Below are 55666 nucleotides of genomic sequence, written 5' to 3'. Positions count from 1 at the left end.
CCGCGTGGGGATCCGCCATGCCATCGAACTGCCTTGGCGCTGGCATGTCCCGGGGCACGGACACGTGTCGCGGACCCGCGCCGGCGTGCCGCCTCCACGCAAGTCGGGGAGAGCATGACGTGCCTGGGACCCTTGAATCGAATCTGCGCTGGCGGACATCAGGGCACGGCGCTCGCCTACGACGCCACGCCGGCCAGCGTTGCCCTTCCCCGGTCAGCCGATATCCTGCCCCCCAGGGTGCAGGCCAGCCATTGCCGGTGCCACCCACGGAAGGAGTCATGAATGCATCTTGGTGACCCCACCGCTCCGATCCCCGAATCGGCGATGAGGATCCTCCGGCCCATCGGCCTGGCGATCGCCGCGCTTTTCATTGGCGTCAATGCCGCGTGGCTCCTGCTGATCCCGGTGGAAATGTTGGGTGGGCCGCCCGCCCGCGCGTGGGCGCAACCCGCGATGTACGGCCTGAGTGCCATCACCTTCGTGCTGCTGCTCCGCCGCAGCCGGCGCAAGCGCATGCAGGTGGCGCAACGGGTGGCCGAGGGCGTCGCGCCGCCGTCGCGAACCGGAAGCATCATGGTGGCAGGCGTGCTGGCCCTGATCTTCGGTGGTGCCGCGCTATGGATCGCGCTCGCCTCCGATGCAAAGGACCCGCGCGACGTCGAGGTGGGTCTTTTCATGCTCCTGGCGGGCGTCACCACGATCGCCGCCGTCGTGCGGCGCAGGCGCCAGCGCCGGGGTGCAGGCTGAGGTCGGTCCGGAAAACGAAAACCCCTGACAGGGCCAGGGGTTCCACGGTCACCTTCGGTGCGCCAGTGCTGGCGCAGGGTCCACGCCAATTGGCGTGGTGGGCGGTACAGGGTTCGAACCTGTGACCCCTACCATGTCAAGGTAGTGCTCTACCGCTGAGCTAACCGCCCCGAAGGGACGCGAATTCTAGCCGGTGGTTCGCCGGGCGGCAAGCCTAGCGGACCGCCAGCATCGCCTCCTTCAGCGTCTGGATGCGGTCGCGCACCGCCGCGGCCTCCTCGAACTCGAGATCCCGGGCGTGCTGGTACATCTGCTGCTCCAGCTCGCGGAGCGTGGCCGCGGCCCGGGCGGGGTCCATGCGCGCGTAGTCCTCGCCGCGCTCGGCCACCTTCCGCGCGCCCTTCCCGCGGCCGGCCTTGGCTTCCGCGGCGTCGCTGCGGGCGCCCTCCATGATGTCCATGATCGGCCGCGCCACCGAGCGCGGGGTGATGCCGTGCTCGAGGTTGTACTCGACCTGCTTGGCGCGGCGCCGGTCGGTCTCCTCGATGGCGCGCTTCATCGAATCGGTCATGCGGTCGGCGTAGAGGATCGCCTTGCCACGCAGGTTGCGCGCGGCGCGGCCGATGGTCTGGATCAGCGAGCCGCTCGAGCGCAGGAAGCCCTCCTTGTCGGCGTCGAGGATCGCGACCAGCGAGACCTCGGGCATGTCCAGGCCCTCGCGCAGCAGGTTGATGCCCACCAGCACGTCGAACTTGCCCAGGCGCAGGTCGCGGATGATCTCCACCCGCTCCACGGTGTCGATGTCGGAGTGCAGGTAGCGCACGCGCACGTCGTGCTCGCCGAGGTATTCGGTGAGGTTCTCGGCCATGCGCTTGGTGAGGGTGGTGATCAGCACACGGTCGCCCATGGCGACGCGCAGGTTGATCTCGCCCAGCACGTCGTCGACCTGGGTCGCCACCGGACGGATCTCCACCTCCGGATCGATCAGGCCGGTCGGTCGCACCACCAGTTCGACCACCTCGTCGCCGGAATGCTCCAGCTCGTACTTGCTGGGCGTGGCCGAGACGAAGATCTTGCGCGGCGCGCGCTCCTCCCATTCCTCGAAGCGCAGCGGCCGGTTGTCGAGCGCCGAGGGCAGGCGGAAGCCGAACTCGACCAGCGTCTCCTTGCGCGCGCGGTCGCCGCGGTACATGCCGCCGATCTGCGGCACGGTCACGTGCGATTCGTCCACCACCAGCAGCGCATCGGGTGGCAGGTAGTCGAACAGCGTCGGCGGCGGCGCATCGGGGGGGCGGCGCGTCATGTGCCGGGAATAGTTCTCGATGCCGTTGCAGAAGCCGACCTCGGCCATCATCTCGATGTCGAACTGGGTGCGCTGCTGCAGCCGCTGCGCCTCCACCAGCTTGTTGTTGGCGTAGAGGAACTCGAGCCGGTCCTTCAGCTCGACCTTGATGGTCTCGATGGCGTTGAGCACGCTTTCCCGCGTGCTGGCGTAGTGCGTCTTGGGATAGACGGTGAAACGCGGGACCTTGCGCTGCACCTCGCCGGTCAGCGGGTCGAACAGCGCCAAATTCTCGACCTCGCCGTCGAACAGCTCGATGCGCAGCGCCTCGGCCTCCGACTCCGCCGGGTGCACGTCGATGACCTCGCCGCGCACGCGGTAGGTGCCGCGGCGCAGCTCGGTGTCGTTGCGCGTGTACTGCAGCTCGGTGAGGTGGCGGATCAGCTGCCGCTGCTCGATCGGCTCGCCACGGGCGAGGATCAGGCGCAGCTTGAGGTAGTCCTCGGGATCGCCCAGGCCGTAGATCGCCGACACCGTCGCCACGATCAGCGCATCGGGCCGCGACAGCAGCGCCTTGGTCGCCGACAGCCGCATCTGCTCGATGTGCTCGTTCATCGAACTGTCCTTCTCGATGAAGGTGTCCGACGAGGGCACGTAGGCCTCGGGCTGGTAGTAGTCGTAGTAGCTGACGAAGTACTCGACCGCGTTGTGCGGGAAGAAGGACTTGAACTCGCCGTACAGCTGCGCCGCGAGGGTCTTGTTCGGCGCCATGACAATGGTCGGCTTCTGCACCGCCTGCACCACGTTGGCGATGGTGTAGGTCTTGCCCGAACCGGTGACGCCGAGCAGGGTCTGGTGCGCCAGCCCGGCCTCGAAGCCATCGACCAGGCGCGCGATGGCCTGCGGCTGGTCGCCGGCGGGCTGGTAGGGGGAGACGAGCTGGAAGCGCGAGTGGCCCGGAGTGTTCATCGGGGCATTGTAGGCAGGCCGATGACAACGTCCGGCGAATGCGGACCGGCCCGCGCGGACATCCCGGTGGCGCGCCGGGGTCGAAATCCCACCGCCGCATGCCGACTGTGCCGATGGCGTGGCCTGCAGCGCCTGCGCACCATCGACTCCCCGCAACCCGCGAAAGAGGCTGGCATGGAAGCCGCCGTTACCCGCGCGCCGCACCGCGGCTTCACACTGATCGAGGCCATGGTCGTCGTGGCGGTCATGGCCATCGGACTGGGGCTCGGGGTCCCCGCCCTGGCGGCGGTGGTCGAACACCAGCGCCTGGCCACCAGCCTGCACCTGGTCTCGGCGGACATGGCGATGGCCCGGAGCAGCGCGATCATGCGCCGCGAAGCCGTCGTGGTCTGCCCGGGGCGGCCGGACACCGGCTGCAGCGGCGACCGCGACTGGAGCCGCGGCTGGCTGGTTTTCAGCGACGCCGACGGCAACCGCCAGCCGGACGCCGCCGCCGACCTGCTCCGCGCCAGCGACGCGCCCGCTGCCGGCAGCGGGACGCTCCGTCTCAGCGGGACCCGATCGCTGCTTCGCTACCAGCCGAGCGGATTGGCGGCTCACAGCAACCTGACGGTGAACGCCTGCATCGGCGACCAGCTGCGCGGAAAGGTGGTGGTGAACCGCCTGGGGCGGGTGCGCACCGAACGGCCCGGGCGCGGCACGCCCTGCCCCTGACGCCCGGGACGCACATCCGTCTTGACCCCAGCGGCGCAGGCACTAGAATGTGCGTCCCCGCCCGAATAGCTCAGCCGGTTAGAGCACTTGACTGTTAATCAGGGGGTCGTTGGTTCGAGTCCAACTTCGGGCGCCAAAGAATTCAAGGGCTTGCGGAGCGATCCGCAGGCCCTTTTTCTTGGCCGGATCCGCCCGCGCCCAGCCGCCCGGCGCAGCAGCCAGGCAGCCGGGGCCCATCACGCGGCCTAACCGGCACGGCGCTAGCGTCCATGGTCCCACCGTTCCAGGGACCCACGGATGTCGCGCCTGGTCATCGTTTCCAACCGCGTTGCCATCCCCCAGCAGGCGCGCTCGGGGGGCCTGGTGGTTGCCCTGGACGCGGCGCTGCGGGAGCCCGGCGGCGTCTGGTTCGGATGGAGCGGCAAGGCGACCCGCGACGGCACGCGCGAACTGCATCGCACCCAGGCCGGGAACGTCGAATACGTCACGACCGACCTCACCGAGGCCGACATCGCCGGGTATTACGACGGCTTCTCCAACCGGACGCTCTGGCCGGCACTGCATTACCGCCTCGACCTGGTCGAATACAGCCGCGAGACGCACGTCGCCTATCGCCAGGTCAACGCGCGCTTCGCCGAGCAACTCGCCACGCTGCTGAAGCCCGGCGACCGTGTCTGGATCCAGGACTACCACCTGCTGCCGTTGGCCAGCGAGCTGCGCGCGCGCGGCGTCGACAATCCGCTGGCGCTGTTCCTGCACGTGCCCTTCCCGCCGCCCGACCTCGCGCGCGCCCTGCCCCACCACGCCAGCGTGTTCGGGGCGATGTCGGCCTACGACCTGGTCGGCTTCCAGACCAACCGCGACCGCGAGAATTTCGACGCCTACCTGCGCGACGCGTCCGAGAAGGGCGAACTGTCGCTGGGCGGCCACCGCCCACCGCCGCTGACCCGGGCCTTCCCAATCAGCATCGACGCCGGCGAGTTCGCCGACGCGGCGCGCAAGGCACGAAACTCGGCCACGGTGCGCGGGCTGCGTGAAAGCCTGGGCCAGGGTGCTTTGGCCATCGGCGTCGACCGGCTCGACTACTCCAAGGGACTGGTGGAAAAGTTCAACGCCTTCGGCGAATTCCTGCGCCGGCACCCGGACAAGGCGCGACAGCTGACCCTGCTGCAGGTGGCGCCGGTCTCCCGTGGCGGCGTGCGCAGCTACCGCGAGCTGCGCCACGAGCTTGAACGCATTTCCGGCCACCTCAATGGCCAGTACTCCGACCCGCAATGGATGCCGATCCGCTATGTGAACCGGAATCTCGGTCGGCAGACCCTCGCCGGCTTCCACGCGGCTGCCCGCATGGCCCTGGTGACCCCGCTGCGCGACGGGATGAACCTGGTGGCGAAGGAATTCGTCGCGGCGCAGGACCCGGATGATCCGGGCGTGCTGCTGCTGTCGCGGTTTGCCGGGGCCGCCGAACAGCTGTCCGGCGCGGTGCTGGTCAACCCCTATGACATCGGCGGCGTGGCCGACTCCATCGGCATGGCCATGCGGATGGAGTCGGGCGAGCGTCGGGAGCGCCACTCACAGTCCCTGCGATCGCTGCAGGAGCAGGATGTGCACTGGTGGACCTCCAGCTTCCTGCAGGCGCTGGATGATCGCGTCGCCGCGCAGGAGGCCGAGGCGATCGCGGACGATGCAACCGATACCCGTGGGCAGGCCTCGGCCTGAGCACGCTTCGACACTTCGAATCAGGAGAACGACATGAACCAGGGCGGCAAGCACAGCGGCGACGACGCCCCTGCAGGCGGCGTGGAGCGCGACAAGGTCGACGGTGCGAAGCGCCTGGAGTCCGATGCAGCTGCCGGCGCAAAGGACGCGGCCGATCGCGCGGGTGGCGTGCGTCGGCAGGACGGTCCGGAGCCCTACGACGATGTCGAGCCTTCGGCCGGCAGACGCGATCCCGTCGACGACACGCCAGGCGTGCCGGGACAAAGCGGTTACGAGGAAAACGGGCCGGGTCGTGGCGATTACCCGGGGCGCGGTCGCGGCGAGAGCACGCAGCCGCGGCGCGTCGAGGACGGGGAGCTGGATGCGCGAAGCCGGTGGCGCGATGCCGACCGCGACGAGCGCAGCGATCGCTGGAAGGACGATCCTGACCAAGGGGGCGACGCTTCGCCTTGAGGGCACACGGCGCTAGCACCGAGCTCATGCTGGCCGCCACCCAAGCCAGGCCGCCGCCGTTGGAGTCGTCACGACGCACTGGAACCGACCACCTGCCACGGAGTGGCGGCACCGGGCTCGCCCATCTCCCCCTGTAGGAGCGGCTACAGCCGCGATCACCTTCTTGCCGCAGCAGACACCCACTTCACGCCCTCAAGCGGCCCGTCCGCGCATGCTTGCACTCCTCATCCGGAGCGCTGTCCGTGCAAACCAGGGAGCTGATGAATCGCCTGCACGAGCTGGACGCGGCACTCGCGTCCTGCCAGCGCCGCGCGATCGACGTGGGTGAGCTCCGGCAGGTGTGGGAGCAGCATTGCGCGGGGTTCCAGGACCTCGCGCCGACCGAGCACGAGTGGGTGGACGTGCTGTTGCAGAAGGTTGCAACGCGGCACGGGATCGCCGGCCTGGTCGACCAGACTCAGTCGGATGCTGGGCGCTGAAGATCAGCGTCCGCACCCGGATCGCTCTGAGCGACTCCTCCCGCCCTCAGTGCCATTGAGGCCCAAGACCTCTGCCGCGACGGCGATCGTCACGGCTACTCGTTCTGGATCGTGGTAGCTGAATTTGCGTCGCGACCGCATATATCGCTCGAGCCCACACGAGCCTCTGTTCTCGCATGCCCGTTGCGACCGGGGAAAGCTAGTCGCCCGGCGCCGCCGGGTCCGCGAGCGGCTGCCCGTCGAGACCGACCAGGGACCACTTGCCCCACTGGTCCTGTACCCCGGCGCCAGCGGTGCGCCCGGCGCCCGCATCCGCGGCATACCGATAGAGCGGCTGGCCGCCGTAGGTGACATGCGTCCGTCCGTTGCGTTCCAGCGTGCCGATCCTGCTTGCTTCAACGCCTGTTCCCGCCCCGGCCTGGGCCTCATGGGCCAGCACCGGCGGCCAGGCTTCCTGGCAGGCTGCGTCGCACTTGCTGCCGTCGGAGTTGCCCGCCAGTACGTACACCGCGCTTCCTGCACCATCCACCAGGTGGGACGCCGGCGTGCCCGACATCGCGAGCGTGGTCTGTCCGCCATCGCGTGGCTCAACGCGCGAACCCACCGTCATGCCGGACGGGTCGGATGGCTGCCGCGAAGTCCCTGTCTGTTCCGCTCCGCCCGGGGACTGCGCAGCAGCCTGCCCCGCCTCGGCCTGGTCGCGCGCCTCGCCGGCATCGGTGCGTCTGTCGCTGTGATCGCAGCCCGCCAGCATGGTCGCGATGCCACAGCCAAGCGCCAGCAGGGTCATGGAGAGCTTCATGGCCGTCGTCCCGTGCGGAGAATGTCCGACCCTAAGGCCGACCCGGTGGGAGATGCGTGACGGACTCGAACCGGCAAGGTCCTGGCCCTCAGCCCGCCTTGACACCCGCAGGGCTACCTTGCGCTGAACAGGAGGGCCCATGGCCGGAAACAGCAGCATGGCGCGCAGCGCCCAGATCCTGCGGTTCGTACTCAAGCACCGCGCATCAGGGGTATTCGCCGACCCCGGCAGCGACACCGTCGTGGTCGCAGAGGTCGTGGAATCCCCACAGGAGGCCGACGATCTCGGACCCGTGGCTTTCGTCCGCGACCTGGAGGCCCTGGGGCCTACCTTCATCAAGCTCGGCCAGTCACTGTCCACGCGGACCGACATGGTTCCCCCCGCCTATCTGGCAGCCCTCGAGCGGATGCAGGACGACGTGCTGCCCGTCCCCGCCGCCGAGATCCGCGAGATCGTCGAAGCCGAACTCGGCGTGCGGCTCGGCAAGCTGTTCAAGGAGTTCGAAGACGTCCCGCTGGGTTCGGCCTCCCTGGCCCAGGTGCATCGCGCCGTGCTGAACGACGGGCGCGAGGTCGCGGTCAAGGTCCAGCGTCCGGGCGTCGACAACGAAGCGATGATCGACCTCGACACCCTTGCCGGCCTGGCGCGCCGCGCGGACAGCGCCACCGGCATCGGGCGCCGCGTGCGGTTCTCGGAATGGGTGCAGGAGTTCCGGAAGTCGCTGATGGCGGAACTCGACTATCGCCTGGAGGCCGACAACCTCGAACGATTCGGCGAGCGCCTGGCGGACTACCCCGAACTCCAGGTCCCCGCGCCGCTGCGCGACCTGTGCGCCCGGCGCGTGCTCACCATGGAGCTCGTGCGTGGGACCAAGGTCACGTCGCTCGGCGGCCTGCGGCGTACCGAGAACGACTACGAGCTGCTGGCCTCGGCGCTGATGCGCGGCTATCTCGACCAGGTCTTCGTCCACGGCGAAATCCACGCCGATCCCCACCCGGGCAACATGCTGGTGACCGAAGAAGGGCGCCTGGCGATCTTCGACCTGGGCATGGTCGCGCATGTCCCGCCGCGCCAACGCGAGCACCTGCTCAAGCTCCTCCTGGCCTCAGTCGACGGGCGCGGCGAAGAAGTGGCCGGCGAGACCATCGCCATGTCCATCCAGCTCGAGGACTTCGACGAGGTCCGCTACGTGCGCGAGGTCAGCCACCTCGTGGCGCGTTACGCCGCGCATGCCGGCTCGCAGGCCCTGTCCGAAGGCCGCCTGATGCTGGAACTCGCCCGCCTCGGGCTGACCTGCGGACTGCGCTCGCCGCCCGAGATGCAGATGCTCGGCAAGACCCTGCTGAACCTCGAGGGCGTCAGCCGCGCGCTGGAGCCCGGGCTCGACGTCAAGCGCGTGGTCGACGGGCACCTGCAGTCGCTGATGCGCCAGCGGATGCGCCAGGCCTTTTCGCCCAGCCGCCTGGCCGGCGACGCCATGGAGCTGCAGGCCCTGCTGCAGGAGGCGCCGCGGAAACTCTCGACGATCCTGTCCCTCGTGTCGGAGAACAAGCTGCGGGTCAACATCGGCGGCCTGCAGGAATCGCGACTGACCGAGAACCTGCAGAAGATCGCCAATCGGGTCGCCGCCGGCGTCATCGTCGCCGCCCTGATCATGGCCAGCGCGATGCTGATGCGCGGCGATGTCGTGGGGCCGAAGCTGTTCGGCTATCCCGCGGTGGCGATGGTCATGTTCCTGCTGGCCTCGGCGCTGGGGTTCGGGATCGTGCTGAGCGTGCTGGTCAGTGATCGGCGGCCGAAGGTGCGGGAGGAGAGGAGTCCGAGGGCGTGAACCAGGCCGCCCCGTACACCCCGGGGCGGCCATGGGGACTTTTAGAGGACTACCAGCATCTCTCCACTGGCTTGGTTCCCGTCACTCCACGTACACCCTGCGCATTGAGGGTCAGTGTCCGGCAGCCCACGTCCTTTGCGGCCTGGATACCCTGTGGCACCGCCTGCAGGATGTAGGTCTTCGCCCCCAGCGAACCGGCCCGCATGCCCACCTGGTAGAACGGCGTGATCTCGGCGCCACACTGGGCGATGACAGGCGGGGTCGCAACCCGGTTGTAAGTGAGATAGGTCGAGTAGTAGCGCTCCATGAACTGCGCGCGCTCCTGCAAGCACGTCGCGGCGGCGGCCCGCCTGCTGTTGACCATGAAGGAGTCATAGCTGGCGTAGGCAATCGAACTGAGGATCGCAACGATGGCGACCGTGATCATCACCTCCAACAGCGTGAAGCCGAGCTCTGACGACCGGGAATACCTCTGATCCATGTCTTATCTCCCCAGGACTTCGCGCCAGGAAACGCGGCCCGTATTCCGAAGGTCGTCGATGTCGATGCAGCCAGCTTCGCCGGTAGAACCTGATGCGCAGGCCTCACCATTTCCACCTCCACCGCCCCCACCGCCACCACCAAAGAGTGTGGGCTGCGTCACCATGCCGAGTCCGGGGTCGACGGAGCCAATGGGAACCAGGATCGTATTACCGTCCTCATCAACCGCCTCCACCATCTCGTCGGTGAAATCGCCGTCGCCATCGGTATCGAAAAATGGCGAACTCGTGCTTGTCCCAGTGAACGCATCCAAGGCATTGATATACCCGCGCCCGTCCGACTCGCACGCGTCGGATAGCGGAATGATGCTGCTGACCACCAGCGCACTGCCGCTCATCTGGGGTGCCGTCACGATCCGCTCCCCGATGGGTGTCCCGGGTGCCGGGGGTTCCAGCAAGTCGACGTACCAGCCCCGTGAACCGGGCGGGAGGGCGTCATTGGCCTGGAAGCCGCGGATGCGCCTCCCATCCGCCGTCGTTGCCACGATGACACGGCGACGCGTGAGTTGGCTGGCCTTGTTTGTAATCGGTGTACCAAAGTCTGCAATTCCGTACAGCCCCTGCACATCCTGGTTGGAGGGATCGCTGACTGTCATGAATCGGCCAGTGCCGAAAAACACCCATGGACGATAACTGGTGGGATGGATGCCAACCGCAACACCTCCCATGATCGGCTGTCGCTCCCCGCTCGGGCCGCGCGCCGTGAACAGCGGGTCGCCCGAGAATGCCACGCCCCACCCGGCGGGCAGGCTTGCCGACAGATCGAACTTCCATACGTTGCCCAACATGTCACCGGCATAAACCACGTCAAGCGTCCCGTTCGCGTCTTGGTCGAGACCGACCGGCGCCATGAGGCCGTTCGAATCAGGATTGTTCGCAGCGGGAGAGCCGACCAGGGTATCGATCTCGCGCAACAACACCCCCGTCCGCAGGTTGTAGACAAGGAGAACTGCGCGTCCCGTCGTGCTGTTGATGCCGTTAGGCACGATCAAGCCCGTCTCGCCGTTGTTCAACCGCCCGATGATCGGCTTCCCCAGCACCAGACCCATGTTGTTGCCTGGTGTCTCGTACTTTTCCCACTTGAAGCTCGACGCGTTGAAACTTGCCGGAGTGGTTACGTCGAGCGCGAATATCCCCTTTCCGCCCCTGCCAAGGCTACCCACGAGAATATTCTCGCCAGGAGTCTGTGTGCGACTTGAGACCACCACTGGGCCATCGACGAAGTAACGGTGGCCGTAATCCGGCCTGCTCAGGCTGCCGAAATTACCCCAGTGGATTCCATCAGGAATGAACGCGAACGCTTCCTTGCCGTCTTCAGAATCTATGGCATGCAGCATGCCGTCATTCGCGCCGACATACAGCGTCTTGGTATCCGCGACATATGCCGGCGACGAGTTCACAATGTCACCCAGAAGATGATTCCGGTTCCTGAGATTACCGCCGTTGCGGAGTTCGAGTTCGCGCGCACCAGTCAGGTACGCCGCGTTGTTCTCTCCAGTAACAGGATAGTCTCCTGCAGCGGTCCTCCTCAATGCGCTCAACTGTCCTGCGGTGGCGCTCGCCGGGAACGCTCCCGCCTTCGTGAACACGCGACGATTTACAGTCGGAATCTGCTCGGACGCCTTCCATTCGGGCGTCGTTTCAAATGCCGTCCCTGCAGCGTTGCGAGCGAAGGACAGAATGTCGCCCGTCCACACGCCGGATACATAGTTGGCCTGGAAGAGCTGGGTCTCGGCATTCAGCGTGGAAGAGTTCGCTGCGACATTGGAGAAAGAGCCGGTGCGTTCCACAATGGCGGCCAGCGCTCCCTTCAGACCTTCCTGGAACTCCTCCGGGTTGGAAGCAGACAGGAACGTACCTCGTGAATTGACAGCAGCATGCAGAAGATCGTCAATGCGGTCGGCGTCCTCGCCGTCCGTAGGATCAGGCCACGACGCATAGTTGCTAGGAACATCACCTACGCTTCGCATGCCAGTGCTTCCCTGCAGGCCGATCGAGATGCCGAAGGTAACCATGTGTTGCCAGAACGCGGGATTGGCAGCCGTTGTCGGTACGATGTTCCGGAGATCCGAGCGCAGATCGCGGTTCCAGTAACGCATCGCGACGTCCGCGAGGGTTCCACTAGCTCCGCCATGGCCATCCTTGTAGGGCGCGGACGGGGAATACTGGTAGCTCTGGCCGGATGGAGACGTGATCTGGGAACCAGCGGTGTTGTCGACGTTGCCGACGTTGCTGTAATTGCTGTAATCGTTCCAGTAGCCGTCTGTGGTCAGAATCGCAAAATTCTGTCGGCAGGAAAGTTGTTCCTCAGTAGATTCGGGCCCGTACGCGCCGCTCGCGCTATCGCCGCTGAAATAGTCGCCGGCTGCTTGGAGGGCCCCGTGCAGCGGCGTACCGTTGTATCCGATCGAGCTCTGCAGCCTGCTGTACCACCTCGACCTGTTGTTGTACAGGACACCACCAATGGTCACGTCTGAAAAGAGTCCATTGTTGTAATTCACCGGTATCGGGTTGCTTTGCGTAGGCCAGTTGCCATTCGTCTGGCTACCGTTGCGCCTCCAGATCGTGCGAAAGCCGACGCGGACGTCGTCACTGAGATCACTGAACGCTTCACTCGCACCCGCCTTTGCAGCTTTCATCCGGGTGCGATGATACGAAAACCAGATCGCGTAGTTGTTTCGCTCGGCCTCCTCGCTACGACCGGTAACCCCCGGAGCAGCGGTCGCGAAAGTACAGTTGCGCCAGGCATTGCCAGTGCCACTACCACTGCTGCAATCGCGATTGTCGAGACCCCTGTTGAAGTCGGGGGCGCTGCCTGTTCGTGGACCATACTCGCTGCGAACGACCCTCCCGTCGGTATGGATCTGGTATCGCCAGTAGTTCCTCCCGTCAGACAGGTAGGCTTGTGACGTCATTGCCGGGTTTTTAGGCACGTAGTAGGTCTGGGTGCCACCACATACCTGCGTGCCGCCCGACATCTCGCCGGAGGTGGCGTTGTCGTTCTGGTTGAATGACCGGCAGCTGGAAGAACTGGAGAGATTGATCGTATTTCCGCCGGCATTGTTGAAGTCCCCGTAGACCCCATCGTAGCCAGTGCCGCCGGTCATGAGGGCACCGCCGGCGGTGACCCAGGGCCGATACGTCACAGCGGGGTTGTAATAAATGGTGTTGGTCGCGTACGAGCGCGCTCGGATTCCGGAGACAGACGACACCGAACTCACGACAGGGTTGTACATTTCTGTGAACGACATCGACCCTGAATCGTCGAGAATGAAAAGAACATTGGGCGCGACGCGCGCGCCCGTCGTCAACGGCTCATTGGGCATGGAGATGCTTGCAGCTCCGGGGGCTGAAAGCATAGTCGCGAGGAAACCGACGGCCATCGCCAGCGAACGTGACTGGCGCGCGTCTGCAGACTTCCTGTTAAAACGAATATCCATGGTGCTGCTCCGCTATACGCAGTTACTGGGCAATGAAATTCGACTGGAGGATGACCGAGGCGCGGTCCGCTGCCTGGCTGCGCGCCGTGATGCGATAACGCGGCCGCATGCAGAGCGGTGACATGTTCGCTTCGTCGACAAGGTCGCATCCGGGCCATGTCGGCGCATCCCCCATGTACTCCACGAAGAATTGCGGGGTCGCGGCCAAGGCGCTCACGTCAGTGCCCGCGCTGACCCAGCCAGCAAATGCGCTGTCCAGCCAGCGATCCGGCTGGCTGGCATCGGGTGTGGGACACAGCCCCCCTACGCAGGGCTCGCCCGGATCGGGGACGTTCGCGCGGGTCGCTGGCAGCGCGGCCAGCGCCTCGCCTTCGCGCAGGGCGGTCTCGGCCGCCTGGAAGGCCAGGCTCCGGTCGAACATGTTCGCGCTCATCCGCTCCTCGAGCATGGTGCTGCGCAGAATGGTCAGCCCCAGCACGGTCATGACCAGGAGGAGGATCAGCACCACGAGCAACGATGCGCCGCGGCTGTAGCGGGACGGGGAGGCAAGGTTCTTGGACATTTCAGGAGTTCCGATTGCGGAGCGTCGTGACCTGGACCAGTTGACGGTCAAGCCGACCTCCATCCACGCCCACGTTCTCGGGACTTTCCAACGTCAACTCCACACGGGTCGCGATCACGTCGCCCCAGGCGCCGGCTACGGTGGCGGCGTCCACGTACACGGTGCCACCACGCAGCAGATAGGTGATCTCCATGTCGGCCACGCCCTCGACGACTTCCTCGTTGGCAATTGCGCCTCCCGTCGTTCTCGACTGGTAGAGCGATCGTCTCCCGCGCGCGTTATTGGCGATGTACCACCTCGTGGCATGCATGCGCACCAGCACGGAGTTCGGAGCTGCATACGTGAAGACCGGGCGGCCCGAGCACGCGGCACCTTCGGCGACGAGACCGAGGTTGCCCGAGCAATTGCCAGGCGATCCTCCCGCCGCATGCATGACCTGGGTTCCGCCCGCGCTGCTGGCCTGGAACAGCGACGCCTGTCGGGAATTGCAGGCAAGCATGAGGTCGCCCGCGCTGAAGCCCAGGCTGCCCACGTCAGTGTTGAGGGTGAACTGGGTGGCACCGGGGTTGTGGGCGCTGATGGTCACCACCTGGTCTTCTCCCGAAAGCAGCTGGATGGCATCGGTACCGGCAAGGCGCTGCGCCGTGGCAGTCCCGAATCCAGCGTCCGGAAAGGCCTCCGCGTTCCCATAGCCCCGGACGGCCGTTCCCCACTGCTGAAGGTCGGTCCACCAGCGATCCGCCGGCGAGTTGATGACGTTGGCAATCGGAAGGTTGTTCACGCAGGGATTTCCACCGGCTTCGCGGATGTCCCTGGCCATCAGCTCGAACGCGGTACGCGCGCTCTCTTGCACTTGGCTGATGTTCTCGGTCGCTCGAAAGGCCTGCCGGTTTGAAAGGAAGATTCCGATCGCGGCACCCATCACAAGCAGACCAATGAGCAGGGAGACCATCAGCTCGATCAGGCTGAAGCCACGCATTCTGCGGAGAGGCGTGTTCGGATTCATAGCAATGCCATCGTGGTGATGCTGCGGTTTCCCGCGGCCTGTCCGGTGATGCCGCCGTCGGTGGCGCGGATGTCATTCCAGCGAACCGTGACCTGGCAAGGGCTGTTCGCGGGACATGTCACCTGTCCGCAGGCGTCGGTGCCGAGGGTGTCGTGGATCGACTGCATCCACGCATTCACGTCGTTCTGGGCCAACGTGCCGACCGCGGCAGGAACCGCGCAAGTCAAGGCGCCCATGTTGTACGCGCCTGCCAGTGCCTGGTCCCGGTTGGCACGCATTGCGTCCAGGATGGCGTAGGTCTGGATGACCGCCTGGCTGCGTTCCAGGGCACTCTGGTTGTTGCGAAGCGCCGCGGTCTGCATGGCGGCGATGCCCAGGAGGCCTATGGCCATGATGAGTACTGCCACGAGCACTTCGATCAGGCTGGCCCCGCGTTCAACCCTCGCGGTCGAGACAGTGCGCCGCCGATGCCGACTGATGTTCCGGATCATGGACATGCCCCCGCTCCGCTGCGGCTTTCAGTGGAAATGCGGCTGCCGCTGCGGATGCTGACAACACGCTGGTTGTCAACGGGCTTCTCCGTGGGCAGGCAGGCGACGGCATCGGCCGTGAGAAGGCCGCCGGCGGCAGCGCGCGCCAGGCCATCGCCGCGAAACGTCACCGCATCGAAATCGGAGGTCATCTGCACCGGCCCGTCCAGCACCCTGCTTCTCAGCACCTCGCCAGTCGCGTCGACGACCGTGATCCATCCCCCCCACGTTCCTGCAGCCGTCGAGCACGTCGCACCGTCGGTGGACTTGCAGACGCTCACGGGCGCATTGAATTTCACGGCTTCGCTCCGCGCATGCTGCAGTGCGGCTACGAGTTCATTGGACTGTGCGGTCAACCTGTTGTTGTTGACCACTACCGTCATGCTGGGTATTGCGATGGCCATGATCACGGCCAGGACGGCCACAGTGACCATGACCTCGGTCAGGGTGAAGCCCCCCTCGGCGCAAACCGGCCTCCCCGTAAGAGCTTTCCCCATCGGTACGTCCCCATCTAACCCGACGGAAGGCTATTACAGGGAGGTGGTCGCGCGCCATCCAGCCCCGACAGGCGTACCGAAGGGGAGCTTGAACGGCTTAGAATCGGCATTGGCCCGCCTCCTGCCGGACGTCTGCTGATGCGCTTGGCAATCCATTCCCCACTGGAGACGCTGGCCCAGCCCCGGACGGTGGTGGCCACCCTCATTGCGGGCGAGGGCCTCGCGTTGGTTCTCGCCCTCGCCTCCAATGCCGGGGAGGACCGGTGGCTTTACTTCGGACTTGCCTCGTTACTGATCCAATGGGTCGCCCTCCTGACTCTGGCGCTGATGTACGCCCTGAGGAGCGCCCTGGGACGGCTGCACGCTGTCTACCTCGCCTGGACCGCGCTGGGACTTCTGGTTGCAAACGCATGGCTTGTCGGCACGCTCACCTGGGTGACGCTCAGGGATGCATGGCCGATGGAGGAAACCTGGGCGGGCTTCTTTGTGCGGTTGACGGGAATCGCGCTGATCCTGGGCCTGATGGCGCTTGCGACATTCCGGATCACGTGGAGTTCGCGGCAACTTGCGCTGCGGACCAAGCAGGCAGAGCTCGAATCCCTGCAGGCGCGCACTCATCCGCATTTCCTTTTCAACACACTCAACACCGCTGCTGCGCTGGTCCACGCGCGCCCGGATGCCGCGGAAACGTTGCTGCTGGATCTCAGCGACCTGTTCCGGGCAGCACTCACGGGTCCAAGCTATATACCGCTCGAGCAAGAGGTGGACCTCACCAAGCGCTACTTGTCGATCGAACACCTGCGCCTCGGAAAGCGGCTTGACGTCCGGTGGGAACTCCCGGTTCCGCTGCCCGCCGTGAGCCTCCCCTCGTTATCACTCCAGCCGCTGGTTGAGAACGCCGTACGACACGGCATAGAACGCAGGGAAGGTGGCGGCAGCATCGACATCCTCGTGACTTCGGATGCACAACACCTGATCCTATCGGTGCGCAACGATCTTCCAGCCGGGGTGACACCGGACGACGGAAGGGGGCACGGCGTAGGACTGGCGTCCGTCAGCCAGCGAATCGACGACATGACGGGCGGCGAAGGCGGGGTAGACACGCATACCTCTGCCGGCCGACACGTCGCCACGATTCGTATCCCCTGGGCTTCCGCCTTACGACGTGCCCTTTGATCAGGTCACCACCTCATAACAAGGCCGATACTCCCCCGAGATCTTCATCCGCCTCTGCTCCACGAACGCCCGCAACAGCGCATCCAGCGACTCCATCATGTCCTGGTCGCCGTGGATCTGGAACGGACCGAATGCCTCGATCCTCCGCATCCCGTCCTCCTTCACGTTGCCGGCCACGATCCCCGAGAACGCCCTGCGCAGGTCCGCCGCGAGCTCATGCGGCTTGCGCCCGTGGTGCAGGTCCAGCCCCGCCATCGCCTCGTGCGTCGGCACGAACGGCTGCTGGAACGGCAGCGGGATGTCCAGGCCCCAGTTGAAGTAGAACGAGTCCTTGTTGTGGATCCGCGCCTCGCGCACGCGCTTGACGCCCGCGGCCATGGCGCGGGCGACCGCCTGCGGGTCGCCCACGATGATCTGGTAGCGCGCGGCGGCGGCGTCGCCCAGGGTCAGGCGGATGAAGCGGTCGATCTGCTCGAAGTACGGCGCCGAGGACACCGGTCCGGTCAGGATCAGCGGGAACGGCAGCGCGGCGTTCTCTTCTCGCAGCAGCAGGCCCAGCAGGTAGAGGATCTCCTCGGCGGTGCCGACGCCGCCGGGGAACACGATGATGCCGTGGCCCACGCGGACGAAGGCTTCGAGGCGCTTCTCGATGTCCGGCATGATCACCAGCTGGTTGACGATCGGGTTCGGGCTTTCGGCCGCGATGATCCCCGGCTCGGTGATGCCGATGTAGCGCGGACGGCGCTGGCGCTGCTTGGCGTGCGCGATGTTGGCGCCCTTCATCGGGCCCTTCATGGCGCCCGGGCCGCAGCCGGTGCAGATGTCCAGGCCGCGCAGGCCCAGCTCATAGCCGACCAGCTTGGTGTACTCGTACTCGACGCGGCTGATGGAATGGCCGCCCCAGCAGACGACCAGGTTCGGTTCGCTCGGCTGCAGCAGGCGGGCGTTGCGCAGCTGGCCGAACACGGCATTGGTGATGCCGGCCGACGACTCCAGGTCGCTCGCGTGCTCGGGCCCGAGCTCGATCGCCATGTACGCCAGGTCGCGCACGGTGGCGAACAGCAGCTCGGCGACGCCCCGGATGATCTCGCCGTCGACGAAGGCCATCGCCGGCGCGGCCTTGAGCTCGATCCGCAGGCCGCGGTCCTGCTGCAGGACCTGGATGTCGAAGTCGGGATACATCTCCTGGGCGGCGCGCGGGTCGTCGTTGGCGCTGCCGCTGGTCAGCACCGCGAGCGCGCAGCGCCGCAGCAGGTCATGCAGGCCACCGGAGGATGCGTCCTTGAGGCGCGCCACTTCCTCGCGCGAGAGGATGTCCAGGCCGCCGCGCGGGTAGATGCGGGCGTCGACGGTTGGAAGGGTGGCCTCGGGCCGTGAGGAAAGGGTCATCTGCGCTCTCTTCTTCTTGTTTCATGTCGTGTTTTCGGCCAGCGACTCTAGCGCAACGGGCCCCGGAAACGGAAACGGCCGGGGCAAGCCCCGGCCGTTCCGATCACACCTGTCTGCTACCGGTCAGAACTTGTACTTCAGGCTCAGCATGACCGACCAGCGCGACACGGCGGTGTTGATGCCATCGCCATTCGTCTCCTGGATGCCCGAGTTGTCGGTCGAACCGGAGAAGTTGTAGACGTACTTGCCGGTCGCCGGATCGATACCCGCGTAGTTGGCCACGCGGCGGGTGGCGAAGAAGCCGTAGTCGTCGATCAGGCCCCAGTCCTTATTGATCAGGTTGCCGACGTTCATGATGTCCAGGGCGATCTCCGCCTTGTGACCTTCGAAGAACATCGGGATTTCCTGACTCACTCGGACGTCGAAGCTGTTGGTCCAGCCCGCGCGGAAGGCGTTGGCCGGGGCCACCTGGCCGCGGTAGGCCTGCAGCTCGGGAGCTTCGGCGGCCATCCAGTCGAAGAACGCCTGCTCCATCGCGGCGCCACCCACCCACTGGACGTCACCGGGGCCGGCAGGCACGTAGAACAGGTCGTTCGTGCCGGCGCTGTCGCCGTTGAAGTCGTTGTAGTAGATGTAGCTGAACGGACGGCCGGAGCGGCCTTCGTAGAACAGGCCAGCGGTGGTCATGTTGTCGCCGAAGAACGCCTTCTGCCAGGTCAGGGCCGCGGTGAAGCGGTCCTTGATGGCGTAACGCGAGTTGTAGCCGACCGGATCGTTGGCGTTGAGCACCAGCGTGTTGTTCCAGTTCGACGAGTTCTGCGAGCTCGTCGCCGGGCTGAACTCCGTGGCGTCGGTGTAGGTGTAGCCCAGGGTCCAGGCCCACTGGTCGACCATCGGCTTGGACAGCGCCAGGGTGAGCTGGCGGGCCGAACCCTTGTCGGTGTTGCGGATCACGATGGCCTGGTCGACCTGCGGGTTGCGGTTGGCGCGGTTGGACGCGCCGCGGCGGCCGTTGGTGATGCCGTTGCCGTCGCGGTTGGCCGGGTTGTAGCCGGCGGCGTTCCAGAACATCTCGCGGCCGTCCTGGCCGTAGCGGGTCGGGTTGCCGATGTCGATGCGGTCAAACCAGAGCGCGTTCTTGTTCTTGGTCACCAGCAGCTCGGCCGACGCGACCAGGCCGTACCACGGCAGCTCATGGTCGAACGCCAGGTTGGCCTTCCAGATCGACGGCAGGGCCAGGCCCGGCTCCATGATGTCGGCGGTGATGCGCGGCGCGGTGGCGGCGCCACCGGTCGGCACGTCCGGCGGCACGCTGGGGTCGAACGCCGGGACGTTGCCGCCGGTCAGCGCGTAGGTGTCGAAGTTCAGGCCGGTGTTCTGGAACGGGCCGGCCAGCCACACGTTCGGGTTGCCGCCCTGGAACAGGCCGACGCCGCCGCGCAGCTGGGTCGGGCGCTCGCTGTCGAAGGTGTAGTTGAAGCCGAAGCGCGGCTGCCACAGCTTCTTGTCGACGGTGACCGTGTTGTCGAGGCCGTAGATCTCCTCGATGCGCGGGTTGTAGATCGGCGAGTCACCGAAGTCCGGGATGTCGACGCGCACCCCGAACATCAGGCTCAGGTTGTAGTTGACCGCCCAGGTGTCCTGCACGAACAGGCCGAGGTTCTCGAAGGTGTAGGCCGCCGGGATGTCCGAACGGCTGCCGCCGGCACGCGGCGCGCGCAGGTCGTAGCGCAGCACGCGCCCCGCCTCGTAGTCCTCGAGGCTGTTGAAGGTCCAGACGCCGTTGAGGTCGCGACCGTAGAAGTTGACGATGTCGTTGTCTTCGTAGTCAAAGCCGAACTTCAGCGTGTGGTCGCCCACGTACCAGGTGCCCGCGCCGAAGAACGTGGTCTGCTTGGTGTCGACGACGTTGACGTGGCGGTTGCGCTCGGTGCCGAGGTTGATGGTGTCCTGGCCGGTGCCGACGTTGTTGATGATGATGGTCGGCAGGTCGGCATAGGTCGAAGCCACCGACGCGTAGTCGCGCTGCGAGACCTTGAACTCGGTCGAGAAGTTGTCGCTCCAGTCGCTGAACAGCTCGGCGACGGTGCTCTCGAAGGTCTTGTTCTGGTCATACCAGTAGCTCGACAGCGAGACGCTGCTGCCGCCGAAGCCGACCAGCTTGGGCACCACTTCCTCGGTCTTGCTGTAGCGCAGGGCCGCACGGTGGTTGTCGTTGATGTTCCAGTCGAGCTTGACCGCGTATTCCTCGATGTCGGTCTCGGAGATGCTCGGCGGGTTGAAGCTGCCCGGGTCGAAGCCGAAGGCGTTCGACGCGGCGATCACGCGCTGGATGTCGCCGTCGGTGATGTCGCCGTCGCCGTACGGGGTGCCCGAGAGGCTGGTGCCCGGGCGCTCGCGCTTGAACTGCTCGTAGTTCGCGAAGAAGAACAGGCGATCCTTGATGATCGGGCCACCGAAGGTGAAGCCGTAGGTCTCTTCCTTGTCGAAGCCGTTGAAGTCGATGCCGCGCAGCTCGTCACGCACCCAGTCGCCGTCGCGGACGGTGTAGTAGGCGCTGCCGTGGAACTCGTTGGTGCCCGACTTGGTCACGGCGTTGATCACCGCGCCGGTGCCACCGGAGATGGTGGTGTCGTAGTTGGCCAGGTCGATCTGGATTTCCTCGATCGCGTCCATGGAGACCGGCTGGCGCTCGGTCGGCATGTTGTTGGCTTCGAGGCCGAACGGGTCGGAGTTGCTGACGCCGTCGATGCGGATCACGTTGTAGCGCGAGTTCTGGCCACCGGCCGAGATCGAGCCATCGGCCTTGCTGACCTGCGAGATGCGCGGGTCGAGGCGGATGTAGTCCTGGATGTTGCGCGACGCGGAGGGCAGCGCCTCGATGGCATCGTTGTTGAGGCTGGTGCCGGTGCCCATCTTCGTGGCGCTGAAGATCTCGGAGCCGCCGGCCACGCCGACCGCGGTCACGGTGGCCAGGGTCGTCACGTCGCCGGTGAGCTGGGCGTTGACGGTGTTGGCCGCGTTGAGGCCGAGGAACACGTTGTCCTCGGTCTTGGTGCCGGCGCCGGCCTTGGTGATGGTGATCTCGTACGGGCCACCCACGCGCAGGCCGCGGGCGCTGTAGCGGCCGCTGGCATCGGTGGTGACGCGGCTGGTGGTGCCCGACTCGACGTGGACGATGGTGACTTCGGCATTGGTCACCGGCTGCCCGTCGTTTCCGATGACGACGCCGCCCACGCCTGCGGACGTGGCGCTCTGGGCGAAGACGGGTGCGGCGGCAAGCGCGGCGATCAGGCCGAGCGAAAGTTTCGACACACGGAAGGCGTTGCGACGGGTCATGGCTGGACTCTTGGCAAGGAAACGGGCCGCGCGGACAGGCGCGGAGGGACGAGATCTTCGGGTTGGGTTCCCACTCACGCCGCGACCGCCTGGCGGCAGCGGTTAACAACAGATTAACACGGTAGCCGGCCCGTATGACAGCCGGATGACGGTTTCACGCGGCGGGCAGGGACCCCAGGTAGCCGGCCAGGCCGTCGAGCAGCATCTGGACCGAGATGGCGACCAGCAGCATGCCCATGAGGCGCTCGACGGCGGTCAGCGCGCGGGCGCCCAGGAGGCGATAGAGGTAGGGCGCACAGAACAGGATGGCCGCCGTCGCGCCCCACGCGACCCCGAGGGCAAGGCTCCATTCCCAGAGCCGGTCCGGCTCGCGGGTGCCCATCAGCATGACCGCGGCCATGCCCGAGGGGCCGGCCACCAGGGGCACGGCCAGCGGCACGATGAAAGGTTCCCCGCCCGGCAGCTCGCCCATCAGCCCCTCCGGCGGCGGGAAGATCATCCGGATTCCGATCAGGAACAGGACGATGCCGCCGGCGATCGACACCGACTCCTGGCGCAGGTGCATGACCTCGAGCGCGTACTTGCCCACCCACAGGAACAGCATCAGCACGCCGAGCGCGATCAGCAGTTCGCGCGCCAGCACGATCCGCTGCCGCTTCGGCGGCAGGTGGCGGAGGATGCTGAGGAACACCGGGATGTTCCCCAGCGGATCCAGGATCAGGAACAGCAGCAGGGCCGCGGATGCGATGGTCACGGCGCGGGATCCAGGACCAGGCCGCGGTGCGCGGCGCCGGCCGACGAGAGCAGCACGACGCAGGCGTCAGCGGCCACGGCCGGGTCGCGGGCGCGACGGTCGTCGTCGGAGACGTGCGCCCGCGCCCGCAGCGGCGTGCGCATCGGCCCCGGGCGGAGGCCGTGGAAGCGCACGGTCCCCGATGCGTGTTCCGCATGCAGGGTGTCCAGCAGCGCGCGCTGGCCGTGCTGTGCGATCCCGTAGGCCCCGCGGTACGCGGCCGGGACGTCGTCGTCGAGCACGAACACCACCGCCGCGTCAGGCGAGCCGCGCAGCAGCGGCAGGCAGGCCTGGGTCAACCACCAGCGGGCGGTCAGGTCGACGTGCAGCGCGCGCGCGAAGTGGCCGGGGTCGGTGTGCTCCAGGGGAGTCAGCCCGGGGAACTCCGCCGCGCAGTGCAGGATGCCGTCCAGGCGGCCCAGCTGTGCGCCGATGCGTCCGGCCAGCTCCATGTAATCGCCGTATTCCGCGCCCGACAGGTCGAACGGATAGTTGACCGGCTCCGGCAGCCCGGACGGGTCGCGCACGATCGCGTCGTAGACGCGGTTGAGCTTGGGGATCTTGCGGCCGAGCAGCATGACCGTCGCGCCTGCGCGTGCGCAGGCGTGGGCAGCCGCCGCGCCAAGGCCGCCGTGGGCACCGGTGACCATGACCACGCGTCCGTCCAGCGCCGGCTCCGGCGCTGCAGCTGCCGCCGACCCGTTCACGCCTGCTGCGTCTCCGCGATCATGCGCGCGAGCTCACCGGATTCGAACAGCTCCATGGTGATGTCGCAGCCGCCGATCAGCTCGCCGTTGATGAAGAGCTGCGGGAAGGTCGGCCAGTTGGACACGCGCGGCAGGTTCGCGCGGACCTCGGGATCCTCGAGCACGTTGACGCTGTGCAGCGTGGCCATCTCCGCGCCGGCCTCGCGCAGCGCGCCGACCGTCCGGCTGGAAAAGCCGCACATGGGGAACTGGGGCGTGCCCTTCATGAAGAGGACGATGGGATGGCCGGAGATCTCGGCCTGGATGCGATCGATGATGGGCATGCTGGCTCCAGCGTGGCGGGCCGCGCGACCAGGGCGCGCGGCGTGTGATGGTGATCGCGCTATTGTAGCGTCCATGCCCATCGAACTCGCCGCCCTGCCCTGGGATCGCACCGCCCTCGAACCGCATCTTTCGGGCGACACGCTCGACCTGCAGCACGGCCGCCATCAGCGCGCCCACGTCGACGCGGTCAACGCGCTGGCGCCGGCAGCCGGCCTGGGTGAGACGGCCCTCGAGGACCTCGTGCGCACCGCGCAGGGCACCCTCCAGGCCCACGCGGCGCAGGCCTGGAACCTGGCGTTCCAGTGGCGCTGCCTGAAGCCCGCAGCCGCGGGCGGCGGTGGTGAACCGCAAGGTGCGCTGGCGGACGCCATCGTGCGCCGCTTCGGGGACGCCACGCGGTTTCGCCAGCGTTTCGCGACGGTCGCCCTCGCCCTGCAGGGATCCGGCTGGGCATGGTTGCTGCAGCGCCCCGACGGGACGGTCAGCGTCGCCGTCACCTGCAATACCGCGTCGCCGATCACCGGCGACGACCGGCCACTGTTCGGCCTGAACCTGTGGGAGCACGCCTACGTGCTGGATTATCGCGAGGCGCGCGGCCGGTACGTGGAGGCGGTCTGGAACGTGGTGGATTGGGCGGCAGTGGCTTCGCACATGCGTTGACGCCGGGAATGCGGCGACACGGGGTGGCTGTTGCGCGGCCGCGTCCGCAGGTGCGGGGCGGAGATGCGCGGGTCTGGCGGGGGGATCGCGGCTGTAGCCGCTCCTACAGGAGGGGGGCGCGGTCGGGCTCGCGCAGGCGGGCGATGACGGGCGCGGTCTGGGCGTCGCGGCCCAGGGCGGATCCCACGCGCTCCAGCGCATCGGCCAGCGCCGCGTCGCTGTCGGCCCGCAGCGTGGCATGGCCCACCTTGCGGCCCTCGCGCGGCGTCTTGCCATAGTCGTGCCAATGCCCGCCGGCCTCGGCGAGGACGGAATCGTGCGCCGGCATCTCGCCGATCCAGTTCAGCATGCAGCTGCGTCCCAGCGGGCGGACCGCGCCCAGCGGCAGGCCCAGCACCGCGCGCAGGTGGTTGGCGAACTGCGAAGTCTCGGCGCCTTCGATCGTCCAGTGTCCGGAGTTGTGCACGCGCGGCGCCAGCTCGTTGGCCAGCAGCTCGCCGCCGCGGCAGAACAGCTCGAGCGCGAACACCCCGACATAGTCCAGCGCTTCGGCCAGCGCGCGTGCGTATCCGAACGCCCGCGCTTCCAGTGCCACCTCCACGCGCGCCGGCGCGAGGCTGGCGGAGAGCACGCCGTCGACGTGCCAGTTCTCGGTCAGCGGCCAGGTGCGGAACTCGCCGTCGCGGCCGCGCACGGCCACCACGCTCAGCTCGCGGTCGAACGCCACGAACGCTTCCAGGATCAGCCCGCCGTTCGCGGCCTGCCCGCCCAGCGCTTCCCACGCCGCAGCGGCGTCGCCGGCGGCGCGGATGCGGAACTGGCCCTTGCCGTCGTAGCCAAGCCGCCGCGTCTTGAGGATGCAGGGCACGCCGAGCTCCGCGATCGCCGCATCGAGTTCGGCGCGCGTGTCGACCGGCACATGGCCCGGAACCGGGATGCCCAGCGCGCCGAACAGCGTCTTCTCGGCCAAGCGGTCCTGGCTGGTGCCGAGCGCGCGCGGGTTCGGGAACATCGGGACGCGCTCGCTCAGCCACTGCGCCGATGCCGCGGGCACGTTCTCGAAGTCGAAGGTGGCGATGTCGATGCCGGACGCGAACTCGGCCAGCGCCGCCCCGTCACGGTAGTCGCCGACCACCAGCGGGGCGAACTGACCCGCGCAGGCCTCGGCACTGGTGTCCATCACCGAGAAGCGCAGGCCCAGCGGCGCGCCGGCCAGGGCCATCATGCGCGCCAGCTGTCCGCCGCCAAGGATGCCGACGGTGGTCACAGGCGCGGGTCGTCGTTGCCGGCGACCTCCTCGGTCTGGCGCTTGCGGAACGCGTCGAGCGCGGCGGCCACGCGGGTGTCGCCGGCCGCCGCGAGCTGCGCGGCCGCGAACAGCGCCGCGTTGGCCGCGCCCGCATTGCCGATCGCGAACGTCGCCACCGGAACGCCGGCCGGCATCTGCACGATCGACAGCAGCGAGTCCATCCCGTTGAGTGCCTTCGACTGCACCGGAACGCCCAGCACCGGCACCGGCGTCTTCGAAGCCAGCATGCCAGGCAGGTGGGCGGCACCGCCGGCGCCGGCGATGATCGCCTTCAGGCCGCGGTCGCGCGCGGTGGCGGCGTACTCGAACAGGATGTCGGGCGTGCGGTGCGCGGACACCACGCGGACCTCGTGCGCGACGCCGAGTTCTTCGAGCTTGCGCACCGCATGCTGCATCGTCTCCCAGTCGGAGCGCGAACCCATCACGATGCCGACGACCGGCGCGCTGGTGGTGGCGGTCATGGCCGTCCCCTGTGGCAAAGACGTATTCTAGCGATCCCTCGCGCCGACCGTACCCGCCATGGACCGCAAGCTGCTCGACATCCTCGTCTGCCCCTCCAGCCGCCAGTCCCTGGCCCTGCTGGAACCTGCCGGGCTGGAGGCGCTGAACCGGGCCATCGCCACCGGCGGGGTCAGGCGCGGCGACGACGCGACCCAGGCCGAACCGCTGCGCGAGGCCCTGGTCACCCGTGACCGGCGCACGGTGTACCGCGTGGATGACGGCATCCCGGTCCTGCTGGCCGAAGAGGCGCTCGCAACCTCCCAGGTCGAAGGGTTCCCCGCGGCATGAGCGCGGCCGCGGGCGCGATCATCGCCGCTCCGGCCGCGGAGCTCGTGGCCTCGGACGTCGAACGCGCCCTGGCCGAGGATCTCGGCGCCGGCGACGTCACCGCCGCCCTGCTGCCCGACGCACCGGAATCCGCCTACCTGCTGTGCAAGGAGGGCGCCGTTGTCTGCGGCCGCCCCTGGTTCGATGCCTGCCACCGGGCGCTGGATCCGGACGTCCGGATCGAATGGCGCGTCTCCGAGGGCGAGCGCGTACCGGCGGGCACCGTCCTGGCGACCCTGCAAGGCCGCACCCGCGCCCTGGTCAGCGCCGAGCGCACGTCGCTGAACTTCATGCAGACCCTGTCGGGCACCGCGACCGCGACCGCGGCCCACGTCGACGCCGTGCGCGGCACGCCCGCACGCATCCTCGATACGCGCAAGACGCTGCCCGGCCTGCGCATCGCGCAGAAGTACGCCGTTCGCGTGGGCGGCGGCGACAACCATCGGCTCGGTCTGTACGACGCGGTGATGCTGAAGGAGAACCACGTGCGCGCGGCCGGCTCGATCGGCGCCGCCATCGCCGCCGCGCGTGCCAGCCAGCCCGGCCTGCCGTTGATCGTGGAAGTCGAGACCCTGGACGAACTGCGCGCGGCGCTCGAGGCCGGCTGCGACCGCATCCTGGTCGACGATTTCGATGCCGCCGACCGCCGCGAGGCCGTGCGCATCGCCGGCGGCCGGATCCCGCTCGAAGTCTCGGGCGGCGTCGATCTTCCATCGCTGCGCGCGATCGCCGAAGACGGCGTCGACTGCATTTCCATCGGCGGCCTGACCAAGCACGTCCGCGCGATCGACCTCTCGCTGAAGCTCGGCCCGCCGCCCGCCTAGCGCAGCAGCAGTACCGCGACGGTGCCCAGCACCGCGAGCGCGGCCAGCCACCACCGGTTCGACACGCCGGCCGTCCGCGCGGGTGCCGTGCCCGCCTGCGGGGTCGGCACCGGCGCAAGCCCGGGGGCGACGACGCGGAAGCGCAGCACGTCGATGCCGATCTCGTCGCCATGGCGGGCCCAGCCACGCTGCTGCGGCACTTCGTTGAGCAGCCAGCCATTGGTCGAACCGAGGTCCTCGACCAGCAGGCCCTCGGCCGTCGGCGTCAGCCGCAGGTGCTCGCGCGAGATGCCCGGATGGTCGAGGTGGATGGCGCACTCGGGCGCGCGTCCCAGCACCGTGGGGCCGACCAGCGGGAACGTGCGGCCGAAGCCGGCGCCGCTGACGCCGCGCAGGACGAAGCGCGGCAATGCGGGCCGGACCACGGTGGAGGCAACGACGCCACGCTCTTCACGCACGGCGGATGGACTGGGGGCCGGGTCGACACGGAGTTGGCTGTTCATGCGGGGAGAAAGTGCGACGTCCTGCGTGAAGCCCACGCAAAGGCTTGCCCAAACCGCGGGTTGGCCCCAGATTGCCCAGCCATGCCCAGTCTGATCCTGCTCATGATAGCCGGCGCCTTCGCCTACGCGTGGTGGAACGCCGCGCGTGCCGCCAGCGAACACGCCATCGAGATCGGCCGCTCGGCCTGCCGCGCAGCCGGCGTCCAGCTGCTCGACCAGACGGTGCACGCGGTGGGCCTGCGTCTGCGCCGCCGGGACGACGGCCGGATGGGCCTGGAGCGCAGCTTCCGCTTCGAGTATTCGCACGACGGCATGGACCGGCAGCGCGGGCGCATGGTCTTCCATGGCACGCGCCTGGTGTCGTTCACGGGTCCCGCGACGGCGGTGGCGTCGAGCCTCCTCGGCGGGGACTGAGCGCGCGGGCTATTTCACCACGCGCAGGTGGGCGCCACGCTTCGGCGCCGGGCCACCATCGTCGTCCCCGCCGTCGTCGTCCGCGACGGGCGCGTCGTCGTCGCCGATTCCACCGGGCACCACGCCCAGCACGACCTCGCTGCCGGCCGCAGGTTCGTTTCCGCCCTCGAGCCCGGCGTCTTCGGCGTCCCCGGACGCGGCCGGCATGCCCTGGTCATCGGGCAGCGCCATGCCCTGCCCGGTCTCCCGCGCATAGATCGCCAGCACCGCGGCGATGGGGACCAGCACCGGATGGCTCACGCCGCCGAAGCGCGCGGTGAAACCGACCGCCTCGTTGTCCATGGACAGGCGGGTGACCGCGCGCTCGGCGACGTTCAGCACCACGCGGCCCTCCTTGACGGTATGCGCGGGCACGCGCACGCCCGGACGGGTCGCGTCCACCAGGAGGTGGGGCGTCATTCCGTTGTCGACGATCCACTCGTACAGCGCCCGCAGCAGGTAGGGGCGATGGCTGGTCATCCGGGAAGCATCGTTCATGCCCGGATTCTAGCGCGGGACGACGACGTCAGGCCGGCAGCTCGCGCAGGTGGCGTTCCTGCGCGGTCAGGCTGCGCGTGAACCCCGGATTGCGGAAGATGCGGTTGCCATAGTCCTCGATCGCCTTGCCATCCTTGGGCAGCGGCACGCCCAACGCCTCGAGGCGCCAGATGATCGGCGCCATGGCGCAGTCGGCCAGGCTCATCTCGGAGTTGAGGAAGAACTTGTAGGCCTTGAACAGCGGCACCGAGGTGGCCACCAGCTCCTTCAACCGCTTGCGCGCGGCGTCGGCGGTGGCCTTGGTCCCGGTCTGGATGGTGCGGACCTCGGGAACCCAGTCATGCTCCAGGCGCAGCATCGCCAGGCGCAGGCGGGCCCGCGACAGCGGGTCGACCGGCATCAGCGGCGGGTGCGGATAGCGCTCGTCCAGGTACTCGGTGACGACGCTCGCGGCGTACAGCACTAGGTCGCGCTCGACCAGCGTCGGGACCGAGTGGTACGGGTTGAGGTCGATCAGGTCTTCGGGCGGGTCCTTCGGGTCGACCGTGATCAGGTCGTAGGTGACGCCCTTTGCCGCGAGCACGAGTCGCACCCGGTGGCAGAGGACATCGTCGGCCGAGGAAAAGAGCGTGAGTGCATTACGCATGCGCGGACTCGCTGCCATCATCGAACAACTCTCCCGCGGCCGGAATCCGCCAGCCGCATTGGCGCCGCCCGCCCCTCGCGGACGGCTGCCCGGTTCCCTGCCGTCGCCGTCAGTGGACGTCCTTCCAGTATTCCTTCTTCAGCAGCCAGGCGAGGAAGGTGAAGAACGCCAGGAACAGCATCACCCACACGCCCAGCGCCTCGCGCTTGGTCGCGATCGGCTCGCCGGCGTATTCCAGGAAGGCGGTGATGTCGCGCACGGCCTGGTCGAACTGCGCGCCGTCCATGCTGCCCGCGTGCGCGATCTCGAGGCGGTCGATGCTCGGCTCGGTGGTGGCCGGGTCGATCGCACCGTAGACGGGACGCTGCACGCCCTGCATTTCCCACAGCACGTTCGGCATCGAGGCGTTGGGGAACACGGTGTTGTTCCAGCCCAGCGGCCGCTCTTCGTCGATGTAGAACGACTTCAGGTAGCTGTAGATCCAGTCGCCCCCGCGCACGCGCGAGGTCAGGCTGAGGTCGGGCGGCACGGTGCCGAACCACTGGGCGGCGCCCTCGGCGGGCATCGCGGTGAGGATCTGCTCGCCGAAGGCGGCACCGGTGAAGTTGAGGTTGTCCATCACCTCCTGCTCGGTCAGCCCCAGGTCGTCGGCCATGCGCGAGTAGCGCAGGTACTTGAGCGAGTGGCAGGACGAGCAGTAGTTCATGTACAGCTGGGCACCGCGCTGCAGCGAGGCGGTGTCGCCCAGGTCGGTGCCGGCGTGCTGCAGCGGCCCGCCCGCGGCGGCCAGTGCGGAGAACGAGAGCAGCATGGCAGCCGCGAAGGCCGTGGCGCGGGTGATCAGGGTCATGGGCTTAGTCATGCGTCGTCACCCGCTCCGGGACCGGCTTGGTGGAGTCGATCTTGGTCCACAGCGGCATGGTGATGAAGAAGGCGAAGTAGAAGAAGGTCAGGACGCGGCCGACGATGGTCTCGACCGGGTCGGTACCCGGGCCGGCGCCGATCTTGCCGAGCCAGATGAAGCTGATCGCGAACAGGCCCAGCAGCAGCTTCGACATCCAGCCGCGGTAGCGGTAGGAGCGCACCTTCGCGCGATCCAGCCACGGCACCAGGAACAGGATCGCGATCGCGCCGAACATGACCAGCACGCCGCCGAGCTTGTCCGGCACCACGCGCAACATCGCGTAGTACGGCGTGTAGTACCAGACCGGCTTGATGTGCTCCGGCGTCACCAGGCGGTTGGCCTCGGTGAAGTTGTCATGTTCCAGGAACCAGCCGCCGAAGGCCGGTGCGAAGAAGATGATGAAGGCCGCGATCATCAGGAAGAAGCCCACGCCCACCAGGTCCTTGACCGTGTAGTAGGGATGGAACGGGATGCCGTCGGCCGGCTTGGTCGCGTCCCAGCGGTTGCCCTTCGGACCCTTCTTGATGTCGACGCCGTCAGGGTTGTTCGACCCGACCTCGTGCAGCGCGCCCAGGTGCAGCACGACCAGCAGCAGCAGCACCAGCGGCAGCGCGATCACGTGCAGGGCGAAGAAGCGGTTGAGCGTGGCGTCGGACGGCAGGTAGTCGCCCATGATCCACTCGACCAGGCCGCCGCCGATGACCGGGATCGCGCCGAACAGCGAGATGATCACCTTGGCGCCCCAGAACGACATCTGGCCCCAGGGCAGCACGTAGCCCAGGAAGGCTTCGGCCATCAGCACCAGGTAGATCAGCATGCCCAGGATCCACACCAGCTCGCGCGGCTTCTGGTAGCTGCCGTACATCAGCCCGCGGAACATGTGCAGGTAGACGACGATGAAGAACAGCGAGGCGCCGGTGGAGTGCATGTAGCGGATCAGCCAGCCCCACTCCACGTCGCGCATGATGTACTCGACCGAGGAGAACGCCTCGGCCGCGGACGGCTTGTAGTGCATCGTCAGGAAGATGCCGGTGACGATCTGGTTGACCAGCACCAGCATGGCCAGCGAGCCCATGTAGTACCAGAAGTTGAAGTTCTTCGGCGCGTAGTACTCGGTCATGTGCTTGCGGTACATCGGCATCATGCCGGGCGCGCGCTCGTTGACCCAGTCCATCACGTTGTTGGCGGTACGCGTGATCACGTTCGACATGGCTTACGCGGCCCCCTGCGGATCGACGCCGATGACGATGGTGTTGTCGTCGACGAAATGGTGCGGCGGCACCACGAGGTTGGTCGGCGCCGGGACGCCCTGGTAGACGCGGCCGGCCATGTCGAACTTCGACTTGTGGCAGGGGCAGAAGTAGCCGCCCTTCCAGTTGGCGTCGAACGGGGCCGGGCGGATCTCGGCGACCATTTCCGGCGAGCAGCCGAGATGGGTGCACAGGCCGACCAGCACCGAGATCTCGGGCTTCAGCGAGCGCAGCTCCGGGTTGGCCTCGCGGACGTACTCCGGCTGCTGCTCGGGATTCTCCGACTTCGGGTCGCGCAGCTGGTCGTCCAGCGTCGGCAGCGCCTGCAGGATGGCCTGCGAGCGCTTCACGATCCAGATCGGCTGGCCGCGCCACTCGAGCATCAGGCGCTCGCCTTCGGCGAGTGCGCTGATGTCGGCGGTCACCGGCGCGCCGGCAAGCTGGGCGCGCTGGCTGGGGAACCAGCTCTTGATGAACGGAACCGCGGCCACGCCGACGCCTGCTGCGCCGACCACCGCCGTCGTGGCTGTCAGGAAGCGGCGGCGACCGTGGTCGACCGTACCCCCCTCGACAGGATCCATAACCCCTTCGTTGCCCATCGCCACTCCGAAAAAACCTACGGTCGCTTGTGTGTACTGGCTGCCGCGCACGCGGCCCCCGTTGCCGGAGGGCGTCGCAAAGACAATGAAGTGTAGCGGAACGCCGATTCAGGGGACAACGTCGGTTGCCCCGCGAAGGCTCAGTTCGCCGCCAGATTGGCCCGGTAACGGTCGGCCAGGACGCCCACGCGCTCGACATAGCGCCGGGTTTCGTTGTACGGGGGCACGCCCTTGTGGCGGTCCACGGCGCCCTCGCCCGCGTTGTAGCCGGCCGCGGCCAGCGTCAGGTCGCCGTTGAAGCGCTTGAGCAGCCAGGCCAGGTAGCGGACGCCGCCGCGGATGTTCTGCGCCGGGTCGAAGGCGTTGACCACGCCGAAACGGTCGGCGGTCGCCGGCATCAGCTGCATCAGGCCCTGCGCACCGACGCGGGACAGGGCATTGGGGTTGAACGCGGACTCGGCGTGCATGATCGCGCGGATGATCGCCTCCTCGACCCCGAACTCCTGCGACGCGGCCTTGACCTCGGCGTCGTAGGCCGCGGTGTTGAGCCGGACGTTGGAGAAGTTCAGGCCGGGCGAGCCGCAGGCGTAGCAGGTCTCGAAGAAGCTGTAGCGGATGGTGCGGACAGCGTCGGCACCGCCGCCGCCCGCCGGCTTGCGGCTGGTGTAGTGGCGCACGCCATCCTTGACATAGGAGTACACCTGCCCCTGGACCAGCCGGCGCGAACCGGCGGTGGACGACGGGGCCGACGGCACCTGGGTGGTCGAGACCCCGCCCGTGGACGCCGCCGGAGTCGCGCCGCCCGCGCCCATGAAGGTGGCAGGCGCGTTGGTGTTGATCGAAGCCGGCGAGCCGGCGACGGCCGTCGATGCCGTCGCGCCGCCGACCGCGCCCGGCGTGGTCGAGGGCTGGCTCGGGCGCGAGGGTCGGCTGGAACGGTAGGTGGTGGCGACCGCGCAGGTCGCGCCGCTGATGCGCCGGCTGACGTAGCTGGTCACGCCGTCGCCGGTTTCGCAGCGGTAGATGGTGCCGGCCACGGCGGGGCCGGCCGCAGCCGCGCAGGCCAGGCCGATCATCGCCGTCCAGGCGAGACCCAGTATCCCGTAGCGTGTCATCCCCGCCCCTCCATTCGCGCGCAGTCTCCTATCTTGGGGCGGCCTTGCCAAGGCCCGGAACCGTGACCACGCCCAAGGAAACGCCGGCCCGCCCCTTCCGCGGCCAGTGCCGGGCCCCGGGTTTACACTGCGCGGCCATCCCCACCCCTCCGGCCCGGACTCACCGCCGTGCCCCGGAACCGCCATGACCGACGACACCATCCTTGCGCGCACGGCGCCCGACGCCGCCGCCCCGCCGCGCCGCGGCAAGCTGTTCATCCAGACCCACGGCTGCCAGATGAACGAGTACGACTCGGCGCGGATGGCCGATGTCCTGGCCGAGTCGGATGGACTGGAGCTGACGACGAACGTCGAAGAAGCCGACGTGATCCTGGTCAATACCTGCTCGATCCGCGAAAAAGCCCAGGAAAAGGTCTTCAGTCAGCTCGGTCGCTGGAAGGCCCTGAAGCAGGGCGGGCGCCCGGTGCTGATCGGCGTCGGCGGATGCGTGGCCAGCCAGGAGGGCCAAGCGATCGTGAAGCGCGCGCCCTACGTCGATCTGGTCTTCGGACCGCAGACCCTGCACCGGCTGCCCGAGCTCCTGCGGGGCCGGCGCGAGACCGGGCGGCCCCAGGTCGACATCAGCTTCCCCGAGATCGAGAAGTTCGACCGGCTTCCGGAGCCGCGCGCGGAAGGGCCGAGCGCCTTCGTCTCGATCATGGAAGGCTGCAGCAAGTACTGCTCGTTCTGCGTGGTGCCCTACACCCGCGGCGAGGAGGTCAGCCGCCCGTTCGAGGACGTCCTGGTGGAGGTGATGCAGCTCGCCGCCCAGGGCGTGCGCGAGGTGAACCTGCTGGGGCAGAACGTCAACGCCTACCGCGGGCCGATGCCCGCTGCCGGGGCTGGCGAAGACGGCCGGGAAGGCGACGGAGCGACGGACGGCGGGCTGCCGTTCGCCGACCTCGGCCTGCTGATCCGCACCATCGCCGAGATCGACGGCATCGACCGCATCCGCTTCACCACCTCGCATCCGCTGGAGTTCTCGGACTCGCTGGTCGAGGCCTACCGCGACGTGCCGCAGCTGGCCAACTATCTGCACCTGCCGGTGCAGTCGGGCTCGGACCGCATCCTGTCGGCGATGAAGCGCGGCTACACGGCACTGGAGTTCAAGCAGAAGATCCGCAAGCTGCGCGCGGTGCGTCCCGACATCTCGATCAGCTCGGACTTCATCGTCGGCTTCCCCGGCGAGACCGACGCCGACTTCGAGAAGACGATGAAGCTGATCGAGGACGTGGGCTTCGACCAGTCGTTCTCCTTCATCTACTCGCGCCGACCGGGCACCCCGGCCGCCGACCTCGAGGACAGCGTGTCCAGCGAGGCCAAGCATGCGCGGCTGGCGCGGCTGCAGGCGCAGATCAACGCCCATGCCGCGGGGATTTCGCAGGCGATGGTCGGCAGCGTGCAGAAGGTGCTGGTGACCGGACCCTCGCGCAGGGATCCCGCCGAACTCACGGGGAAGACCGAGAACATGCGGTCGGTGAATTTCGCCGGGTCGCCAGGCCTGGTCGGCCAGTTCGTGGACGTGCTGATCACCGGCGCGCTCAGCAACTCGCTGCGCGGACGCCTGGCGACGACCGACGCGCCGGTCACCGGCTGAGTACGGGCGGCATGGCCCAGGACCCGCCCCCTTCCGCCATGCGCGCCAGGCGCCGCTTCGACCCGCTCGGCCTCTGGCTCTGTGGCCTCGCGGCCCTGGGTCTGGCCCGCGCCTGGCTCTACCTGGTGCGCGACGCCGGCAGCGCAGGCGCCGTTGGCTGGATCTGGTTCGGGGGCGCGCTGTTGCTTGGCGCCACGGGGCTCGCGCTGCTGGTGCGCGGGCTGCGCGCAGGCCACCGCAGACAGGACTGACGAACGCCGTGGCCGGCGTCGAGGCCACGTGCACGCGCATCGCCGTGGGCGCGCTACCCTTGCCGCATGCCCAATTCCCACCAGCGTGATTTCACCCTCGAACCCGCGGACACCGAGCGGCTCGCCAACCTCGGCGGGCCCTTCGACGCCCATCTGCGCCAGATCGAACTGGCGCTCGGCGTCGAGATCGCCAACCGCGGCAACATCTTCCGCGTCAGTGGCGACGACGGCGATCGCGTCGACGAAGCGGAGCGCCTGCTCCGCGACCTCTACGAGGAGTCCGCCAGCGAAACATTCGACGCGCATGCGATCAACCTGCGGGTGAATGCTTCGCGGGTCGTGCAGTCCGACACTGCCGACGGAGCGGCCGCGGGCCGCGACGACGCCGACTTCGTGCCGCAGACGGTCGCGATCCGCGTCAAGCGCGGCACCATCCGCGGCCGCGGCCCGAACCAGCAGAAGTACCTGCACGCGATCGCGACCCACGACATCAACTTCGGCATCGGCCCGGCCGGTACCGGCAAGACCTTCCTGGCGGTGGCCAGCGCCGTGGAGGCCCTGAACGAGTCGCGCGTACAGCGCCTGGTGCTGGTGCGCCCGGCGGTCGAGGCCGGCGAGAAACTCGGGTTCCTGCCGGGCGACCTGTCGCAGAAGGTCGATCCCTATCTGCGTCCGCTCTACGACGCGCTGTACGAGATGCTCGGCGTGGAGAAGGTGCTGAAGCTGCTGGAGAAGAACGTCATCGAGATCGCGCCGCTGGCCTACATGCGCGGACGCACGCTCAACGACGCCTACGTGATCCTCGACGAGGCGCAGAACACCACCATCGAACAGATGAAGATGTTTCTGACCCGCCTGGGCTTCGGCAGCACGGCGGTCGTCACTGGCGACCTCACCCAGATCGACCTGCCGAAGTCGATGAAGTCCGGCCTGCGCGACGCGCTCGAGGTGCTGCGCGACGTCGACGGCGTGAGCTTCACCTTCTTCGAATCGCGCGACGTGGTGCGCCACCCGCTGGTGGCCAGGATCGTCAACGCCTACGACCGCCGCGACGCGGAGGACGCTTCGACAGGTCCGGCGTAGACTGGGAGGCATGACCCAGGGTCCCGTCCGTCTCGACGTCTCCGTCGGCTATGCGCTGCCGCGCGCCGGAATCCCGGCCGCGGTCAGCTTCCGCAAATGGGTGGCCGCGGCGCTGTCCGGACGGATCCGCGAGGCGGACCTCGCGATCCGCCTGGTCGACGAAAAGGAAGGCCGCGCGCTCAACCGGCACTACCGCGGCCGCGACTACGCCACCAATGTCCTGAGCTTTCCCGCCGACCTGCCGGAAGGACTGCCCGAGGGCGTCCGCCTGCCGCTCCTGGGCGACCTGGTGCTCTGCGCGCCGGTGGTCGCCCGCGAGGCGCAGGAGCAGGCGAAGCCGCTCGCGGCCCACTATGCCCACCTCACCGTCCACGGCACCCTGCACCTGCTCGGTTGGGACCACGGCAACGACATCGAGGCCGAAGCCATGGAGCAGCTGGAGCGGGAGATCCTGGCCGGGCTCGGCATCGGCGATCCCTACCGCGAAGGCTGAGGCTTCCCGCTCCGGCATGTGCCGGTCAGAGGCAGTCGACCAGGCCGTCGTAAAGCGTCAGCGCCGTCCCGGGGAGCGCGGCATACAGCGGCTCCTCGCCCTGCAGCGCGTCGAGCAGGGCTTCGATCGTGGTCCCGGGCGCCAGCGGCGAGCGGCAGAGCCAGGCCGGCGCATCCAGACCGATGCGTCCGCGCGCCGGATCCACGGACTCCTCGCTGGCTGCGAAGCTCCAGGCGCACTCTCCGACGCGGCCGGTGAGGCGCTGCACCGAGCAGACGAAGCGCAGGGCCTGGATGTTGGTGTAATCGCCCTCGCAGAAGGTGTCTCCGCAGATGGCGTCGAAATTCAGCCGCAGCTGGCGACGCAGGGTGAACCAGGCTTCGAAATCCACCTCGTCCTGCAGGTAGGAGGACGCGTCGACATAGGTTGCCCGGCGCGGAGCGGCCTCGGCGCCGGCGGGCCCCAGCCCCGCGCCCAGCAGCAGCACGGGCAGGAGCAGGGTGGAGAACGGGTTGTGATTGCGGGGCTTGCGGGGCATCGGGATTCCTCCTGGATGTGCGCGGCGGGTGCCGCGGAGCCGCGTCCTGCGACCGGTTCCCAGCCTGCCTCCGCGCCGGGAACCGCGCGACCGGCCTGCGGCGCGCCTCGGCTACGGGCGGACACCCGCCCGCGGGTCGGGAAATCCCAGCGGTCGCGTCGGGCGCGCCTTCGCAGCGGGGTAGCCGGCCGCGGGGTAAACTTCCCCGGTCGCCCCACGCGGGGTGCTGACCAGACCGCAATGCCCGAAGACGACAGTAGTCACAGCGCCGCGCCGGACGCTCCGGAACGCCGGCGCAGCTGGCTCGAACGCCTGAGCTCGGCGATCACCGGCGAGCCCAGCACCCGCGATGACCTGGTGGAGCTGCTGCGCGACGCCCAGGCCGACGACCTGATCGGGGCCGACACCCTGCGGATGATGGAGGGCGCGATCGCGGTCTCCGACATGACCGTGGGCGATGTCATGGTGCCGCGCTCGCAGATGGTCTCGCTGCCCGTGGAGGCGCGCTTCATCGATCTGATGAAGCAGGTGGTCGAGTCCGGCCACTCGCGCTTTCCGGTGCACGGCGAGGACAAGGACGAGATCCTCGGCATCCTGCTGGCCAAGGACCTGCTGCGCGGCGTGGTGGCCGACAACGGCCCCGGCACGGTGCGCGAGCTGCTGCGCCCGGCGGTGCTGATCCCGGAATCGAAGAAGCTCAACGTCCTGCTGCGCGAGTTCCGGCAGTCGCGCAACCACATGGCGATCGTGATCGACGAGTACGGCGGCGTGGCCGGGGTGATCACGATCGAGGACGTGCTGGAGGAGATCGTCGGCGAGATCGACGACGAGCACGACGAGGCGCTGAACCCCGAAGCGCTGATCGCGGCGCAGGCGGACGGCCAGTACGTCGTCGACGCCCTGACCCCGATCGACGACTTCAACGAACGCTTCGGCGCCGACTTCGACGACGACGAGTACGACACCATCGGCGGGCTGATCACGGCCGCGATCGGGCACCTGCCCGAAGCCGGCGAAGAGCTGACGCTGGGCCGCTTCAGCTTCCGCGTCGCCAGCGCCGACGCGCGCCGCCTGCACGCGCTGCACCTGTCGATCCATGGCGACTGAGCGCCGCGCCCGGTGACCGGCGTGCGCGTGCCTGGCAGACGCATCGCCCGCCGGATCGCCGCCCTGGCGCTGCTGCTCCTCGTCGTGGCCTGCCTGCCGGCCGTTGCCGCTCCGCGCATCGGCGTGGCCACCATGCAGCCGGGCGAGATCTTCTTCGAGCGCTTCGGCCACAACGCGATCGTGGTCGACGACCCCGCCGCCGGCCCGCCGCTGTCGTACAACTTCGGCTTCTTCGATCCCGCCGAGCCCGACTTCCACCTGCGCTTCCTGCGCGGCGAGATGCGCTATCGCCTGGCCGTCCTGCCGTTCGCGGAAGACCTCGCGTATTACGACAGCGTCGGCCGCGGCGTCTCGATCCAGTGGCTGGCCCTGGACGCCGCCGCCGCCACCGCCCTCGCCGAGCGGCTGGCCTGGAACGCGCGGCCTGAAAACGCCACCTACACCTACGACTACTTCACCGACAACTGCTCGACCCGGGTGCGCGACGCCATCGACACCACCCTGGACGGCGCCCTCGCCCGCCGCCTGCAGGGCCGCTCGCAGGGCAACACCTTCCGCAGCGAGGCGGTGCGCCTGGCACGCCCCGACCGGCTGATGGCGCTGGGCTTCGACGTCGGCCTGGGGCCGGCGTCCGACCGCCCGAACGCGCTCTGGGACGACGCGTTCGTGCCGATGCGCCTGGCGCAGTCGCTGCGCGAGATGCAGCTCGCCGATGGCCGGCCGCTGGTGGTCGCCGAGGAGGTCCTGCTGCCGCACCGCCTGGCCGCCGAACCGGAGCCGCGGCGCGTGGCCTGGTGGCCGTGGCTGCTCGCCGGCCTGCTCCTTGGGGCCCTCGCCTGGACGCAGCGTGGTCGGCCCCGCATGGTGGCTGCCGCGGCGGTCCCGGCATGGTTCGCGTGCGCGCTGGTCGGCGCGGTGATGCTCTACATCTGGCTCGCCACCGCGCACCGCTTCGGCTGGGCCAACCACAACCTGCTGCTGCTCAACCCGCTGTGCCTGCTGCTGCTCCCGGGCGCATGGCGCATCGCCCGCGGCCGTCCGGGTGGACGGGTGTTCGGCGTGGTGCTGGTCGCCGTGGCGGCCATGGCCGTGCTGGCTCCGTTCCTGCTCTGGATGCCGCTGCAGTCGCAACGCAACGCGCACTGGGTGGCGCTCCTGCTGCCCCTGCAGCTGGCCCTGGCCGCGGCACTTCACCCGCGGGCACGCCCGGCCGCAGGATGAGGGCATGAACGACGACGTCGCGGCGCGGATGCCCTCCAGCGTCATCAACTGCGCGGCCTATGACCGCGCGGGGCATCGCCGCGACATCGACCTCGACGCGATCAGCGACGTCCTCGCCGTCGACGACGGCAGCTTCGTGTGGATCGGCCTGTACGAACCCGGCGAAGGCGTGCTCGAGAAGCTGCAGGAGGAGTTCGGGCTCCACGACCTCGCGATCGAGGACGCGCACCACGCGCACCAGCGACCCAAGCTCGAGGGCTATGGCGACTCGCTGTTCCTGGTCGCGAAGACCGCGCAGGTGGTCGACGAACGCATCATCCGTTACGGCGAGACCCATGCCTTCCTCGGCGCCCGCTACCTCGTCACCGTGCGCCACGGGCATTCGCTGACCTATGCGCCGGCGCGCAGCCGGCTGGAACGCGATCCGGAGCTGATGGCGCTGGGCCCGGCCTTCGCCCTGTACGCGGTGCTCGACACCATCGTCGACAACTACCTGCCGATCGTCGACGAGTTCCGCTCGACGCTGGAAGCGCTGGAACAGGACGTCTTCAGCGAGACCTACCGCCGCGGCACCATCCGCCGCCTCTACGAACTCAAGCGCGAGCTGACCTACATGCGGGTGGCGGTGACCTCGATGCAGGACGTGCTGTCGCAGCTGGTGCGCACCGGCGGCCCGCTGGTGTCGGAGGACGTGCGGCTGTACCTGCGCGACGTGCTCGACCACTCGGTCCGCGCCAACGACGCCGTGGACGTGCTGCGCGACATGCTCGGCACGGCGCTGGGCGTCAACCAGGCCCTGGTGACGCTGGCGCAGGGTGAAGTGGTCAAGCGCCTGGCCGGCTGGGCCGCCCTGCTGGCGGCGCCGACCCTCATCGCCAGCTGGTACGGCATGAACTTCGTGCACATGCCCGAGCTCCATGGACGCTGGAGCTACCCGGTGCTGATCGGCGTCGTGGTGCTGGTGGTGGGGCTGCTCTATCGCTACCTGCGCAAGGTGCGCTGGCTCTGACAGCGTTGCGCGGCCTGCGACCAAAGTCGTAGGCCAGTTCCCGCCGCAGCGCAGCATTGGCGATTGACCACGATCGGAGTAGAAGCGACCCTGATCCCAACAATCCAACGGGGCGTGCCATGAAGGGTGGACTCGGCAAGATCGCGTGGGCGGCGCTCGCGGTGCTGGGCGCGTTCTGCCTTGGCACAATCGCGCTCAGGCGCGGCGAATCGATCAATGCGCTGTGGATCGTGGTCGCCGCGGTCTCGATCTACCTGGTCGCCTACCGCTTCTATGCGCGCTTCATCGCCGACCGGGTGTTCAACCTCGATGCGACCCGCGCCACGCCGGCGATGATCCACAACGATGGCCTGGACTACGTGCCCACCAACAAGCACGTGCTGTTCGGCCACCACTTCGCCGCGATCGCCGGCGCCGGCCCGCTGGTCGGCCCGGTGCTGGCGGCGCAGATGGGCTACCTGCCCGGAACCCTGTGGCTGATCGTGGGCGTGGTGCTGGCGGGCGCAGTGCAGGACTTCATGGTGCTGGTGGTCTCGAGCCGCCGCGACGCGCGCTCGCTCGGCGACCTGGTGCGCGAGGAGATGGGGCGGATCCCCGGCACCATCGCCCTGTTCGGCGCCTTCCTGATCATGATCATCATCCTCGCCGTGCTGGCGATGATCGTGGTGAAGGCGCTGGCGGAAAGCCCCTGGGGCATGTTCACGGTGATCGCGACGATGCCGATCGCGATCTTCATGGGCATCTACATGCGCTATCTCAGGCCCGGGAAGATCGGCGAGATCTCGGTCATCGGGCTGGTGCTGCTGATGGCCGCGATCTGGTTCGGCGGCAGCGTGGCCGCGCACCCGACCTGGGGCCCGGCGTTCACCTTCACCGGCACCCAGATCACCTGGATGCTGATCGGCTACGGCTTCGTCGCCGCGGTGCTGCCGGTCTGGCTGCTGCTGGCGCCGCGCGACTACCTGTCCACCTTCCTCAAGATCGGCGTGATCATCGGCCTGGCCATCGGCATCCTGATCACGATGCCGATGCTGCAGATGCCGGCGCTGACCCAGTTCACCGACGGCACCGGGCCGGTGTGGAAGGGCTCGATGTTCCCCTTCCTGTTCATCACCATCGCCTGCGGCGCGGTGTCGGGCTTCCACGCGCTGATCGCCTCGGGCACCACGCCCAAGCTCATGGCCAACGAACGCCACGCACCCTACCTCGGCTACGGCGGCATGCTGATGGAATCGTTCGTGGCGATCATGGCCATGGTGGCCGCCTCGATCATCGATCCGGGCGTGTACTTCGCCATGAACAGCCCCGCCGCGATCATCGGCACCGACCCGGCCGCGGTGGCGCAGGTGGTGTCGAGCTGGGGCTTCACGGTCACGCCCGAGGTGCTGGTCCAGACCGCCGAGGATGTCGGCGAAGCCTCGATCATCTCCCGCGCCGGCGGCGCGCCGACGCTGGCGGTGGGCATCGCGCAGATCTTCCACGCGGTGATCCCGGGCGAAGGGATGATGGCCTTCTGGTACCACTTCGCGATCCTCTTCGAGGCGCTGTTCATCCTGACCGCGGTCGATGCCGGCACCCGCGCCGGGCGCTTCATGCTGCAGGACCTGCTGGGCAACTTCGTCCCGGCGATGCGCCGGACCGAGTCCTGGGGCGCGAACCTGATCGCCACCGGCGGCTGCGTCGCGCTGTGGGGCTACTTCCTCTACCAGGGCGTCACCGATCCGCTGGGCGGCATCAACATGCTGTGGCCGCTGTTCGGCATCGCCAACCAGATGCTGGCCGGCATCGCGCTGATGCTGTGCACGGTGGTCCTGTTCAAGATGAAGAAGGACCGCTACGCGTGGGTGCCGATCGTGCCGGCCGTGTGGCTGCTGGCCTGCACGCTCAGCGCCGGCTGGATCAAGATCTTCGATGCCAACCCGGGCGTGGGTTTCCTGGCGCAGGCGAACAAGTACCGCGCGGCGATCAACGCCGGCGAACTGATCGCGCCCTCGAAGGACTTCGGCGGCATGCAGCAGATCATGATCAACAACTACGTCAACGCCGGACTCACCGCGCTCTTCATGTTCGTGGTCGTGGCGGTGCTGGTGTATTCGGTCGGCGCGGTGCGCAAGGCGCGTGCGAACCCGGCGCGCAGCGACCGCGAGACGGCCTACGTCGCGCTGACCGAAGAGCAGCGGAAGGTCTGGCTCTGATGGCCGGCGCGCTGGTCCCGCTCGACCATTTCGCCACCCACAAGCGCGTGTGGCGTCGGGTCCTGCAGACCGCGCGGCTGTGCTGCGGCATCCCCGACTACGACAACTACGTGCGCCACGTGCTGGAGAAGCACCCGGACCGGGAGCCCATGGACTACCCGACCTTCTTCCGCGAGCGCCAGGAAGCCCGCTACGGCGGGCGCGGCGGGTTCCGCTGCTGCTGAGAGCCCCGACCGGGGCCGGGCAGCCCTGGGACGGGCCGCCGGGCCGGGGTTGCCGGCGTCAGGCCCCCGCCATCATCCGCAGGATCTGCCCCAGTCCGTAGGCGATCACCGTACCGCTGGCATAGCCGACCGTTCCAAGCAGCACGCCCACCGGGGCCAGCGTCGGATGGAAGGCGGCGGCGATGACCGGCGCCGAAGCGGCCGCGCCGACGTTGCCCATGGAGCCGACGCCGAAGTAGAACAGCGGCGCCTTCACCAGGCGCGCCGCGTACCAGATCACCGCCACGTGGATCGACATCCACATGAAGCCGATCACCACCAGTTCCGGGCGGTTGGCCAGCTTGAGGAAGTCCATCTGCATGCCGATGCAGGCGATCAGGAAATACAGAAACACGGTGCCGACGCGCGACGCACCCGCGTCCTCCAGGCGGCGGACGCGGGTGAAGCTCAGCACCAGTCCGCCGAGCGTCGACAGCACCACGATCCAGACGAAGGGCGCATCCAGGCTGAACTGCGACGACCAGGGCGCATTGGCCTTGAACCACGCCGAGGCCGGCTCGGAGATCGCATGCGCAAGGCCGACGATGCCGAAGGCCCAGCCGACGATCATCATCAGGTCGGCGAGCGACGGGATGCGCGCGTTCGCGGCCTCGTAGGCAGCGATGCGTTCCTTCATGTCGTCCAGCGCGCGGGTGTCGGCGCCGCTGCGCAGGTCGATCGGTCCGGCGCGATTGGCGAGGAACAGCAGGGTGGCCATCAGCAGGCTGGCGATCGCCACGTCGACCACGGCGAACTGCCCGAACAGGGTGGCGTCGACCTCGTAGATCTCGCGGATCGCAACCATGTTGGCGCCGCCGCCGATCCAGCTTCCCGACAGCGCGGCCATGCCCTTCCAGGTGTCGCCCGCCACCGCGGCCGGCCAGAACCATTCCATCGTCTGGAAGGTGATGATCGCGCCCAGCACGATGCCCAGGGTGCCGGCGCAGAACACGAACAGCAGCTTGGGCCCGAGCTTCAGGATGCCCTTGAGGTCGATCGACAGCGTCAGCAGGACCAGCGCGGCCGGCAGCAGGACCCGGCTGGCCAGGTGGTAGAGCGCGCTGCCCTCGCCATCGATGAGGTTGACCGTGTTGTAGAACGCGGGCACGAAGTAGCACAGCAGCAGCGCCGGGATCCAGGCGAAGAACTTCTTCCAGAACGGCGTCGGACCCGACGCCAGCCAGAAGATCGTGCCGAGCGTGGCCGCGATCAGACCGAAGACCACGATGTCGTTGCCGAGCAGCGGCGCCGACGCCTCGACCGCGGCCGCCGCACCCACGGGATCCAGGGCATCGATGGCGGCGGCTTCGGCTTGGGGCGTGGCGGGAGTGGGTGCCATCGGCAGTGTCCTGTTGTGCTGGGTGGGGAGACGCGTACGGGAACGCGCGGCCGACCCATTCCGGGCCGGCCGCGACGCGGGGCGGTCAGGGACCGATGTGCTGCTTCAGCCAGGCATTGACGGTGTCATGCCAGAGGACGCTGTTCTGCGGCTTGAGCACCCAGTGGTTCTCGTCGGGGAAGTACAGCAGCTTCGAGTCGATGCCCTGGCGCTGCAGCGCGGTGAAGGTCGACAGGCTCTGGTCGATCGGCACCCGGAAATCGTTCTGGCCGGCGACCACCAGCATCGGCACGCGCCACTTCTCGATGTGACGCGCCGGGTTGTGGCGCTCGTAGGCCTCGGGATTGTCGAACACGGTGCCGCCGTTCTCCCACTCGGTGAACCACAGCTCTTCGGTCACCAGGCCCATCGAACGGGTGTCGAACACGCCGTTGTGGTTGACCAGGCACTTCCACGGCCCGTTCCAGTTGCCCGCGATCCAGTTGACCATGTAGCCGCCGTAGCTGGCGCCGAGCGCGCAGGCGTTGTCGCCGTCGAGGAAGGCGTACTTCTGCTGCGCGGCGGCCCAGCCCTTCTGCAGGTCCTCGAGCGGCGCGCCGCCCCAGTCGCCGCTGATCGCGTCGGTGAAGGCCTGGCCGTAGCCGGTCGAGCCATGGAAGTCGATCATCACCACCGCGTAGCCCTGGCCGGCATAGGTCTGCGGGTTCCAGCGGTAGCTCCAGCCGTTGCCGAAGCTGCCCTGCGGACCGCCGTGGATCAGGAAGGCGACCGGATACTCGCGGCCCTCCTCGAAGTTCGACGGCTTGACCACGTAGCCATGGACGGTCGCGCCCTTGGCGCCCTTGAAGCTGAACTGCTCGAAGGCACCGAAATCGACGCCCGGCAGGCGCTCGGCGGCGGTCGGCGTGATGGCGCGCTCGCCCTGCCCGTCCAGCGAGGCCACGTGGATGACGTCGCCGGTGTCGATCGCGTTGCGGCTGTAGACCAGGGTCTCGCCGGCGACTTCGAATGCCGAGACGCTGCCGCCGCCGACCAGCCGGGTGACCTCGCCGGTCGCGACATCGACGCGGAACAGCGGGTACTCGCCGGTGTCCTGCGCGGCCACGTACAGGGCGCGGCCGTCGGCCGAGGGCTGCAGGCTGCTGGGCGAGCGGTCCCACCCGGGCGCGATCTCGCGGCGCTCGCCGCTGGCCAGGTCCAGCGCCATCAGCGCGTAGCGGTCGGCCTCGAAGCCCGGGCGCTTCATGGCACGGTAGAACAGCGTGCCGCCGTCGGCGCTGAACACCGGGCCCGCGTCCCAGGCGGCGTTGTCAGCGGTGAGGTTGACTGGTGCGGCGCCACCGCCGGCGTCGAGGCGGTAGAGATCGAAATTGGTCGACCACGGCTCTTCGCGGCCGGCGACCTTCACGCTGGCGACGAGGCTGCGGCCGTCGGGCGCCCAGGTGTAGTCTTCGGCCCCGCCGAACGGCCGGCCCGGAATGTCGCCGTCGAGCGCCGCGCTGACCGCGGTGGCCGAGCTGGCCGGCTTGGCACCCTGCGCGGGCAGGTCGGCCACGAACAGCCGGTTGCGGGTGCCGTCGGCCCAGGTGTCCCAGTGACGCACGAACAGCTGGTCGTAGACCACGCCGGAGACCTTGGAGTCCTTGCGGGCATCCATGCGCTGCTTCGTGCAGGCGAAGTCGGCGCCGCAGTCGCCGAAGACGCTGGCGCTGAACGCGACGCGGTTGCCGTCGGGCGAGACGTGGTAGGTGCCCACGTCGGTCGCGAAGCCGGTCAGCTGCCGCGGCGTGCCGCCGGCCAGCGGGATCGCGTAGAGCTGCTGCGCGCCATTCTTCGCGCTGAGGAAGTACACCGTGCCGCCGTCCGGCGAGAACGCCGGCGAATTCACGCTCCAGCCCTCGGGCGTCAGTCGCTTCGGCGGCGCGAGGTCGCGCGTCACCAGGTTGCGGACGTAGAGCGCGGACGTGCCGGAGTTGGCGTCGAAATCGATGCTGCGCTGGGCGAAGACCAGGTGCCGGCCGTCAGGCGACAGCGTCGGCGAGGACACGCGCTCCAGCGCCACCAGGTCGCGGGCCTCGAGGCCTCGGGCATCGGCGGCCACCGGCAGCGCGGCGAGCAGGCACAGGGTCAACAGGGCGGTGCGCGGCATGGATCGGGACTCCCGGACGGAAAGGCCCGATGGTAGGCGGCGGGGCTGCCCTGCGCAAAGGCAGGAAGTCCCACCACCACGGCTCAGCGCGGACCCGGCTCCACCGGCGCCGCGGGCGCTTCCTGCCTGGCCGAGCTGCGGTAGAGCAGCCAGGCCACCACGGCCAGCACCGCCAGCCCGACCCACTGGTTGAAGTGCAGCGATTCGGCCACGGCCAGCACGTCGGAGCGCTCGGTGATGACGATCGGCACCGCGATCGCGATGCCCATCAGCGCCTCGCCGGTGATCAGGCCGGCCGCGAACAGCGTGCCCGGGCGGTGCACGCGGTCGCGGGCCGCCTCGTCGTGGCCGTCGACGCCGTGGCGCCGCTCCACCATCCACGCCAGCACGCCGCCGAGGAAGATCGGCACCATCAGCTCGATCGGCAGGTAGATGCCGATCGCCGCCGCCAGCACCGGCACGCGGAAGGTCGACGCGCGGGCCTTGAGCCATTCGTCCAGCGCGATGATGGCCGCGCCGACGCCGGCGCCGATCGCGATCATGTCCCAGGGGAGCTTGCCGCCGAACATGCCCTGCGCCACCGAGGCCATGAGCGTGGCCTGCGGCGCGGCCAGCGACTGCGGCTGCTCGGGCGTGGGCGCACCGATGCCGTAGGCCTGCGCCAGCAGGTTGAGCACCGGGGCCATGATCAGCGCGCAGGAGAACGCGCCGATGGCAAGCATCAGCTGCTGCTTCCAGGGCGTGGCGCCGACGATGTAGCCGGCCTTGAGGTCCTGCAGGTTGTCGCCGCCGACCGCCGCGGCGCAGCACACCACCGCGCCGATCATGATCGCGGCCACCGCGCCCACCGGCGAGTCGCGGCCGAGCAGCAGCACCAGCACCGCCGCGGCGAACAGGATGGTCGCGATGGTGATGCCCGACACCGGGTTGTTCGACGAGCCCACCAGACCCGCGAGGTAGGCCGAGACCGAGACGAACAGGAAGCCCGCCACGATCATGATGATCGTCATCGGCACGCTGACGAACCAGTTGCCGACGATGGCCTGGTACAGCACCAGCAGCGGGATCACGAACAGCAGCAGCGCGATCAGCATCCATTTCATCGGCAGGTCGCGGTCGGTCTCGGCCACGACCTCGTCGCCGCCCTTGCGCGCCGCGGCGATGCCGCTCTTCACGCCCGACAGCAGCGACTTGCGCAGCGAGAACAGGGTCCAGATGCCACCGATCAGCATCGCGCCGACGCCGAGGTAGCGGATCTTCGCCGACCAGATCGCCCCCGCGGCATCGGCCGCCGGCACGCCCGCCAGCTGCGCCGCCAGCACCGGATCGGTGTCCAGAAAGAGCGCGTGGTACAGCGGGATGGCGATGTTCCAGGACAGGATCGCCCCCGACAGCACGACGATGCCGATGTTCAGCCCGACGATGTAGCCGACGCCCAGCAGGGCCGGCGACAGGTTGGTGCCCATGTAGCCGAGGTAGCGCCCGACGAAGCCCGACACCACCGCGTTGTCGGGAATCATCCGCATCCCGCTCTCGGCGGCGACCTTGACCACGGCGCCGACGGTGGCCGCCAGCGCGAGGATCCTGAGGCCCGGGCCCGGGTTCTCGCCCGCCTTGAGCACTTCGGCCGCGGCCTTGCCTTCGGGGAAGGGCAGCGGGTTCTCGACGATCATCGTGCGCCGCAGCGGCACCGAGAACAGCACGCCCAGCAGGCCGCCCAGGCCGGCGATCGCCAGTACCCAGGAATAGCGGAAGTCGTCCCAGTAACCGAGGATCACCAGAGCCGGGATGGTGAAGATGACGCCCGCGGCGATCGACGAGCCGGCCGAAGCGCCGGTCTGCACGATGTTGTTCTCGAGGATCGTGCCGCCGCCGAGCAGGCGCAGCACGCCCATCGACACCACCGCCGCGGGAATCGCGGTGGCGATGGTCAGGCCCGCGAACAGGCCGAGATAGGCATTGGCCGCGGAGAGGATCACCGCGAGCACGATGGCCAGCACCACGGCGCGGAAGGTCAGCTGCGGAACGGCACCGCGCTCATGCTCTGTCATCGGATCGCACCCCCCGGAGGAAGCGGCAACGCTAGCGCTCCGGGGGCTGCGCGTCCAGATCCCGCGTCGCGCGACGCGACGCGGGTGGCCGCCGCCTAGTTGGCGGCCGTGGCCTTGCCGCCCAGGTGCCGGCCCAGGAAGGCCAGCAGCCGCGTGTAGTACTCGCGGCGGTTGGCATCGTCGTAGTAGCCGTGCCCTTCGGTGGGGAAGTAGGCGGTTTCCACCGGTACGCCAGCCGACGCCAGCGCGCGCTCCATCATCCGGGTGTGCTCGATCGGCGCGCGTTCGTCCTTGCCGCCGGCGGCCAGGAACACCGGGATCCTGATCCGGTCGGCCATGCGCGTCGGCGACACCGCGCCGAGCGCGTCGCGCTCGCCGATCCACTCGCGCAGGTAGGTCGTGCCCGAGCCGCGCTGCTGGATGTCACCGTGCGTGTGCATGGTCGGAAGGTCGTAGACGCCCACGTTGCCGGCGGCGCAGCGGTACAGCGCAGGCTCGCGCGCCGCGCCCATCAGCGCGGCATAGCCGCCATAGCTGCTGCCGTAGATGCAGATCCGGCCGGCATCGGCGATGCCCTGCGCGATCGCCCAGCGGGTGGCGTCGGTGACGTCGTCCTGCATCCGGCCGCCCCACTCGCGCGCGCCTGCATGCTCGAAGGCGCGGCCGCGGCTGCCCGAGCCACGGAAGTTCACCTGCAGCACTGCATATCCGGCGGACGCCAGCATCTGCGACTCGGTATCGAACTGCCAGGTGTCGAAGATGCCGAAGGGACCGCCGTGCGGCAGCACCACCATCGGCAGGTTGCGCCCGTTGGAGCCGGCGGGAAGGGTGACGAAGCCCTGCAGCTCCAGGCCGTCGCGCGCCTGGAGGCTGACCGGACGCCGCTCGGCCATCTGCGCCGGGTCGAACCACTGGCGCCGGGCGACGACGTGGGCGGCCTTCTTGTCGACGGTGTCGTAGATGTAGAAGTCGCCCGGGTTGCGGTCGCTCCAGGTCTGCAGCAGCACCTTGCGCCCGTCGGACGTGCTCGAGGTGATGTAGACCGCGTGGCCATCGAACGCGGCCTCGAGGCTGCGGTACAGGCGCGCATCCGCGGACTGCGGATCGAAGAAGGCGGTCCGCGGCTTGCCGTCCAGGAACAGCGCGCCGACCGGCACCTGGGTGCCCGGCGCGTGGAGGATCACCGCCGGATCGCCGGTCTCGTCCGCGAGCACGGTGGTGCGTTCGCCGCTGGCGATGTCATACGCGACGATCCGGCCGGGCCCGCTGGCCTGCTCGACGGTCAGGTACGCCGTCCGGTTGTCGGCGGAGAAGCCCACCGGCCATTCCGCGTGGCCACTGGCCGACTCGTCGTTGAGCAGCACCCACTCGGCGCCATCGCCCGCGCGGTAATACAGCTTGTTGACGATGTCGTGGCCCGCGCCGTGCGCGAAGCGCACCACGCCGGTGTTGTCGGTGGTGAAGCGGGCGTTGCGGATCGGAGCGACCGCGGCCACCACGCGCCGGCCGGTATAGATGTCCAGGCGCTCGGCGCGGGTGAACGGATCCAGCGCGAAGCGCTCGGTGGACACCAGCGAGTAGCGCGGGTCCTCCAGCAGCGGATCGATCAGGAAGGCGGCGACGCGGTCGGCCCGCTGCGTCTGGATGCGGGTGCCCGTTCCGGCACCGGCGACGCGCTGGCCGATCAGCAGCTGCTTGTCGCTGCCATCGGCATCGAGCGCGTACAGCTCTCCGGTGAGCTGGGGCGCGTCCATCATCCCGAACTTCTCGGCCACGCTGAGCACGACCCGCTCGTCGCTGACCCAGTCGAAGTCGGCGAAGTGCGTGTTCTTGCCCAGCCGCAGCGCGGTCGACATCTGGGCGTCCGCCACCCGGATGATGGCCAGGCCCATCTGGTCCTCCAGGGGCACGGTCGCGGCGTAGTACTCGCCGGTGGGCGAGAGCTTGATGTCGACGAAGGTGTCCTTCTTGACGAAGGCATCGAGATCGATGCCCGGTGCCGCCACGGCCGGAACGCACACGAACGCCAGCATCGCAGCCAGCGCGACTTGATATCCCCGCTTCATCCTGATCCCCGAAAGTCCAGCCAGCCCCTCGCTGGCGCGCGCCCATTATGACCGGCGAACGGGATGCTTGGCATCCCTGCGCCGCGTCGGCGCGCGTCAGGCGCGCGCGAGGCCGTCGAGGACGCGATCCAGGTCGCTGGCCCAGTCCGGGAGTTCGACCGGCCACTGTGCACGCAGCGCCGAGGTGTCGAGCCTGGAGTAGGCCGGGCGTCGCGCGGGCGTCGGGTACTCGCTGCCCGGCACCGGCAGGACGCGCGGGCGTCGTGGCAGCAGGCCGCGGGCATGCGCGCCGTCGATGATCGCGCTGGCGAACCCGTGCCAGGTGGTCCCGCCCGACGCGGTGAGGTGCCACAGTCCCGATGCGGATCCCGCCGTGGCCAGCGCCTGGGCCGTGACCGAGGCGATGCGCGCCGCGGCGGTCGGCGTCCCGTGCTGGTCGTCGACCACGCGCAGCTCGTCGCGCTCGGCCGCCAGGCGCAGCATGGTGCGCATGAAGTTGTGGCCGTGCGCGCCGTAGACCCAGGCGGTGCGGAAGACCATGTGGCGCGCGCCGCTCGACCGGATGGCGGCTTCGCCCGCCAGCTTGCTCGCGCCGTAGACGCCAAGCGGCGCGGTGGCATCGTCCTCGCGCCAGGGGCGGCTGGAGTTGCCGTCGAAGACGTAGTCGGTCGAGTAGTGCACCAGCAGCGCGCCGCGGCGGGCGCAGGCGTCGGCGAGCGCGCCGGGCGCCTCCGCATTGGCGCGGAACGCCGCGTCGCGCTCCTGCTCCGCGCGATCGACGGCGGTATAGGCGGCGGCATTGACCACCACGTCCGGCGCGATGCGATCGACCAGGGCGGCCAGCGTGCCCGGCTGGTCGAAGTCGGCCACTTCGCAGGTGCCGCCGTCGGGCAGCAGGCCGCTGCGCGTGGTGCAGACGACCTCGCCCAGGGCCGCCAGCTCGGGTCGCAGCGCGTGGCCGACCTGGCCGTTGGCGCCGAGCAGCAGCAGCCTCACGGCACGTAGACCGGCAGGCGCTCTTCGTGAATGTCGGCCAGGAAGGGCGCGCGTGCATCCTTGTCCGACAGCGACGGATCGGCCACCGGCCAGTCGACGGCCAGGCTGGCGTCGTTCCAGCGGATGCCGGCGTCGGCGTCGCGGTCGTAGGTGGCGGTGCACAGGTAGGTGAACACCGCGCGCTCGCTCAGGGTCACGAAGCCGTGCGCAAAGCCTTCCGGGATCCAGAAATGGCGCTTGTTCTCCGCGCTCAGCACCACGGCGGTCCACTTGCCGAAGGTCGGCGAGCCGCGGCGGATGTCCACCGCGACGTCCCAGACCTCGCCCTCGACCACGGAGACATACTTGCCCTGCGGCTTCGGCCACTGGTAGTGCAGCCCGCGCAGGACCCCGCGCGAGGACGCGGACACGTTGCCCTGGACGAAGTTCGGCGCCAGGCCATGCGCGGCCAGCTTGTCGGCGTTGAAGGATTCGAAGAAGAAGCCGCGGTCGTCGCCGAACACCTGCGGCTCGAACACCAGGCAGCCCGGCAGGCCGGTTTCCACCACCTTCATCGCACCACTCCGCGCTTGGCCAGCGACAGCAGGTACTGGCCGTAGCCGTTCTTGGCCAGCGGCGCGGCCAGCTGCTCGAGGTCGGCGTCGGTGATCCAGCCGTTCGACCAGGCGATCTCCTCCGGACAGCACACGCGCAGCCCCTGGCGCGCCTCGACCGTCTCGATGAAGTTCGAGGCTTCGATCAGCGACTGGTGGGTGCCGGTGTCGAGCCAGGCGTAGCCGCGACCCAGCTGCTCCAGGTGCAGGCTGCCCTCGTCGAGGTAGCAGCGGTTGAGGTCGGTGATCTCGAGCTCGCCGCGCGGCGAAGGCTTGAGCGAGGCGGCGAAGTCGCTGGCGCGCCCGTCGTAGAAGTACAGGCCGGTGACGGCGTAGTTGGAACGCGGGTTCACCGGCTTCTCTTCCAGCCCGACGACCTTGCCGTCGGCGTCGAAGTCGGCCACGCCGTAGCGCTCCGGGTCGCCGACCCAGTAGCCGAACACCGTGGCGCCGTCCTGGCGCGCATCGGCGCGCTTGAGGATCTCGGTGAAGCCGTGGCCGTGGAAGATGTTGTCGCCCAGCACCAGGCAGCTCGGCTTGCCGTCGACGAAGTCACGGCCGATCAGGTACGCCTGGGCCAGGCCATCGGGGCTCGGCTGCACCGCGTACTGGATGTCCATGCCCCACTTCGAGCCGTCGCCCAGCAGCTGCTGGAACAGCGCCTGCTCGTGCGGGGTGTTGATGATCAGCACCTCGCGGATGCCCGCGAGCATCAGCGCGCTCAGCGGGTAATAGATCATCGGCTTGTCGTACACCGGCAGCAGCTGCTTGCTGATCGCCTGGGTGATCGGATACAGCCGGGTGCCGGAGCCGCCGGCGAGGATGATGCCGCGGCGCGAGGTCATGCCTCCACCCCGATCCGCTCCAGGCGATAGCTGCCGTCGAGCACGCGCTGCACCCAGGGCTGGTTGTCCAGGTACCAGTCGACCGTCTCGGCGATGCCGCGCTCGAAGGTGTACGCAGGCGTCCAGCCCAGCTCGTCGCGCAGCTTCGAGGCGTCGATCGCATAGCGGCGGTCATGGCCCGGGCGGTCGGCGACGTAGGCGATCTGCGATTCGCGCGGCTGGCCATCCTCGCGCGGACGGCGCTGGTCGAGCAGCGCGCAGATGGTCTTCACCACCTGGATATTCTGCATCTCGGCATTGCCGCCGACGTTGTAGGTCTCGCCCACCCGGCCCTTGGCCAGCACGGTGCGGATCGCCTCGCAGTGGTCGGTCACGAACAGCCAGTCGCGCACCTGTTTGCCGTCGCCGTAGACCGGCAGCGGCTCGCCGGCCAGGGCCTTGGCGATCACCAGCGGGATGAGCTTTTCCGGGAAGTGGTACGGGCCGTAGTTGTTCGAGCAGTTGGTGGTCACCACCGGCAGCCCGTAGGTGTGGTGGAAGGCGCGCACCAGGTGGTCGGACGCGGCCTTCGACGCCGAGTACGGCGAGTTGGGCGCGTAGGGCGTGGTCTCGGTGAAGAGGCCGGTCTCGCCCAGCGTGCCGTAGACCTCGTCGGTCGACACGTGCAGGAACCGGAACGCGGCCTTCGCCTCGCCCTCGAGCGCCTTCCAGTAGTCGCGTACGGCCTCCAGCAGGGCCAAGGTGCCGACCACGTTGGTCTGCACGAAGGCGGCCGGGCCGTCGATCGAGCGGTCGACGTGGCTCTCGGCGGCGAAGTTCACCACCGCGTCGGGGCGGTGCTCGGCCAGCAGGCGCTCGACCAGCGGCCGGTCACCGATGTCCCCGTGCACGAAGACGTGGTCCGGGTTGCCCTCGAGCGAGGCCAGCGTGTCGAGATTGCCGGCATAGGTGAGCGCATCGAGGTTGACGACGCGGACGCCCGCGGCCACGGCCTCGAGCACGAAATTGCCGCCGATGAAACCGGCTCCGCCGGTGACCAGCCAGGTAGGCATGCGGGTGGATCTCCTGAAAGTGTTGCCGTGTGGCCTGCTCAGAACGGAATGTCGTCGTCCGAGAAGCCGCCGTCGTCGAACTGCGAACCACCCGCGGCCGGAGGCGCCTGTCGCGCCGGAGCCGAGGACTCACGCGGGCCGCGCGGGTAGTCACCGCCGCCGCGGGCCTCGCCGCCGCCACCGCCACCGCCGCCACCACGCTGGTAGCCGCCGCCGGCGCCCTGGGCGTCACCGCCGCCGCGCGAGCCACCCTCGCCACCGCCGCCGAGCATCTGCATCTCGCTGGCGATGATGTCGGTGGTATAGCGCTCGACGCCGTCCTTGCCGGTGTACTTGTCGGTGCGCAGCGAGCCTTCGATGTAGACCTGGCGGCCCTTCTTCAGGTACTCGCCGGCGATTTCCGCCAGGCGCCCGAAGAACTTGACCCGGTGCCACTCGGTGCGCTCCTGCTGCTGGCCGGTCTGCTTGTCCTTCCACTGCTCGGAGGTGGCCACGCTGATCGTGGTGATCGCGCTGCCGCCCTGCGAATACTTCACGTCGGGGTCGTTGCCGAGGTTGCCGACGATGATGACCTTGTTGATTCCGCGGGCCATGGACCTGTCTTCCTGATCGCTCTCCGCCGGGATTGGCGGAGTAAAAGAGTGAGTATACCTGCCGCCCCCGGGCCATCCGGAGGGACCGCGCGCGCGGGTGGGACAACGCCGCCCGGGGCCGAAGGCTACCCGGCGCCTATAATGGGCGCCCCCCGAACCACGCCCGCGCATGGACCCCGACTCCCAGGCCGCCCCGCCCCGCCCCGCCCTGCCGCTCTCCGAGGTCCAGGCCCATGTCGCCGCCGACATGGCCGCGGTCGACGCCCTGATCCGCCGCCGTCTGGCCTCCGACGTGGTCCTGGTCAACCAGGTGGCCGAGCACATCGTCGCCGGCGGCGGCAAGCGCCTGCGTCCGATGCTGCTGCTGCTTGCCGCCCGGGCGCTCGGCCACCAGGGCCCGGACGCGCACCAGCTGGCGGCGGTGGTGGAGTTCATCCACACCTCGACCCTGCTGCACGACGACGTGGTCGACGAATCCGACCTGCGCCGCGGCCGCAGCACTGCCAATGCGGTGTTCGGCAATGCCGCCAGCGTGCTGGTCGGCGACTTCCTGTACTCGCGCAGCTTCCAGCTCATGGTCGAGCTGGGCTCGATGCCGATCCAGGAGATCCTGGCCGACACCACCAACCGCATCGCCGAGGGCGAGGTGCTGCAGCTGCTGCACGTGCGCAATCCGGACGTGGACGAGGCCGCCTACCTGCGGGTGATCGAGCGCAAGACCGCGATCCTGTTCGCCGCCGCCACCCGCCTGGGCGCGTTGCTGTCCGGCGCAAGCGACGAGGTGCAGCAGCGCCTGCACGATTACGGGCTCAACCTCGGCATCGCCTTCCAGATCGCCGACGACGTGCTCGACTACAGCGCCGACGAGGCCGCGCTCGGCAAGCACCTGGGCGACGACCTGGCCGAAGGCAAGATGACCCTGCCGCTGATCCACGCCATGGCCCGCGCCGACGACGCCCTGCGGGCGCGCCTGCGCACGATCGTGGAAGCGGGGGACGTGGACGCGCTGGAGGAGGCGGTGGCCGCGATCCACGCGAGCGGCGGCCTCGACTACAGCATCGCCCGCGCCCGCGAATACGCCGCGCTGGCCGAGGCCGCGCTCGACGGCCTGGACGACGGCCCCTCCGTGGCCGCCCTGCGCGGCCTGGTCCGGCACGCCGTCGACCGCGGCGCCTGAGGCGCCTCCAACACTGTAGGAGCGGCTATAGCCGCGACCGGATCTTGCGGGTACCCCGATCGCGGCTATAGCCGCTCCTACACGGTCCTTCGAGCGAGGGTCAGGCCGGATTCGAGGCCGAA

Annotated in this window: 54 protein-coding genes, 2 tRNA genes and 1 pseudogene (2 of these 57 cut by a window edge); 23 read left to right on the top strand and 34 right to left on the bottom strand. The window is 68.6% G+C overall.

Annotated elements, in window-relative coordinates:
• Together JG616_RS05595 and JG616_RS05590 are read left to right on the top strand one after the other, a co-directional pair.
• Window positions 1–118, top strand: partial view of a DNA-3-methyladenine glycosylase gene (locus tag JG616_RS05595; RefSeq protein WP_199360638.1) — the 3' end only. It extends 527 nt beyond the left edge of the window; the window shows 118 of its 645 coding nt (coding positions 528–645); its start codon lies off the left edge, out of view; it ends in the stop codon at window positions 116–118.
• A gap of 164 nt (window positions 119–282) precedes the next feature.
• Entirely contained in the window at window positions 283–747 is a 465-nt protein-coding gene (locus tag JG616_RS05590) for a hypothetical protein (protein ID WP_199360636.1), read from the top strand.
• A 95-nt stretch (window positions 748–842) separates the two neighbouring features.
• On the opposite strand, the gene JG616_RS05585 is transcribed toward JG616_RS05590, so the two are convergent.
• Together JG616_RS05585 and uvrB are read right to left on the bottom strand one after the other, a co-directional pair.
• Window positions 843–917: transfer RNA gene (locus JG616_RS05585), tRNA-Val, on the bottom strand.
• 44 nt (window positions 918–961) lie between these two features.
• Entirely contained in the window at window positions 962–2998 is a 2037-nt protein-coding gene (gene uvrB / locus JG616_RS05580) for an excinuclease ABC subunit UvrB (protein ID WP_199360634.1), read from the bottom strand.
• Window positions 2999–3172: 174 nt separating this feature from the next.
• Here uvrB and JG616_RS05575 point away from each other — a divergent pair, with 174 nt between their 5' ends.
• The 5 genes and pseudogenes from JG616_RS05575 (at window position 3173) to JG616_RS05555 (ending at window position 6363) form a co-directional block, all read left to right on the top strand.
• Window positions 3173–3712: a GspH/FimT family pseudopilin gene (locus JG616_RS05575; protein WP_199360903.1), complete on the top strand. Its 540-nt coding sequence runs from the start codon at window positions 3173–3175 to the stop codon at window positions 3710–3712.
• A gap of 59 nt (window positions 3713–3771) precedes the next feature.
• A tRNA-Asn gene (locus JG616_RS05570) sits at window positions 3772–3848 on the top strand.
• A gap of 161 nt (window positions 3849–4009) precedes the next feature.
• A pseudogene (locus JG616_RS05565) lies at window positions 4010–5359 on the top strand (trehalose-6-phosphate synthase); the annotation flags it as partial.
• A gap of 105 nt (window positions 5360–5464) precedes the next feature.
• Window positions 5465–5884 carry a hypothetical protein gene (locus tag JG616_RS05560; protein ID WP_199391904.1) on the top strand — a complete coding sequence of 140 codons (420 nt, stop codon included), beginning with the start codon at window positions 5465–5467 and terminating at the stop codon, window positions 5882–5884.
• A 242-nt stretch (window positions 5885–6126) separates the two neighbouring features.
• Window positions 6127–6363 carry a hypothetical protein gene (locus JG616_RS05555; protein ID WP_199391903.1) on the top strand — a complete coding sequence of 79 codons (237 nt, stop codon included), beginning with the start codon at window positions 6127–6129 and terminating at the stop codon, window positions 6361–6363.
• 199 nt (window positions 6364–6562) lie between these two features.
• On the opposite strand, the gene JG616_RS05550 is transcribed toward JG616_RS05555, so the two are convergent.
• Window positions 6563–7153: a hypothetical protein gene (locus JG616_RS05550; protein WP_199391902.1), complete on the bottom strand. Its 591-nt coding sequence runs from the start codon at window positions 7151–7153 to the stop codon at window positions 6563–6565.
• Between the two features lie 151 nt (window positions 7154–7304).
• Between JG616_RS05550 and JG616_RS05545 the strand changes: the two genes are divergently transcribed.
• The gene (locus tag JG616_RS05545; RefSeq protein WP_199391901.1) at window positions 7305–8996 is read left to right on the top strand and encodes an AarF/UbiB family protein; all 1692 of its coding nucleotides are present in this window, start codon (window positions 7305–7307) and stop codon (window positions 8994–8996) included.
• 49 nt (window positions 8997–9045) lie between these two features.
• Here the strand turns inward: JG616_RS05545 and JG616_RS05540 are convergent, their stop codons facing one another.
• Genes JG616_RS05540 through JG616_RS05515 form a run of 6 tightly spaced genes read right to left on the bottom strand, consistent with a single transcriptional unit; the run spans window position 9046 to window position 15570 of the window.
• Window positions 9046–9477: a type IV pilin protein gene (locus JG616_RS05540; RefSeq protein ID WP_199360621.1), complete on the bottom strand. Its 432-nt coding sequence runs from the start codon at window positions 9475–9477 to the stop codon at window positions 9046–9048.
• 3 nt (window positions 9478–9480) lie between these two features.
• Window positions 9481–12975 (bottom strand): PilC/PilY family type IV pilus protein, encoded by a 3495-nt coding sequence (locus JG616_RS05535; protein ID WP_199391900.1) that lies wholly within the window; start codon window positions 12973–12975, stop codon window positions 9481–9483.
• A gap of 22 nt (window positions 12976–12997) precedes the next feature.
• Complete coding sequence (locus JG616_RS05530) at window positions 12998–13537, bottom strand: PilX N-terminal domain-containing pilus assembly protein (protein WP_199360617.1); 540 nt, start codon at window positions 13535–13537, stop codon at window positions 12998–13000.
• A gap of 1 nt (window position 13538) precedes the next feature.
• The gene (locus JG616_RS05525; protein WP_199360615.1) at window positions 13539–14543 is read right to left on the bottom strand and encodes a PilW family protein; all 1005 of its coding nucleotides are present in this window, start codon (window positions 14541–14543) and stop codon (window positions 13539–13541) included.
• Window positions 14540–15040: a type IV pilus modification protein PilV gene (pilV, locus tag JG616_RS05520; protein ID WP_234446578.1), complete on the bottom strand. Its 501-nt coding sequence runs from the start codon at window positions 15038–15040 to the stop codon at window positions 14540–14542. The genes JG616_RS05525 and pilV overlap by 4 nt, the downstream gene beginning before the upstream one ends.
• Complete coding sequence (locus JG616_RS05515) at window positions 15031–15570, bottom strand: GspH/FimT family pseudopilin (RefSeq protein WP_199360613.1); 540 nt, start codon at window positions 15568–15570, stop codon at window positions 15031–15033. Before JG616_RS05515 ends, pilV begins: the two co-directional genes overlap by 10 nt.
• Before the next feature lie 138 nt (window positions 15571–15708).
• On the opposite strand from JG616_RS05515, the gene JG616_RS05510 reads away from it, so the two are divergent.
• Window positions 15709–16746: a histidine kinase gene (locus JG616_RS05510; protein WP_199360611.1), complete on the top strand. Its 1038-nt coding sequence runs from the start codon at window positions 15709–15711 to the stop codon at window positions 16744–16746.
• Here the strand turns inward: JG616_RS05510 and ppnN are convergent, their stop codons facing one another.
• The 5 genes from ppnN to grxD form a co-directional block, all read right to left on the bottom strand.
• On the bottom strand, window positions 16747–18135 hold the full coding sequence (ppnN, locus tag JG616_RS05505; protein ID WP_199391899.1) for a nucleotide 5'-monophosphate nucleosidase PpnN: 1389 nt from the start codon (window positions 18133–18135) through the stop codon (window positions 16747–16749).
• Between the two features lie 123 nt (window positions 18136–18258).
• A complete protein-coding gene (locus JG616_RS05500; protein ID WP_199360607.1) occupies window positions 18259–21474 on the bottom strand; it encodes a carboxypeptidase regulatory-like domain-containing protein in 3216 nt (1071 codons plus the stop codon).
• Window positions 21475–21628: 154 nt separating this feature from the next.
• Window positions 21629–22228 carry a YhgN family NAAT transporter gene (locus tag JG616_RS05495; RefSeq protein WP_199360604.1) on the bottom strand — a complete coding sequence of 200 codons (600 nt, stop codon included), beginning with the start codon at window positions 22226–22228 and terminating at the stop codon, window positions 21629–21631.
• Window positions 22225–22917, bottom strand: coding sequence for an SDR family NAD(P)-dependent oxidoreductase (locus JG616_RS05490; protein ID WP_199391974.1), 693 nt, complete (start codon window positions 22915–22917; stop codon window positions 22225–22227). The genes JG616_RS05495 and JG616_RS05490 overlap by 4 nt, the downstream gene beginning before the upstream one ends.
• Window positions 22918–22970: 53 nt before the next feature.
• Complete coding sequence (gene grxD / locus JG616_RS05485; RefSeq protein WP_199360602.1) at window positions 22971–23297, bottom strand: Grx4 family monothiol glutaredoxin; 327 nt, start codon at window positions 23295–23297, stop codon at window positions 22971–22973.
• A gap of 73 nt (window positions 23298–23370) precedes the next feature.
• Between grxD and JG616_RS05480 the strand changes: the two genes are divergently transcribed.
• Window positions 23371–23958 (top strand): Fe-Mn family superoxide dismutase, encoded by a 588-nt coding sequence (locus JG616_RS05480; RefSeq protein ID WP_199391898.1) that lies wholly within the window; start codon window positions 23371–23373, stop codon window positions 23956–23958.
• 103 nt (window positions 23959–24061) lie between these two features.
• On the opposite strand, the gene JG616_RS05475 is transcribed toward JG616_RS05480, so the two are convergent.
• Both JG616_RS05475 and purE read right to left on the bottom strand, forming a co-directional pair.
• A complete protein-coding gene (locus tag JG616_RS05475; RefSeq protein ID WP_199391897.1) occupies window positions 24062–25225 on the bottom strand; it encodes a 5-(carboxyamino)imidazole ribonucleotide synthase in 1164 nt (387 codons plus the stop codon).
• Window positions 25222–25728, bottom strand: a complete 507-nt coding sequence (purE, locus tag JG616_RS05470) for a 5-(carboxyamino)imidazole ribonucleotide mutase (RefSeq protein WP_199391896.1) — start codon at window positions 25726–25728, stop codon at window positions 25222–25224. The genes JG616_RS05475 and purE overlap by 4 nt, the downstream gene beginning before the upstream one ends.
• Window positions 25729–25786: 58 nt before the next feature.
• Here purE and JG616_RS05465 point away from each other — a divergent pair, with 58 nt between their 5' ends.
• Complete coding sequence (locus tag JG616_RS05465; protein ID WP_199360594.1) at window positions 25787–26056, top strand: Trm112 family protein; 270 nt, start codon at window positions 25787–25789, stop codon at window positions 26054–26056.
• Window positions 26053–26919 (top strand): carboxylating nicotinate-nucleotide diphosphorylase, encoded by an 867-nt coding sequence (gene nadC, locus JG616_RS05460; RefSeq protein ID WP_199391895.1) that lies wholly within the window; start codon window positions 26053–26055, stop codon window positions 26917–26919. Before JG616_RS05465 ends, nadC begins: the two co-directional genes overlap by 4 nt.
• On the opposite strand, the gene JG616_RS05455 is transcribed toward nadC, so the two are convergent.
• Entirely contained in the window at window positions 26916–27422 is a 507-nt protein-coding gene (locus JG616_RS05455; RefSeq protein ID WP_199391894.1) for an FHA domain-containing protein, read from the bottom strand. The two genes, nadC and JG616_RS05455, sit on opposite strands and share 4 nt — an antisense overlap.
• 81 nt (window positions 27423–27503) lie before the next feature.
• On the opposite strand from JG616_RS05455, the gene JG616_RS05450 reads away from it, so the two are divergent.
• A complete protein-coding gene (locus tag JG616_RS05450; protein WP_199360588.1) occupies window positions 27504–27836 on the top strand; it encodes a DUF3301 domain-containing protein in 333 nt (110 codons plus the stop codon).
• Window positions 27837–27845: 9 nt separating this feature from the next.
• On the opposite strand, the gene JG616_RS05445 is transcribed toward JG616_RS05450, so the two are convergent.
• The 6 genes from JG616_RS05445 to JG616_RS05420 all read right to left on the bottom strand — a co-directional run bounded on the left by JG616_RS05445 (window position 27846) and on the right by JG616_RS05420 (window position 32848).
• Window positions 27846–28373, bottom strand: coding sequence for a ClpXP protease specificity-enhancing factor (locus JG616_RS05445; protein WP_199360586.1), 528 nt, complete (start codon window positions 28371–28373; stop codon window positions 27846–27848).
• A 28-nt stretch (window positions 28374–28401) separates the two neighbouring features.
• Window positions 28402–29037: a glutathione S-transferase N-terminal domain-containing protein gene (locus tag JG616_RS05440; protein ID WP_199360584.1), complete on the bottom strand. Its 636-nt coding sequence runs from the start codon at window positions 29035–29037 to the stop codon at window positions 28402–28404.
• A gap of 91 nt (window positions 29038–29128) precedes the next feature.
• A complete protein-coding gene (locus tag JG616_RS05435) occupies window positions 29129–29881 on the bottom strand; it encodes a cytochrome c1 (RefSeq protein ID WP_199360581.1) in 753 nt (250 codons plus the stop codon).
• On the bottom strand, window positions 29874–31133 hold the full coding sequence (locus JG616_RS05430; protein WP_199391893.1) for a cytochrome bc complex cytochrome b subunit: 1260 nt from the start codon (window positions 31131–31133) through the stop codon (window positions 29874–29876). The genes JG616_RS05435 and JG616_RS05430 overlap by 8 nt, the downstream gene beginning before the upstream one ends.
• A gap of 3 nt (window positions 31134–31136) precedes the next feature.
• Window positions 31137–31772, bottom strand: coding sequence for a ubiquinol-cytochrome c reductase iron-sulfur subunit (gene petA, locus JG616_RS05425; RefSeq protein WP_199391892.1), 636 nt, complete (start codon window positions 31770–31772; stop codon window positions 31137–31139).
• 140 nt (window positions 31773–31912) lie between these two features.
• Window positions 31913–32848 (bottom strand): lytic transglycosylase domain-containing protein, encoded by a 936-nt coding sequence (locus tag JG616_RS05420; protein WP_199391973.1) that lies wholly within the window; start codon window positions 32846–32848, stop codon window positions 31913–31915.
• A 223-nt stretch (window positions 32849–33071) separates the two neighbouring features.
• On the opposite strand from JG616_RS05420, the gene miaB reads away from it, so the two are divergent.
• The 4 genes from miaB (at window position 33072) to ybeY (ending at window position 36350) form a co-directional block, all read left to right on the top strand.
• Window positions 33072–34523 carry a tRNA (N6-isopentenyl adenosine(37)-C2)-methylthiotransferase MiaB gene (gene miaB, locus JG616_RS05415; protein ID WP_199391891.1) on the top strand — a complete coding sequence of 484 codons (1452 nt, stop codon included), beginning with the start codon at window positions 33072–33074 and terminating at the stop codon, window positions 34521–34523.
• A gap of 11 nt (window positions 34524–34534) precedes the next feature.
• The gene (locus JG616_RS05410) at window positions 34535–34774 is read left to right on the top strand and encodes a hypothetical protein (RefSeq protein WP_199391890.1); all 240 of its coding nucleotides are present in this window, start codon (window positions 34535–34537) and stop codon (window positions 34772–34774) included.
• A 66-nt stretch (window positions 34775–34840) separates the two neighbouring features.
• On the top strand, window positions 34841–35857 hold the full coding sequence (locus JG616_RS05405; protein ID WP_199360570.1) for a PhoH family protein: 1017 nt from the start codon (window positions 34841–34843) through the stop codon (window positions 35855–35857).
• Window positions 35858–35867: 10 nt separating this feature from the next.
• Window positions 35868–36350 (top strand): rRNA maturation RNase YbeY, encoded by a 483-nt coding sequence (gene ybeY / locus JG616_RS05400; protein ID WP_199360568.1) that lies wholly within the window; start codon window positions 35868–35870, stop codon window positions 36348–36350.
• A gap of 25 nt (window positions 36351–36375) precedes the next feature.
• Here the strand turns inward: ybeY and JG616_RS05395 are convergent, their stop codons facing one another.
• Entirely contained in the window at window positions 36376–36888 is a 513-nt protein-coding gene (locus JG616_RS05395; protein WP_199391889.1) for a hypothetical protein, read from the bottom strand.
• 240 nt (window positions 36889–37128) lie between these two features.
• Between JG616_RS05395 and JG616_RS05390 the strand changes: the two genes are divergently transcribed.
• The 5 genes from JG616_RS05390 (at window position 37129) to JG616_RS05370 (ending at window position 42644) form a co-directional block, all read left to right on the top strand.
• Window positions 37129–37995, top strand: a complete 867-nt coding sequence (locus JG616_RS05390) for a transporter associated domain-containing protein (RefSeq protein ID WP_199360564.1) — start codon at window positions 37129–37131, stop codon at window positions 37993–37995.
• A 27-nt stretch (window positions 37996–38022) separates the two neighbouring features.
• On the top strand, window positions 38023–39216 hold the full coding sequence (locus JG616_RS05385) for a DUF4105 domain-containing protein (RefSeq protein WP_343224978.1): 1194 nt from the start codon (window positions 38023–38025) through the stop codon (window positions 39214–39216).
• Window positions 39217–39220: 4 nt separating this feature from the next.
• The gene (locus tag JG616_RS05380; protein ID WP_199360562.1) at window positions 39221–40225 is read left to right on the top strand and encodes a magnesium and cobalt transport protein CorA; all 1005 of its coding nucleotides are present in this window, start codon (window positions 39221–39223) and stop codon (window positions 40223–40225) included.
• Window positions 40226–40344: 119 nt separating this feature from the next.
• The gene (locus tag JG616_RS05375; protein WP_199360560.1) at window positions 40345–42420 is read left to right on the top strand and encodes a carbon starvation CstA family protein; all 2076 of its coding nucleotides are present in this window, start codon (window positions 40345–40347) and stop codon (window positions 42418–42420) included.
• Window positions 42420–42644 carry a CstA-like transporter-associated (seleno)protein gene (locus JG616_RS05370; RefSeq protein WP_191730170.1) on the top strand — a complete coding sequence of 75 codons (225 nt, stop codon included), beginning with the start codon at window positions 42420–42422 and terminating at the stop codon, window positions 42642–42644. Before JG616_RS05375 ends, JG616_RS05370 begins: the two co-directional genes overlap by 1 nt.
• Window positions 42645–42702: 58 nt before the next feature.
• Here JG616_RS05370 and JG616_RS05365 read toward each other — a convergent pair whose 3' ends face one another.
• The 9 genes from JG616_RS05365 to ssb form a co-directional block, all read right to left on the bottom strand.
• Window positions 42703–44022 (bottom strand): DUF819 family protein, encoded by a 1320-nt coding sequence (locus JG616_RS05365; protein WP_199360558.1) that lies wholly within the window; start codon window positions 44020–44022, stop codon window positions 42703–42705.
• A gap of 85 nt (window positions 44023–44107) precedes the next feature.
• Complete coding sequence (locus tag JG616_RS05360) at window positions 44108–46171, bottom strand: S9 family peptidase (protein ID WP_199391888.1); 2064 nt, start codon at window positions 46169–46171, stop codon at window positions 44108–44110.
• A gap of 83 nt (window positions 46172–46254) precedes the next feature.
• The gene (locus JG616_RS05355) at window positions 46255–48222 is read right to left on the bottom strand and encodes an oligopeptide transporter, OPT family (RefSeq protein WP_199391887.1); all 1968 of its coding nucleotides are present in this window, start codon (window positions 48220–48222) and stop codon (window positions 46255–46257) included.
• A 95-nt stretch (window positions 48223–48317) separates the two neighbouring features.
• On the bottom strand, window positions 48318–50288 hold the full coding sequence (locus tag JG616_RS05350; protein WP_199391886.1) for a S9 family peptidase: 1971 nt from the start codon (window positions 50286–50288) through the stop codon (window positions 48318–48320).
• A 96-nt stretch (window positions 50289–50384) separates the two neighbouring features.
• The gene (rfbD, locus tag JG616_RS05345; RefSeq protein WP_199391885.1) at window positions 50385–51284 is read right to left on the bottom strand and encodes a dTDP-4-dehydrorhamnose reductase; all 900 of its coding nucleotides are present in this window, start codon (window positions 51282–51284) and stop codon (window positions 50385–50387) included.
• Window positions 51281–51838 carry a dTDP-4-dehydrorhamnose 3,5-epimerase gene (gene rfbC / locus JG616_RS05340; RefSeq protein WP_199391884.1) on the bottom strand — a complete coding sequence of 186 codons (558 nt, stop codon included), beginning with the start codon at window positions 51836–51838 and terminating at the stop codon, window positions 51281–51283. Before rfbC ends, rfbD begins: the two co-directional genes overlap by 4 nt.
• On the bottom strand, window positions 51835–52722 hold the full coding sequence (gene rfbA / locus JG616_RS05335; protein ID WP_199360545.1) for a glucose-1-phosphate thymidylyltransferase RfbA: 888 nt from the start codon (window positions 52720–52722) through the stop codon (window positions 51835–51837). Before rfbA ends, rfbC begins: the two co-directional genes overlap by 4 nt.
• Window positions 52719–53774, bottom strand: coding sequence for a dTDP-glucose 4,6-dehydratase (gene rfbB, locus JG616_RS05330; RefSeq protein WP_199360543.1), 1056 nt, complete (start codon window positions 53772–53774; stop codon window positions 52719–52721). The genes rfbA and rfbB overlap by 4 nt, the downstream gene beginning before the upstream one ends.
• A gap of 38 nt (window positions 53775–53812) precedes the next feature.
• Entirely contained in the window at window positions 53813–54367 is a 555-nt protein-coding gene (gene ssb, locus JG616_RS05325; RefSeq protein WP_199391883.1) for a single-stranded DNA-binding protein, read from the bottom strand.
• Window positions 54368–54536: 169 nt separating this feature from the next.
• On the opposite strand from ssb, the gene JG616_RS05320 reads away from it, so the two are divergent.
• Window positions 54537–55544, top strand: a complete 1008-nt coding sequence (locus JG616_RS05320; protein ID WP_199360538.1) for a polyprenyl synthetase family protein — start codon at window positions 54537–54539, stop codon at window positions 55542–55544.
• A 100-nt stretch (window positions 55545–55644) separates the two neighbouring features.
• On the opposite strand, the gene murD is transcribed toward JG616_RS05320, so the two are convergent.
• A protein-coding gene (murD, locus tag JG616_RS05315; RefSeq protein ID WP_199391882.1) for a UDP-N-acetylmuramoyl-L-alanine--D-glutamate ligase crosses the window boundary here: on the bottom strand, window positions 55645–55666 show its 3' end. It continues 1463 nt past the right edge of the window; 22 of the gene's 1485 nt are visible here — the last part of the coding sequence; its start codon lies beyond the right edge, outside the window — the gene reads right to left on this strand; its stop codon occupies window positions 55645–55647.

Origin of the sequence: Luteimonas sp. MC1895, from assembly GCF_016457215.1 — a bacterium.
GTDB lineage: Bacteria > Pseudomonadota > Gammaproteobacteria > Xanthomonadales > Xanthomonadaceae > Luteimonas.
Note: the sequence above shows the minus strand (reverse complement) of the source record. Positions and strands in the feature narration are given on the sequence as shown.

Bases quoted from the DNA above. Each gene is read 5' to 3' on its own strand.
- JG616_RS05540 (WP_199360621.1), bottom strand. From the start codon at position 9,477: ATGGATCAGAGGTATTCCCGGTCGTCAGAGCTCGGCTTCACGCTGTTG.
- JG616_RS05545 (WP_199391901.1), top strand. From the start codon at position 7,305: ATGGCCGGAAACAGCAGCATGGCGCGCAGCGCCCAGATCCTGCGGTTC.
- grxD (WP_199360602.1), bottom strand. From the start codon at position 23,297: ATGCCCATCATCGATCGCATCCAGGCCGAGATCTCCGGCCATCCCATC.
- miaB (WP_199391891.1), top strand. From the start codon at position 33,072: ATGACCGACGACACCATCCTTGCGCGCACGGCGCCCGACGCCGCCGCC.
- JG616_RS05430 (WP_199391893.1), bottom strand. From the start codon at position 31,133: ATGTCGAACGTGATCACGCGTACCGCCAACAACGTGATGGACTGGGTC.
- JG616_RS05380 (WP_199360562.1), top strand. From the start codon at position 39,221: ATGAACGACGACGTCGCGGCGCGGATGCCCTCCAGCGTCATCAACTGC.
- uvrB (WP_199360634.1), bottom strand. From the start codon at position 2,998: ATGAACACTCCGGGCCACTCGCGCTTCCAGCTCGTCTCCCCCTACCAG.
- JG616_RS05440 (WP_199360584.1), bottom strand. From the start codon at position 29,037: ATGGCAGCGAGTCCGCGCATGCGTAATGCACTCACGCTCTTTTCCTCG.
- JG616_RS05420 (WP_199391973.1), bottom strand. From the start codon at position 32,848: ATGATCGGCCTGGCCTGCGCGGCTGCGGCCGGCCCCGCCGTGGCCGGC.
- ssb (WP_199391883.1), bottom strand. From the start codon at position 54,367: ATGGCCCGCGGAATCAACAAGGTCATCATCGTCGGCAACCTCGGCAAC.
- petA (WP_199391892.1), bottom strand. From the start codon at position 31,772: ATGGGCAACGAAGGGGTTATGGATCCTGTCGAGGGGGGTACGGTCGAC.
- ppnN (WP_199391899.1), bottom strand. From the start codon at position 18,135: ATGACCCTTTCCTCACGGCCCGAGGCCACCCTTCCAACCGTCGACGCC.
- ybeY (WP_199360568.1), top strand. From the start codon at position 35,868: ATGACCCAGGGTCCCGTCCGTCTCGACGTCTCCGTCGGCTATGCGCTG.
- JG616_RS05405 (WP_199360570.1), top strand. From the start codon at position 34,841: ATGCCCAATTCCCACCAGCGTGATTTCACCCTCGAACCCGCGGACACC.
- rfbA (WP_199360545.1), bottom strand. From the start codon at position 52,722: ATGACCTCGCGCCGCGGCATCATCCTCGCCGGCGGCTCCGGCACCCGG.
- JG616_RS05455 (WP_199391894.1), bottom strand. From the start codon at position 27,422: ATGAACAGCCAACTCCGTGTCGACCCGGCCCCCAGTCCATCCGCCGTG.
- JG616_RS05450 (WP_199360588.1), top strand. From the start codon at position 27,504: ATGCCCAGTCTGATCCTGCTCATGATAGCCGGCGCCTTCGCCTACGCG.
- JG616_RS05410 (WP_199391890.1), top strand. From the start codon at position 34,535: ATGGCCCAGGACCCGCCCCCTTCCGCCATGCGCGCCAGGCGCCGCTTC.
- JG616_RS05510 (WP_199360611.1), top strand. From the start codon at position 15,709: ATGCGCTTGGCAATCCATTCCCCACTGGAGACGCTGGCCCAGCCCCGG.
- JG616_RS05550 (WP_199391902.1), bottom strand. From the start codon at position 7,153: ATGACCCTGCTGGCGCTTGGCTGTGGCATCGCGACCATGCTGGCGGGC.
- rfbC (WP_199391884.1), bottom strand. From the start codon at position 51,838: ATGAAGGTGGTGGAAACCGGCCTGCCGGGCTGCCTGGTGTTCGAGCCG.
- pilV (WP_234446578.1), bottom strand. From the start codon at position 15,040: ATGTCCATGATCCGGAACATCAGTCGGCATCGGCGGCGCACTGTCTCG.
- JG616_RS05535 (WP_199391900.1), bottom strand. From the start codon at position 12,975: ATGGATATTCGTTTTAACAGGAAGTCTGCAGACGCGCGCCAGTCACGT.
- purE (WP_199391896.1), bottom strand. From the start codon at position 25,728: ATGACCGCCACCACCAGCGCGCCGGTCGTCGGCATCGTGATGGGTTCG.
- JG616_RS05360 (WP_199391888.1), bottom strand. From the start codon at position 46,171: ATGCCGCGCACCGCCCTGTTGACCCTGTGCCTGCTCGCCGCGCTGCCG.
- JG616_RS05515 (WP_199360613.1), bottom strand. From the start codon at position 15,570: ATGGGGAAAGCTCTTACGGGGAGGCCGGTTTGCGCCGAGGGGGGCTTC.
- JG616_RS05575 (WP_199360903.1), top strand. From the start codon at position 3,173: ATGGAAGCCGCCGTTACCCGCGCGCCGCACCGCGGCTTCACACTGATC.
- JG616_RS05370 (WP_191730170.1), top strand. From the start codon at position 42,420: ATGGCCGGCGCGCTGGTCCCGCTCGACCATTTCGCCACCCACAAGCGC.
- JG616_RS05365 (WP_199360558.1), bottom strand. From the start codon at position 44,022: ATGGCACCCACTCCCGCCACGCCCCAAGCCGAAGCCGCCGCCATCGAT.
- JG616_RS05445 (WP_199360586.1), bottom strand. From the start codon at position 28,373: ATGAACGATGCTTCCCGGATGACCAGCCATCGCCCCTACCTGCTGCGG.
- JG616_RS05375 (WP_199360560.1), top strand. From the start codon at position 40,345: ATGAAGGGTGGACTCGGCAAGATCGCGTGGGCGGCGCTCGCGGTGCTG.
- JG616_RS05395 (WP_199391889.1), bottom strand. From the start codon at position 36,888: ATGCCCCGCAAGCCCCGCAATCACAACCCGTTCTCCACCCTGCTCCTG.
- JG616_RS05465 (WP_199360594.1), top strand. From the start codon at position 25,787: ATGGACCGCAAGCTGCTCGACATCCTCGTCTGCCCCTCCAGCCGCCAG.
- JG616_RS05435 (WP_199360581.1), bottom strand. From the start codon at position 29,881: ATGACTAAGCCCATGACCCTGATCACCCGCGCCACGGCCTTCGCGGCT.
- JG616_RS05480 (WP_199391898.1), top strand. From the start codon at position 23,371: ATGCCCATCGAACTCGCCGCCCTGCCCTGGGATCGCACCGCCCTCGAA.
- JG616_RS05490 (WP_199391974.1), bottom strand. From the start codon at position 22,917: ATGGTCACCGGTGCCCACGGCGGCCTTGGCGCGGCGGCTGCCCACGCC.
- JG616_RS05590 (WP_199360636.1), top strand. From the start codon at position 283: ATGCATCTTGGTGACCCCACCGCTCCGATCCCCGAATCGGCGATGAGG.
- JG616_RS05390 (WP_199360564.1), top strand. From the start codon at position 37,129: ATGCCCGAAGACGACAGTAGTCACAGCGCCGCGCCGGACGCTCCGGAA.
- JG616_RS05320 (WP_199360538.1), top strand. From the start codon at position 54,537: ATGGACCCCGACTCCCAGGCCGCCCCGCCCCGCCCCGCCCTGCCGCTC.
- JG616_RS05500 (WP_199360607.1), bottom strand. From the start codon at position 21,474: ATGACCCGTCGCAACGCCTTCCGTGTGTCGAAACTTTCGCTCGGCCTG.
- JG616_RS05525 (WP_199360615.1), bottom strand. From the start codon at position 14,543: ATGAATCCGAACACGCCTCTCCGCAGAATGCGTGGCTTCAGCCTGATC.
- rfbB (WP_199360543.1), bottom strand. From the start codon at position 53,774: ATGCCTACCTGGCTGGTCACCGGCGGAGCCGGTTTCATCGGCGGCAAT.
- nadC (WP_199391895.1), top strand. From the start codon at position 26,053: ATGAGCGCGGCCGCGGGCGCGATCATCGCCGCTCCGGCCGCGGAGCTC.
- JG616_RS05355 (WP_199391887.1), bottom strand. From the start codon at position 48,222: ATGACAGAGCATGAGCGCGGTGCCGTTCCGCAGCTGACCTTCCGCGCC.
- JG616_RS05350 (WP_199391886.1), bottom strand. From the start codon at position 50,288: ATGAAGCGGGGATATCAAGTCGCGCTGGCTGCGATGCTGGCGTTCGTG.
- JG616_RS05560 (WP_199391904.1), top strand. From the start codon at position 5,465: ATGAACCAGGGCGGCAAGCACAGCGGCGACGACGCCCCTGCAGGCGGC.
- JG616_RS05530 (WP_199360617.1), bottom strand. From the start codon at position 13,537: ATGTCCAAGAACCTTGCCTCCCCGTCCCGCTACAGCCGCGGCGCATCG.